Consider the following 55,277-nt stretch of genomic DNA (forward strand, 5'->3'; position numbering starts at 1 on the left):
GTAAAGCTGGCCTTTTTTGTATATATGCTACACCAATCAAATTGATTTCATAGATTGGGAGTTCTTATGACAACCGGCAACTATAACACAGGTTATCCGTCCAAGGCGGCACAGATGTCAATATTGTGATACAGACACCTAAAGTCTGCCGCTTACATATACTAATCTAACCTTCAAAAACTTTCTTAATTTTGTATACAAATGTTGTTTTTCGGGAATACTGAAGCCCATGGAGGTGGAATGAATGAGCAAGTCTGATCATGGGGAAACGTGTATCATTTGTGAGGAAAAAAAAGCCGAAGGTATTCACCTTTATACAAAATTTCTATGTGTGGATTGCGAAAAAAAGATTATTTCTACATCAACCTCAGATCCCCAATATTCTGATTACGTCAAAAAATTAAAAAGTCTCCGTACGCCGCCATTGTATTCTTAGACCGTTTCCAGGTCTTTTTTTTTGCCGCTGAACGGAAAACTTTATGTTCATATGAAGGGCATGTATAATGGTATTATCGAAACTTGACACATTGACTTTTTAGGCATCTGGACGAAGGTGTCTTTTTTCTATAATTGCGGGAACTTTGTGTTATCGGGAATCAAGAAATGCGTGGGGAGTAGATGGTGATGAAACAGATCCTTCAATTTTTGCTTCGTGTATTAATCGCAAGCACGATGTCTGTGCTTCTTTGGCTGACAAGCTTCTTTGCTTTTAACCAGACGTTTCTGCTGTCTTCTCTTTATGCTTGTGCGGGTTGGGCCGTGATTTACCTTGGGGGCAAATGGTATGAAACACATGTATTTTTAAAACAACATCAGCTGACAAGACGGGAATACGCATACATCAAGCAAAATTTACAGGAAGCGAAATTAAAAATCGCCAGATTGAGAAAGTCCCTGTTTGCAGTCAAAAACATTCAAACCATCAAGGAAAACCTGGAAATATTGCGGATTGTCCGGAAAATTTATATGCTGACAAAACAAGAACCGAAGCGTTTTTATCAAGTAGAACGTTTTTATTATCAAAGCCTTGATTCAATTGTTGAACTGACAGAAAAATATGCTTTTTTAGCCTCGCAGCCAAAACGAAGCGCAAAACTTGAAGTGTCCTTAAGCGAAACCCGCATGACAATTGACCAACTTGCCAAGCAATTGGAAGAGGACCTTTACGACTTGATTAAGCCGGATATCGACGATTTGGAATTTGAGCTGGATGTCGCCAAGCATTCATTAGAAAGCAGGAGGGGAAAAGCTGAATGAGCCAGTATCAATCGCCATGGCAGAAGAAAGGCGGTTTGTCCGTATCCTTTGGACAGGCAGAAAAAGAGGTTGATTCGCTGCCTGAGGAAAAACGCCGTCAAGCATTGCAGCAGTCAGAGCAGATTGATCCAAAGAATCACCAAAGCCTCGATTGGTTTGGAAACCAGGCTCAATCCAGACTGTTGAATTTTTCGCATGCCATGCTTGAGCACGTTCAAAAAAACGACGTCGGCGAAATCGGGAATATTTTGAACGACCTTATGAAAAAGCTTGAACAGGTCAGTCCCGATGAGCTGAAGCCTGCAAAAAAAAGTCTGTTTTCGCGTATCTTTGGAAGGATGCCCAGCCCGGTTCAAGAAGTATTATCAAGGTATCAGAAAACGGGAGCCCAAATTGACAGAATCAGCGTCAAGCTTGAGCATGCCAAAAACGCGCTGATCAAGGACAATCAGATGCTTGAACAGCTGTATGAAAAAAATAATGAATATTATGAAGCGCTGCATGTTTATATTGCAGCTGGACAGCTGAAATTGAAAGAGTTAAATACAATAACCATTCCGGCGCTAAAAGAAAAAAACGAAACAGTACAAAATCAAATGGCTGCTCAAGAAGTGAACGACATGATTCAATTTGCAGACCGCCTGGATAAACGGATCTATGATTTGACGTTAAGCAGACAAATCACAATGCAGAGCGCATCTCAGATCAGGTTGATTCAACATACAAACCGGGTGCTCGTTGAAAAGATCCAATCTTCGATTATGACGGTGATACCGCTTTGGAAAAATCAAGTGGCCATCGCTTTGATATTGCTGCGCCAGCGCCGTGCTTCGGAGACTCAAAATCAGATATCAAAAACGACAAACGAGCTGCTGTTAAAAAATGCGGAGATGCTGAAAGGCAGCACAATTGAAACCGCCAAAGAGAACGAGCGCGGTTACGTCGACATCGACACGTTGAAAAAAGTCCAGGAAAACTTAATCGCCACACTTGAAGAGACCATTAAAATTCAAGAAGAAGGCCGCACCAAACGCATTCATGCAGAAGAAGAAATCAGGATGATGGAAGAAGATCTTAGAGGCCAAGCTGGTAAACATGAAATCACCCCCCTTCATAAAAGATGATAAAGATTTACCATAAGGTCCTTCTTTAAGTTATTCATCCGGAAGGGTATAATAAGGGCAGAAATCAGTTGTCATATTAAAGGATCGGATGATATGAAGACACCTCTATTCACAGCATTGGTAGACCATGCCAAAGAAAACCCTTATTCTTTTCACGTTCCGGGACATCACAATGGAGATGTCTTTTTTGATGAAGGAAAGTCACTGTTTAATTCCATCCTTCAAATAGATTTGACAGAATTGACGGGGCTTGACGATTTGCATGAACCTTCAGGCGTTATTAAAGAGGCGCAAGATTTAACAGCCGAGCTCTACGGTTCAAAAGAAAGTTTTTTTCTCGTGAACGGATCGACTGTCGGGAACCTGGCGATGATTCTTTCGGTTTGCCGGCCGGGCGACCTTTTGCTCGTTCAGCGCAACTGCCATAAATCAGTTTTTCATGCGGTCGAACTCGCCGGAGCACGTCCGGTATTCTTAACGCCTGAAATTGATGATGAGATGGCTGTTCCGACACGCGTTTTGCAGCAGACAGTGAAAGAGGCTGTTTCAAAATATCCGACGGCAAAGGGCATCATGCTGACATATCCTAATTACTACGGTCATGCCGCCGATTTAAAGCCGATCGTCGAAGAAGCCCATAAACACCACATGCCTGTTTTGGTCGATGAAGCACACGGCGCTCATTTTGTGCTGGGGCGTCCTTTTCCGCAGTCAGCTCTGGAGGCAGGAGCCGATGCCGTCGTTCAGTCTGCTCATAAAACGCTGCCGGCCATGACAATGGGGTCTTTTTTGCATCTTAACAGCCGGAGAATCGACAGGGATCGGCTTGTGCACTATTTAACCGTGCTGCAAAGCAGCAGCCCGTCTTATCCGATTATGGCGTCGTTGGATTTGGCAAGGGCCTATGCAGATCATCTGCTAAAAACAAACAGGATGGAACGTGCAGAGAAAGAGATCACCGCAATGAAAGAGCAGTTTTTGAATATAGCAGGTGTAGAGATCGCAGAACCGGCCGATCCCCTCATTCAGCAAGACCCGCTGAAAGTGTGCGTCAGATCGAAGCAAGGCCACTCAGGCTACGAATTAAAGAAGATCTTTGAGCAAAATGGCGTGCATCCTGAACTGGGAGATGAAAGGCAGGTACTGTTTATCCTGCCGCTGGAAGGAAAAAGAAGCTTGGATCCTGAGACGATCAGGAGGATTGGAAAGGAAATAGAAAGCAGATCACCAGGGATTCACAGCCAGGTTCAGATCGGAGAGCCCGTGGAGAAAATCACGACCCTGCCTTACGATAAAATCACCCTGTCATCTTTTAAAACGGAGTCAGTGCCTTTCAGCGAGGCCGCAGGACGGGTAAGCGCAGAACAGGTAATTCCGTATCCGCCGGGCATTCCTCTCATCATGGAAGGGGAAAGGGTGAAGCAAGAGAGTATCCGCCGGTTGTCCCGGCTTGTCGATCTGCACGTACACATTCAAGGAAGCAGCCACTTAAAACAAAAACAACTAACTGTATATATAGAAGAGGAGAAATCATGAACGGTTTATTTATTACCTTTGAAGGCCCTGAAGGTGCAGGGAAAACAACCATACTTCAAGGGGCAGCAGAAGAATTAAGGAAAAACGGCCATTCCGTTCTCGCAACAAGGGAGCCGGGCGGCATTGAAATAGCAGAACAAATCCGCGAGGTCATTTTACATCCGGAAAACACGGCCATGGACCCGAAAACAGAAGCGCTTTTATATGCAGCGGCGAGAAGGCAGCACCTGGTTGAAAAGGTAAAGCCGGCTCTTGAAGATGGGAAAATCGTTTTATGCGACCGCTTTATCGACAGCTCCCTCGCTTATCAAGGTTATGCAAGAGGGCTTGGAGTTGATGCAGTCCTATCCATTAATCAATTTGCAATCGGAAACATGATGCCGCATATCACCATCTACTTTGCCATTGATCCGGAAGAAGGCATCAAACGGATCAATGCAAATGATTCGCGTGAGAAAAACCGTCTTGATCTTGAAAAACTCCATTTTCATACGCTCGTTCAAAAAGGCTATCAGGAGGTTATAAACCGTTTTCCCGGCCGCTTCAGAACAGTCGATGCGAGCCGGTCTATTGAGCATGTGCAAAAAAGCGTAAACGAAATCATTGAAGAAGCATTAAAAACGATTCGACTGTGACCTGCTTCCCATTCTATTGTTATAATGGTAACAAGAATATCCTTAGGAGGCTTTTAAAATGAAACTAATCATAGCGGTTGTTCAGGATCAAGACAGCAATCGGCTTTTAAAGGCTTTGACTGATCATAATTTTCGCGTGACAAAACTTGCGTCCACCGGCGGCTTTCTGAAGTCGGGAAACACAACCTTTATGTTGGGCGTCGAAGATATTCGGGTTGATAAAGCATTGAGTCTGATTAAAGAAAACGGAAGTAAACGGGATCAGCTGATCGCTCCTGTATCACCAATGGGCGGAAACGCGGATTCATATGTCCCTTACCCCGTTGAAGTAGAAGTGGGCGGAGCGACCGTGTTTGTGCTGCCGATTGAACAATTCCATCAATTTTAAGGGCTGAGGATATGAAAATAAGTCAAGAACTGCGAACGATGATAGAAAAACAGCAGACTCCTCCCGCCAGAGGAGAGAACATTTCTGCTTCGTTTAAGGAAAAGATAAACATCCAAACCGGCAAGCTCAGATTCGAACAGCTGACAGTGCTTTTGTCGGATATTGAGGCGTTTGGGAAGCGCCTGGCAAAGTCGAGAAATTTTAAAGATTTGGCGAGATTTAAAGGCTTAATCAAGCGCTTTGTGAAAGAAGCCGTTGAAAACGGCCTGACGGTTGAGAATTCCAGGAGTTTTGACTTGTATGGAAACAGCAGGACATTGAGCATTGTCAAAGAGCTTGATGAAAAGCTCGTTCAACTGACGGAGGAACTGCTTGATCAAGAAAAGCCCTCCATTGAACTGCTGGAACGAATTGGGGAAATAAAGGGTTTATTGATAAACCTTTACACATAGAGAGTGATCGTATGGCTACAACCTGGACAGAAATGCAAAAGCTTCAGCCGCGGGTTATGAAGCTTTTGCAAAATAGTATAGAAAGAAACCGGCTTGCCCACGCCTATTTGTTTGAAGGGCGAAAAGGGACCGGAAAATTAGACGCGGCCATGCTGCTGGCGAAAAGTTTTTTTTGCCTTGAAAAGGGCGTGGAGCCTTGCGAATCGTGCCGAAATTGTCAGCGGATTGCCTCCGGCAACCACCCGGATGTACACGTCGTTCACCCGGACGGCCTGTCCATCAAAAAGGGACAAATCCAGGCTCTTCAGGAAGAATTCTCAAAAACAGGCCTGGAATCTCATAAAAAGCTCTACATTATTTCGCACGCTGATCAGATGACGGCAAACGCCGCAAACAGCCTGCTGAAGTTTTTGGAAGAGCCGAGCAATGATACGATAGCGGTGCTCTTAACGGAACAGCCGCAGAAATTGCTTGATACGATTATATCGAGATGTCAGGTTCTGGCGTTTCAATCGCTGCTGCCCGAATCGATTGAAAAGGAACTGATCAAACAAGAGGTCTCCCCGCATCTTGCAGCCCTTTTGTCGAATATGACAAACAATTTATCGGAAGCGCTCGAATTGAGTCGAAATGATCAGTTTGCAGAGTCCAGAGCGAAAGTGATAAAATTGTATGAAGTCTTACACCAGCGAAAAGGACATGCTTTTTTCTATATTCAAGATCAGTGGATGCCCTTTTTCAAGGAGAAAGACCACCAAGAAATGGGTCTTGATATGCTTTTATTTATATACCGTGATATATTGTCCATTCAGATAGGACATGAAGATAAAATACTATTTCAGGACTTATTCCAAACATTAAAACAGCACGCGCTGCAATCAACGCAACAAAGAGTGACAAACCAGATTCTTGCTGTTTTAGAAGCAAAAAAACGGCTTTATTCCAATGTTAATGCTCAAGGTTTAATGGAGCACTTGGTTTTAATGCTGCAGGAGGGATAAGCTTGTATAATGTCATTGGTGTTCGCTTTAAAAAAGCGGGCAAAATTTATTATTTTGATCCGAATGGATTTAAGATAGATAAAGACAACTGTGTGATCGTTGAAACGGTTCGCGGTGTTGAATACGGGCAAGTCGTCATCGCGAATAAGAAGGTAGACGAGCACGATGTGGTGCTGCCTTTGCGCAAGGTCATCAGGGTGGCCGATGAGCGCGACCGCCTGATTGTCGAGGAAAATCAAGAGGCCGCTCTTTCCGCCTTTGATGTTTGCCAGAAAAAAGTGAATGAGCACGGTCTTGAGATGAAATTGGTCGATGTCGAATTCACATTTGACCGGAATAAAGTCATATTTTACTTTACGGCCGACGGAAGAGTCGATTTCCGGGAGCTCGTAAAAGATCTGGCTTCCATTTTCAAAACGAGGATCGAGCTTAGGCAAATCGGAGTAAGGGATGAAGCAAAGATGCTCGGAGGCATCGGACCGTGCGGAAGAATGCTGTGCTGTTCGACTTTTCTCGGAGACTTTGAGCCGGTTTCCATCAAAATGGCGAAAGATCAAAACCTGTCCCTTAATCCGACGAAAATTTCCGGACTATGCGGACGGCTCATGTGCTGTTTGAAATACGAAAATGACGAATATGAAACGGCGAAGGAGCAGCTTCCGGATATCGGGGAAGTGATCGCCACGTCTAACGGACCGGCGAAAGTCGTCGGGCTGAATATTCTCGAACGCATTCTTCAGGTTGAACTGACAAACTGCGAAAAAGTTGTGGAATATACGTGGGATGAGCTGCTGCAAGAAGGTGTCGTATCTGCACAAACCACAGATTAACGAGGTGTGAAACCTTGGATAAAAAAGAATTGTTTGATACAGTCATAAGTTTAGAAGAACAAATAGGATCTCTGTACCGCCAGCTGGGAGACCTCAAGCAGCATATCGGGGAAATGATCGAAGAAAACAACCATTTGCAGCTTGAAAACGAACATTTGCGCAAGCGGCTGGAAGAAACCGATCAAAGGCTGAAGACGGCAAAGGCAGGCGGGAAGGAGTTAAAAGCGGAGAAGACGGGGCATGCTGATATTGGTGAAGGCCATGACAATTTGGCGCGCCTGTATCAGGAAGGCTTCCACATTTGCAACATTCATTACGGAAGCGTCCGCAAAGAAGGAGACTGCCTTTTCTGCCTCTCGTTTTTAAATAAAAAATAAAGGAAGGGCTTCCGGATCAAAACGGAAGCCCTTTTAACGGAATAAGCGCCAAGACTAGATTTTTTTCGGAAAGGGAAAAAACATGATTGAATTAAAAGATGATGAGCGACTCGATTATTTGCTGGCAGAGGATATGAAAATCGTGCAAAGCCCGACGGTGTTTGCGTTTTCCTTAGATGCAGTCCTCCTGTCGAAGTTTGCATATGTTCCGATTCAAAAAGGAAAGATCATCGACCTTTGCACGGGAAACGGAGTTGTTCCGCTGCTTCTCAGCACCCGCTCAAAAGCGGAAATCACCGGGGTTGAAATTCAGGACAGATTGTACGACATGGCTGTAAGAAGCGTGGAATACAATAATCTGCAAAAACAGATCCATCTCATCAGAGACGATTTGAAGAATATGCCGCAGGTGCTCGGACACAATAGATCCGATGTTGTCACATGCAATCCCCCTTACTTTAAGACGCCGCAAAAAACGGAACAAAATCTTAATGAACACCTGGCGATTGCCAGGCACGAAATTTATTGCACGCTTGAAGATGTTGTCCGTGTCGGCAGCAAGCTTTTAAAGCAGGGCGGAAAGCTCGCTCTTGTCCATAGACCGGGAAGGCTGCTCGAGATTTTTGAACTCATGAAGGCGTATCAAATAGAGCCGAAGCGTGTGCAGTTTGTGTATCCGAAGCAGGGGAAAGAAGCCAATACGATTTTAGTAGAGGGCATCAAAGACGGCCGCCCCGATCTGAAGATTCTGCCGCCTCTTTTTGTATATGATGAACACGATCAATATACAAGTGAGATAAGGAAGATACTATATGGAGACAAATAACCACTATTTTTATGTGCTGTCATGCCGGGACGGCAGCTTGTATGCGGGATATACGAACGATATTGAAAAGCGGCTGAAAACCCATAATGACGGAAAAGGCGCAAAATATACAAGAGCAAGGCTCCCTGTAAAGCTGCACTATGCGGAACGCTTTTCAACAAAAAGAGAGGCCATGCAGGCGGAATATTATTTCAAAAAATTATCAAGAAAAAACAAAGAAAGCTATATAGAAGAAAAGCGAAAGGCGGGTGTTCATCATCAATCGTCAACAGAGCTTTGACCAACGATCACAAATGGGAACGTTATACCTCGTTCCTACACCGATCGGCAATTTAGAGGATATGACGTTTCGGGCCGTTGAAACATTGAAAACGGCTGATATCATTGCTGCGGAGGATACCCGGCAGACGAAGAAATTGTGTCATGTATATCACATCGAAACACAACTTGTCAGTTACCATGAACATAATAAAGAAAGCAGCGGACATAAAATTTTGGAATGGCTGAAGGAAGGAAAAGACGTCGCGCTTGTCAGCGACGCCGGAATGCCGACCATATCTGACCCCGGTGCTGAAATCGTCCGCGACTTTATCGATATCGGCGGATATGTCGTGCCTTTGCCCGGTGCGAATGCAGCGTTAACCGCTCTGATCGCTTCCGGTCTTCCCCCTCAGCCCTTTTTTTTCTTCGGGTTTTTGGACCGGAACAAAAAAGAGAGAAAAAAACAGCTTGACGGATTAAAAAACAGACAGGAAACCGTGATTTTCTATGAATCGCCCCATCGGTTGAAGGAAACGCTGTCGGCGATTTACGAGGTATTCGGAAACCGCCGGATCGCGGTGACGAGAGAGCTGACCAAAAAATTTGAAGAATTTATAAGAGGGACGATAGAGGAAGTGCTGACATGGGCCGGGGAAGAACAAGTGCGCGGAGAGTTTTGCCTTGTCGTTGAAGGGTGCGGTGAAACTGTTGCCGAAGAAGCGGCCTGGTGGGAAAATCTCTCGGCAAAAGAACATGTCGAACATTATATCAGCAAAGGGTTTCATTCCAAGGAAGCCATCAAAAAAGCTGCTGTTGACCGAAACGTTCCAAAACGAAAAATCTATGACGCATATCATATCCAAAATTGAAAAAAACCGCTCTTGCTTTGGCAAGAGCGGTTTTTGTATAATCAAATTAATTTTTTAGAGATTGAAGCTGTGCTTGAATTTCATTGATGATTTGCTCAGCGCCTTCTGGGCTAAGAACCAGTTTACCGCCGGCAAGTTTAAGGTTGTCATCAGAAACTTCGCCAGTTACTTGGCAAGTCATGTTTGGTTTATATTTTTTCAAGATGATTTTTTCGTCATCAACATAGATTTCAAGAGCGTCTTTTTCTGCGATTCCAAGCGTACGGCGAAGTTCAATCGGAATCACCACGCGTCCTAGTTCGTCAACTTTACGTACAATACCTGTAGATTTCATATTCATTCTCCTCCCGAAAGATTCTTATTTTAATAAGTGTTATAATCTTCGTCATTATTCGACAAAATCCTTACAGTCCTAGCATAACAAGGTTTCCAATAAACGTCAATCATTTTCTTTTCTATAGTTTGTAAAAATTAGATCTTATAGTCAAAAGACCTTGAGAGAACTGATGAAACAAGGGATTTGAAGATGATAAAACCAATCGATAATCCTAAAATATGTCCTTAAATCAAGACTTTCGAACTAAGGTTTTTCTTCATATCGATTATATACGACATTATTCGATAATGAAAGCATTTTTTTGTCGAAGTTGAATAGGATACTCAAAAAAATAATGTGTAATCGACCATATTCCTTGTTTTTCGATATGTATATTTTCTTGAACTTAAAGGCTAAGATGGTATCATATAAAGAGGGAATATGTAATCAACGATATATTGAATGAAGACACTTGCCGCTCTCGTCCTTTGGGCGGGAGTTTTTTGACATTTTAATTGGGAGGTTCCATCATGCCGCAAGAAAAAAATACGTTTTACATTACAACACCGATCTACTACCCAAGTGGAAAATTACATATTGGACACGCCTACACCACAGTTGCCGGGGATGCAATGGCCCGGTATAAAAGGCTGAGAGGCTACGATGTCAGATACTTAACCGGAACGGATGAGCATGGCCAAAAAATCCAGCAAAAGGCTGAAGAGGCAAACATTGCACCTCAGGAATTGGTGGATCGTGCGGCAGAAGATATTCAGAAGCTTTGGAAAAAGCTCGATATTTCCAACGACGATTTCATTCGGACGACACAAGAACGCCATAAGGTCGTCATCGAAAAGGTTTTTCAAAAGCTGCTCGACAACGGGGATATTTATCTTGATGAATATGAGGGCTGGTACAGCATCCCTGATGAAACGTTCTACACGGAGACTCAGCTCGTCGACGTTGAACGAAATGAAAAAGGGGAAATCATCGGAGGAAAAAGTCCTGACAGCGGGCATCCTGTTGAGCTGATTAAAGAGGAATCCTATTTCTTCCGCATGGGAAAATATGCTGACCGCCTGCTCGCTTTTTATGAAGAAAATCCTGAATTTATTCAGCCTGAATCCCGTAAAAACGAGATGATCAACAACTTTATCAAGCCGGGCCTTGAAGATTTGGCCGTATCCCGGACGACGTTTGACTGGGGCATCAAGGTGCCGGGCAATCCAAAACACGTCGTTTATGTTTGGATAGACGCCCTCTTTAACTATATAACGGCCCTCGGCTTTGGCACGGAGAACGATGAACTTTACAAAAGGTACTGGCCTGCCGATGTTCACCTTGTCGGGAAGGAAATCGTCCGCTTTCATACGATCTACTGGCCGATCATGCTGATGGCATTGGACCTTCCTTTACCTAAAAAGGTTTTTGCCCACGGATGGCTATTGATGAAAGACGGAAAAATGTCCAAATCAAAAGGGAACGTTGTAGATCCCGTTACATTAATCGACAGATACGGACTTGACGCGCTGCGCTACTACCTGCTTCGCGAAGTGCCGTTCGGCTCTGACGGCGTCTTCACCCCTGAAGGGTTCGTTGAGCGGATTAATTATGATTTGGCGAATGATTTAGGAAACCTTTTGAACAGAACGGTCGCTATGATCAACAAATATTTTGACGGTGAGATTGCATCATATCAAGGTCCGGTAACGGAGTATGACGAATCTCTGTCATCGTTTGCAGGAGAAACGATCAAATCTTATGAACAGGCGATAGAAAACATGGAATTTTCCGTGGCGCTTTCTTCCCTGTGGCAGCTTGTCAGCAGAACGAATAAATATATCGATGAAACCGCACCTTGGATTCTTGCCAAAGATAAAGAAAAAGAAGGCGAACTAAGATCCGTGATGTATCATTTGGCTGAATCTCTGCGAATCACGGCGGTCATGCTGCAGCCGTTCTTAACGCAAACGCCTGAAAAAATCTTTGCACAGCTCGGCGTGGCAGATCCGTCATTAAAAACGTGGGAGAGCATCACAAGCTTCGGACAGTTGAAATCGGTGAAGGTTCAAAAAGGAGAACCGTTGTTCCCGCGGCTGGAAGCCGAAGAAGAGGTTGCATATATCAAATCAAAAATGCAGGGAACGGCTCCAAAAGAAGAACAGAAAAAAGAAGAAGCAGCACCGGAACGGCTCCCGGAAATCACATTTGACGACTTTATGAGCACAGAGCTCAGGGTAGCTGAAGTCCTTCAGGCGGAGCCTGTTAAAAAAGCCGATCGTCTGTTAAAATTGCAGCTTGATCTGGGCTTTGAAAAACGCCAGGTCGTATCTGGGATTGCCAAGCATTACAGGCCTGAAGAATTAGTCGGACGAAAAGTCATTTGTGTAACAAACTTAAAACCGGTAAAACTAAGAGGAGAATTGTCTCAGGGGATGATTTTGGCCGGTGAGGACAACGGCGGTCTGTCGCTTGCAACTGTAGACAGCTCTTTAGCAAACGGTACGCGAATCAAATAAAATCTGACAAAAGGTGTTTCACGTGTAACATTTCGTCGAACACCTTTTGTTTTTATCGACAATACATACGAAAAGGGTGGCATGTTTTATGTTATTTGATACACACGCACATTTAAACGCAGAGCAGTTTAACGAGGATTTGGAAGATGTCATCGCCCGGGCAAAGGAAGAAAAGGTCGAGAATATCGTCGTTGTAGGCTTTGACCGTCCAACGATCAAGCGGGCCATGGAACTGATTGAGACATATGACTTTATTTACGCGGCAATCGGATGGCATCCGGTTGATGCAATCGACATGACCGATGAGGACCTTGCATGGATTAAAGAGCTTTCTTCCCATGAGAAAGTCGTGGCAATTGGCGAAATGGGCCTCGATTACCACTGGGATAAGTCGCCGAAAGACGTTCAAAAAGAAGTGTTCCGCAAGCAAATTGCTTTGGCAAAGGAAGTTGGCCTTCCGATTGTGATCCACAACCGGGATGCGACTGAGGACGTCGTCACGATTTTGCGGGAAGAAGGGGCCGAGGAAGTCGGCGGAATCATGCATTGCTTTACAGGCAGCGCCGAGGTGGCGAAAGAATGCATCAATATGAATTTCTACCTATCTTTCGGCGGTCCGGTCACATTTAAAAATGCAAAAAAACCGAAAGAAGTCGTCAAGCAAGTACCAAATGACCGACTTCTGATCGAGACGGATTGCCCGTATCTGACGCCGCATCCTTTCAGAGGAAAGCGGAATGAACCAAGCTACGTAAAACTGGTCGCGGAACAGATCGCAGAGTTAAAAGGAATGACGTATGAAGAAGTGGCTGCCATTACCACCGAAAATGCAAAAAAACTTTTCGGCATCAGCTGACAGCATTTGATGTCAATCTTTGCGCAAGCTTGTCTTTTCGGGAGTTGATTCTTAGAAGTTCTACATGTCTGTTTACACTCATAGGATATCTTTGTCGACAAGTCTTTCTTTCTTTTATGAGGTTGTTTTCCCATAATAAAAGTAATGGCGGCTTGCGGTTAAAAAGGGAGGAGGGTTGACAGGCTTGTAGATACTCTATATAATCTCCCCGAGGAGAAGGAGGCGTTTTTCATCATACAAAAAATGAAAAAGCTGTTTTCCGTAAAGCTTAGCAGAAGCAGAGGGGTTCTGATTGCTGCCGGACTGCTGGTGGCAGGCACAGGAACCGCTTACGGAGCAAATGAGCTCACAAAACAGCCGGTCTCGATTTCAATTAACGGGAAAAAGCAGAGCGTACGGACGCATGCGAAAACGGTAGGTGAGCTGATGAAAAGCTTAAACATCGAAACGAGGAAAGAAGATCACATCTCTCCCGCTGAAGATACAAAAATCACGAGCAACATGAATGTTGAATACGTTGCTGCCAAACCGGTCCTTTTGACGATGGACGGTGAGGAAAAGCAAGTGTGGACGACAGCGGGAACGGTCGGCAAACTTCTTAAAGAGTTAAATCTAGAGTTGGCGGAACATGATCAAATTGATCCCTCAGTTGATAAAGAGATAAAAAAAGACATGAAGCTGACTTTGCAAAGAGCTTTTAAAGTGACTGTAAAGGATGCCGGCAAAAATAAAGACATATGGACAACTTCGACTACTGTCGCTGACTTTTTAAGACATCATAAGATCAGCATAAAGGGCGAGGATGAAGTCAAGCCTGCGCTGGATGAAAAGCTGACGAAGGATCAGGCGGATATTCACATTACTCGTATCAAAAAGGTCACCGATGTAGTGGAAGAGGACATTCCTTTTGACGTGCGGAAGAAAGAGGATGCATCTTTGGAAAAAGGCACGGAAAAGGTGGTTCAGCAAGGCAAACACGGCAAGCTTAAAAAGCACTATGCCGTTGTGAAGAAAAACGGCAAAGAAGTTTCCAGGGAATTGATTAAAGAGGAAACAGCAAAAGAAAGCAAAGCCAAAATCATCGCCGTCGGCACGAAGAAAAAAACCGTAGCGCAAGTGAGCGCAAATGTATCGCGCGGCAATGAAGCCTCTGGAAAAGAGTTCTACGTGTCTTCAACAGCGTATACAGCAAGCTGCAGCGGCTGCTCGGGACACACGGCAACGGGTGTCAATTTAAAGAACAATCCGGGCTCCAAGGTCATTGCGGTGGATCCGCGCTTTATTCCATTGGGCACTAAAGTCCATGTGGAAGGATACGGCTATGCGATTGCTGCCGATACAGGTTCGGCAATCAAAGGCCGCAAAATCGACGTGTTCTTTCCGAACAAGTCTGCAGCTTACCGGTGGGGAAGCAAAAAAGTTAAAATTAAGGTTCTGAACTAAATATATATTTATTATTCTGTTTGTAAGCAGAGGGATTTTGCGCCCTCTGTTTTTTTGGTTATAATAGATCCATCTTGTTTTCTAATCAATTAGACGGTTTTATTACAAAAAGGTTTCAGTTTTTTTTAAAATGTTTTTCAACTTGCGGAGGAAGAAATGAAGATTAAGGAAATCATCGTTGTCGAAGGACGTGACGATACAGCAAAGGTCAAGTCCGCTGTTGATGCGGACACAATTGAAACGAACGGTTCCGCCATCGGGGAAGATGTGATAAAACGAATTCAGCTCGCTCAAAAAACGCGGGGCGTTATTATTTTAACGGATCCCGATTTTCCGGGTGAAAAAATCAGAAAAACGATCGCTGAAAAAGTGCCCGGATGTAAGCATGCATTTTTGCCGAAAGATTTGGCAAAGCCTAAAAACAAGCGGGGAATCGGCGTTGAGCATGCATCGGTTGAAAGCATCAGAGCCTGCCTGAAGACCGTTCAGGAGGAAATGGAACCGACTGAGCCGGAAATCGAAGCCCGCGATTTAATCGAAGCCGGTTTGATCGGCGGCCCTCTTGCCAAAAAAAGACGGGAGCGGCTCGGTGAGATTTTAAATATTGGATATACAAACGGAAAGCAGCTTCAAAAGCGTCTGCAGATGTTTCAAATTAAAAAAAGCGATTATTTTAGCGCTCTGGATGCTGTGCTGCGGGAGGAAAAGAATGAATAAAGACATCGCCACCCCCAAAAGGACAAAAGAAATCCTCGATAAATACGGATTTTCTTTTAAAAAAAGCCTGGGACAGAATTTTTTAATTGATACGAATATCCTGGACAGAATCGTCGACCACGCCGGAGTGACGGAGCGTACGGGCGTGATTGAAATCGGTCCGGGAATCGGAGCTTTGACCGAGCAATTGGCAAAGCGCGCGAAGAAAGTGGCGGCTTTTGAAATTGACCAAAGGCTTCTGCCCATTTTAAAGGATACGTTGGCGCCTTATGACAATGTGACTGTGATCCATCAGGACGTCCTTAAAGCCGATGTTAAAGCCGTGATGGACGAGCAGTTTCAGGACTGTGATGAAGTGATGGTTGTCGCCAATTTGCCGTATTATGTGACGACCCCTATTATTATGAAGCTTTTGGAAGAAAATCTGCCGCTTAAAGGCATCGTTGTCATGCTTCAAAAAGAGGTGGCAGACCGGATGGCTGCAAAGCCTTCATCAAAAGAATACGGCTCGCTTTCCATCGCGGTTCAATTTTATACTGAGCCGAAAACGGTCATGGGAGTACCGAAGACGGTTTTCGTTCCCCAGCCGAATGTGGATTCCGCCGTCATCAAGCTGACGCTGAGAGAAGCTCCGGCTGTAGCGGTCAAGGATGAGTCGTTTTTCTTTCAGGTCGTCAGGGCGAGCTTTGCCCAGCGCCGCAAAACGCTTTTAAACAATCTCTTCAATAACTTGCCGAACGGCAAGGAGAAGAAAGCGGACATTGAAAAAGCGCTGCGGGATTCGCAGATTGACGGGAAGAGGCGCGGAGAATCGCTTAGTATTGAGGAATTTGCCGTGCTTTCCGACCGCTTGTCTAAAGCCTTTCTGTAAAAGAAAGGCTTTTTTTCATGGGCATGTGGCAGCTTGCCATCTGTTCACCACTTGACCTCGAAATACATAGGCTAAAGAAGCACCTTTATAATGTCTGTCAATTGTTTAAATAGGGCTTAGTCTATGTGTGGAGTGAAAAGCATGCAGTTTAAAATAGGCGATATGGTAGTGAGAAAATCTTATCGAAGAGATATTTTATTTCGAATCATACGAATCGATCAATCGGCAAAGGGAGAACCGATAGCCGTTTTGCACGGGGATGAAGTGAGGTTAATCGCTGACGCGCATTTAACGGATCTGGAGATTGTCCGCGAGGCTGAGCGCCTGATGAGAAAACAGGAAGAAGAAACAAAAATGAAGGAATCCCTCGACTTGCTCCGTCAGGATTATAAGCTGCTGCGCGAAAAACACGAATACCGTGCAACAAATCAATACAGCCACCAACAGCAGTATTTTCATATGCCGGGAAGAGTCCTACATTTAGACGGGGATTCGGCTTATTTAAAGAAGTGCCTTACGTTGTATGAAAAAATCGGGGTTCCCGTATACGGCATCCATTGTTATGAAAAGAAAATGTCAGCCGTCATTGAGGAGCTTCTTGACGAGTACCGGCCGGATTTATTGGTTATCACGGGGCATGACGCGTATTCGAAACAAAAAGGGGACATCAACAATTTGGATGCCTACAGGCATTCAAAGGATTTTATCGAAACCGTTCAAAAAGCAAGAAAAAAAATCCCCCATCTCGACCAGCTCGTGATTTTTGCCGGGGCGTGCCAGTCCCATTTTGAATCATTGATCAAGGCAGGGGCCAATTTTGCAAGCTCACCGTCAAGAGTTAACATTCACGCGCTTGATCCGGTCTATATTGTCGCAAAAATCAGCTTCACTCCTTTTATGGACCGAATTAACGTCTGGGAAGTGCTCAGAAATACGCTGACGAGGGAGAAAGGGCTCGGAGGCATTGAAACCCGGGGCGTTTTGCGAATTGGAATGCCGTATAAAACGAAAGCAGCCGATTAAACCCGCCCGATTTTGGCGGGTTTTTGTCAAATTATCGCCTTATTTTTAAAAAACATACATAAATAAACGAAAAATGAGAAAAATAGGGGAAAGTTGGCGTACAATTTTCACAATTATTTTATTGACAATAGCTCATAAACGTTGATATAATTTAAATTTTATTTGACAAAAATGGGCTGTTGTAGTATACTGAATGTAGTGAGGTGGATGCAATGGCGAAAACGTTGTCCGATATTAAAAGATCGCTTGATGGACATTTAGGAAAAAGGCTTACGTTAAAAGCAAACGGAGGCCGCCGAAAAACGATTGAGCGTTCGGGCATTTTAGCTGAGACGTACCCTTCTGTTTTTGTGATACAACTAGATCAGGACGAGAATTCGTTCGAGAGAGTTTCATACAGTTATGCGGATATTCTTACTGAGACCGTCGAATTAAGGTTTTCTGACGACAAAACGGGCTCAGTAGCCCTTTAATAAGCAGTAGACATTATGTTTACTGCTTTTTGTTTTGCCTTTTTTTATCCAATATTTTTCGGGAAAGATCTGACGGGGAAGAAGCAAAGCTATAAATGTCACTCGTTTGATGAAGGTTCTGCTAATGGTATGATACTTGAAAGGGGCTGTTTCGCATGGGCAGACGTCGAAGCATCATGTCAGAGGAATTCAAATATGAATTGGCAAAAGATCTTGGGTTTTACGATACTGTAAAAAACGAAGGCTGGGGAGCGATTCGGGCCAGAGACGCCGGAAACATGGTAAAGCGGGCCATTGAATTAGCCGAACAGCATATCGCTCAAAATCAACAGAATCGATAAAACGGGTGACAATGGAGGACGCTGCCGTCCTCCGTTTTTTTTATAAACGTCCGAACCTTGCCGCTCTACGTGCATTTGTACGTCCTGTACTATAAAATATGTTACAATGTGGATACTTATGTTTAGATGGAGAAGTAGGTGAATTTGGATTGCGTATTTTAGAAAAGGCGCCGGCAAAAATCAATTTGTCGCTCGACGTCCTCGGCAAGCGTCCTGATGGTTACCATGAAGTGAAAATGGTCATGACGACGATTGACCTCGCAGATCGGGTCGAGCTATCGGAGCTATCAGAGGATAAGGTTACGGTTGCCTCCCACAACCGGTTTGTTCCGGATGACCAGAGGAACCTTGCTTATCAGGCGGCCATGCTGATGAAAAAACGATACGGCATTAAAAAAGGCGTTTCAATTTTGATCACGAAGGTCATTCCGGTAGCTGCGGGGCTTGCGGGCGGAAGCAGCGACGCAGCTGCCGTCCTGAGAGGCTTAAACCGCCTGTGGAATATGAAGCTTTCCGTGAATGAACTCGCTGATCTCGGCGCAGAGATCGGATCAGATGTATCGTTTTGCGTTCATGGGGGGACTGCTCTTGCAACGGGAAGGGGAGAGAAGATCCGCCACATTGAAACGCCGCCGCATTGCTGGGTCTTGCTTGCAAAACCGACGATCGGCGTATCGACCGCAGAAGTGTACAGGCAGCTCAAGATTGACAATATCGAACATCCGGATGTGCAAGGTATGATTTCGGCCATTGAGGAGAAAAATTTTCATAAGATGTGTGAAAAACTCGGGAATGTGCTTGAATCGGTTACATTAAATATGCATCCTGAAGTCGCAATGATTAAAAACCAAATGAAGCGCTTCGGAGCGGATGCGGTATTGATGAGCGGAAGCGGTCCGACAGTGTTTGGGCTTGTTCAGTATGAATCAAAAGTGCAACGTATATATAACGGGTTAAGAGGGTTTTGCGATCAGGTATATGCTGTGCGAATGATCGGGGAACAAAATGACCTTGATTAAATCCGTATGTTAAGTTATATTATTTTTAGAAATATTCGGATTTTGGAGGTAAGTGCATGAAGTTTCGTCGAAGCGGCAGATTGGTAGATCTGACGAATTATTTGTTGACCCATCCGCATGTCTTAGTGCCATTAACCTTCTTTTCAGAACGGTATCAATCTGCAAAATCGTCAATTAGTGAAGATTTAACCATTATTAAGCAAACCTTTGAGCAGCAGGGAATCGGAACGTTGCAGACGGTTCCCGGGGCGGCCGGAGGCGTTAAATATATTCCGAAGGTAAGGCTTGAGGAGGCGGAGGAATTTATCAGTGCACTCGGGAAGTCATTGATTGATTCGGAACGTATTTTGCCCGGGGGCTATTTATATTTGACGGATATTCTCGGAAAGCCGTCCGTGTTGACGAAGGTCGGCAAAATTTTTGCTTCCGCTTTTTCAGACAGGGAAATCGATGTCGTCATGACTGTGGCAACGAAAGGAATTCCCCTGGCGTACGCGGTCGCCAGCTATTTGGACGTGCCGACCGTTGTCGTCAGGAAGGATAATAAAGTGACTGAAGGGTCAACGGTCAGCATCAACTATGCCTCAGGTTCATCCAATCGCATACAGACGATGTCGCTTGCAAAGCGCAGCCTGCAGTCGGGATCGCACGTTTTAATCATAGACGATTTTATGAAAGCGGGCGGAACGATCAACGGCATGATCAATTTGCTGGATGAATTCAATGCGCATGTAGCGGGAATCGGAGTCCTCGTGGAGGCTCAGGGAGTAAAGGAACGGCTGGTTGACGAATATATGTCACTTCTTACCCTTTCGGAAATCGATATGAAGGAAAAAAACGTCGAAATCCAAAACGGAAATTTTAAAGCGTTTTTTAAAGAAAATGAATAAAGAATGGGGAGTTTGAGATGACAAAAGTTGTTCAGACAAAAGACGCGCCGGAAGCAATCGGACCGTATTCGCAGGGGATTATTGTCAATAACATGTTTTACAGCTCAGGGCAAATTCCTTTGACTCCGTCCGGCGAAATGGTAAACGGGGATATTACCGAACAGACGCACCAGGTGTTCCGCAATTTAAAAGCCGTCCTAAAGGAAGCGGGAGCTTCGCTTGAAACAGTCGTAAAAGCGACAGTGTTTTTGGCGGATATGAATCAATTTGCAGAGGTTAACGAGGTGTACGGCCAGTATTTCGATACGCATAAACCGGCGCGGTCATGCGTTGAGGTGGCTCGGCTGCCGAAAGATGCGCTCGTTGAAATAGAAGTTATTGCCCTCGTGAAATAGGATTTTTTTTAAAAAGATGATTTTGGTTTACAAGATCATCTTTTTTTGTTTGGTATTTGACAATTCTGTGTGTTTTTATTCCAATATTGCAAAAATATTTTTAAATATGCAGGAAAACAAAAAAAACCGTTGAATAGTTAAACTAATGTTTTTATATTGGGAAAAGGTGGTGAACTACTGTGGAAGTTACCGACGTAAGATTACGCCGCGTGAATACCGATGGTCGCATGAGAGCGATTGCATCCATCACGCTGGATCACGAATTTGTAGTCCATGACATTCGTGTAATTGATGGAAACAATGGTCTTTTCGTTGCGATGCCAAGTAAGCGTACACCTGATGGAGAGTTTCGTGATATCGCTCATCCAATCAACTCAAGCACCCGCGGAAAAATTCAGGACGCGGTGTTAAATGAATATCACCGTTTAGGTGAAGTTGAGGAAATAGAATATGAAGAAGCTGGAGCTTCTTAAAAAGAGGGCTTATGGAAGCCCTTTTTATTTTGCAAAAAAAATGATGGTATGATAACAAAATGACAATATATGGTTGATTGCAGCATATATCAGTAAATGGGGAAAAAGAACAGGCGAATATCGGCATTCCGACAAGAGCGGCCCAGGAACGGAAACTGCGGGGCATATGACGCACAGCAGGCGGGTTCCAAATATGATCAAAACCATCCATAATTTGTCTGGGCAATTTGCTGATTTCTCATTTGGGCTTGCTTGAAATCAACTCATATTTAAGATATATTTTTCTATGGATAATAGGGATAATGGAGGCCAATAAATGGATAAGCGGTTTGCAGTTGTATTAGCAGCTGGTCAAGGAACAAGAATGAAATCAAAGTTGTATAAAGTTCTTCATCCTGTTTGCGGAAAGCCGATGGTCGAGCATGTAGTCGATGAAGCTCTTAAGCTATCATTGGCCAAACTTGTCACAATTGTCGGGCACGGCGCGGAAGATGTCAAAAAGCAGCTCGGGGAAAAGAGCGAGTACGCTCTTCAGGCTGAACAGCTCGGCACGGCGCACGCTGTGAAGCAGGCCAAATCGATTCTTGCCGGCGAAAAAGGAACGACGATCGTGATTTGCGGGGATACGCCGCTGTTAACGGCTGAAACAATGGAAGCCATGCTCCGGGAGCATCAGGAAAAAGGGGCAAAGGTGACCATCTTAACGGCGATTGCAGAGGATCCGACAGGCTACGGGCGGATCATCCGCAATGAAAACGGAGATGTTGCGAAAATTGTCGAGCATAAAGATGCGACAGATGAGGAACGGCTTGTCAAAGAAATCAACACAGGCACCTACTGTTTTGATAATGAAGCTCTTTTCCGGACGATCGAGCAGGTGTCCAATGACAATGTCCAAGGGGAATACTACCTTCCTGACGTTATTGAAATCCTCAAAAATCAAGGTGAAACTGTTGCCGCTTATCAGACTGATAACTTCCAAGAAACGCTCGGAGTCAACGACAGAGTCGCTCTTTCTCAAGCTGAAAAGTACATGAAGCAGCGCATTAATAAACGCCATATGCAAAATGGCGTGAGCTTAATCGACCCCGATAACACGTATATTTCTCCGGAGGCCGTCATCGGCCGGGATACGGTCATTTATCCTGGAACCGTCATCAAAGGCCGGGTGGTGATCGGCGAGGATACGGTTATCGGCCAAAACTGCGAGCTGGAAAACAGTACGATCGGCAGCAGGACGGTCATTAAACAATCCGTGGTTGTAGACAGCGAAATCGGCGACGACGTAACGATCGGCCCGTTTGCCCATATCAGACCTGATTCGAAAATCGGCAATGAGGTCAGAATCGGAAATTTCGTAGAAGTGAAGAAAGCTGAATTCGGAGATCGAAGCAAAGCCTCTCATTTAAGCTACATAGGGGATGCGGAAATTGGTTCGGATGTGAATCTTGGCTGCGGTTCGATTACCGTTAATTATGATGGAAAAAATAAGTTCGTGACTAAGGTTGAAGACGGTGCTTTTGTCGGCTGCAACTCAAATCTGATTGCACCTGTTACGATCGGCAAGGGCGCCTACGTGGCAGCCGGTTCCACCATTACCGACGATGTACCAGGCCAAGCTTTGTCTATTGCCAGGGCAAGACAGGTCAACAAGGAAGACTACGTTAAGAATATACACAAAAAATAATCCTAAAATCGGAGGTTTACCATGTCTAATCAATATGAAGACGACAATTTGAAGATTTTTTCTTTAAACTCAAATCCGGATCTTGCGGCCGAAATCGCGGAGATCGTCGGAGTAGAGCTGGGAAAGTGTTCTGTTAAACGTTTTAGCGACGGTGAAGTGCAAATCAATATCGAAGAGAGCATCCGCGGCTGTGACTGCTATGTCATTCAATCGACGAGCGCTCCGGTTAACGAGAATATCATGGAGCTGTTGATTATGGTTGATGCATTGAAACGCGCGTCCGCTAAAACGATTAATATCGTGATGCCTTATTACGGCTATGCCCGTCAGGACAGAAAAGCGCGGGCCCGTGAGCCGATCACTGCTAAGCTGGTGGCGAATCTGCTTGAAACAGCCGGCGCTACCCGGGTGATCGCACTTGATTTGCATGCCCCGCAAATTCAAGGTTTCTTTGATATACCGATTGATCATTTAATGGGTGTTCCGATTTTAGGAAGTTATTTTGAACAGAAAAATTTGAATGATATTGTTATCGTATCTCCTGACCACGGCGGGGTTACGCGGGCGCGCAAGCTGGCCGACCGTCTCAAAGCGCCGATCGCAATTATCGACAAACGCCGTCCGAAGCCGAATGTGGCTGAAGTCATGAACATCATCGGACATATTGAAGGAAAAACCGCTATTTTAATCGATGATATCATCGATACAGCAGGAACGATCACGCTTGCGGCAAATGCGCTTGTCGAAAGCGGCGCATCCGAAGTATACGCCTGCTGCACGCATCCCGTCCTTTCAGGTCCGGCGATTGAAAGAATCAAAAACTCCAAAATTAAAGAGCTTGTCGTGACAAACAGCATCGAGCTTCCGGAAGAAAAGAAAATCGAGAAATTCAAGCAGCTTTCCGTTGCTCCGCTGCTCGCAGAAGCGATCATCCGCGTACACGAGAAGCAATCTGTCAGCTTCCTGTTCGATTAATTTGCTGATTCTGGTTTAAAGTTTTGTCGTTATGGGTATGGTTTTAGAAAAACCAATCTTACGATAGGATGGTGCTGGATATGGCAATCTTAAAAGCGGAAGAAAGAACAGGCTCCAAGCGCTCTTCTTTAAGAAAGATCCGGCTGTCGGGATTTGTGCCGGGTGTCGTATACGGAAAAGATTTAGAGAACAAGTCTGTTTCGCTGGATAGTGTCAAGCTTTTAAAAATTTTGCGCGATGAGGGAAAAAACACGATTATCAATCTGGATGTAAACGGTGAGCAGTACCCGGTCATGGTGACTGAAGTTCAGACGGATCCGTTGAAAGATTCGATTGTCCATGCCGATTTCAAGGTGGTTGATATGGAAGCCGAAATGGAAGCAGCCGTTCCCGTGAATCTGACGGGAGAAGCTGAAGGAATCAAGCAGGGAGGCGTCCTTCAGCAGCCGCTTTACGAGCTGTCTGTTACAGCCAAGCCGCAGAACATTCCCCAAGCCATTGAAGCGGACATTTCACACCTTGAAGTGAACGATGTATTAACTGTCGGCGATATCAGGCCGGCAGGCGATTATTCATTCAACCATGAACCGGATGAAGTCGTCGCATCCATACTCCCTCCTCAAAAGCAAGAGGAAACAGAAGCCGAATCAGCAGCCCAGGAAGTTGAGGAACCAGAAGAAAGCAATGAAGAGGAAAAAAATGAATAAATGCTTAAGACGTAATCCTCCCGCGGTTACGTCTTTTGTGCTAGAATGAGGGGAATTAAGGACGCTCCCCCTCATGGCTGGTGAGGAAGGGTTTTGATTAAGGGAGGAAATAGAATGCTTGTGTTTGCAGGTTTGGGCAACCCGGGTAAAACGTACGAAAATACGAGACACAACGTCGGTTTCATGGCGATTGACGAGCTTTCAAAGGAATGGGATATTGCCCTTGATAAAACAAAATTTCACGGACAGTACGGAATCGGATTTGTTTCCGGCAAAAAGGTTCTACTTGTTAAGCCGCTTACATATATGAACTTATCGGGAGAATGTTTGAGGCCTCTTTTGGACTACTATGAGGTCCCGATTGAAAATATGAAAGTGATTTATGATGATTTGGATCTTCCAACCGGAAAAATCCGTCTCAGGACAAAAGGAAGCGCCGGAGGGCACAACGGGATTAAATCGATGATTCAGCATCTTGGGACATCTGATTTTAACAGGATCAGAGTCGGGATCGGCCGTCCTGTAAACGGAATGAAAATCGTCGATTATGTCCTCGGCGCTTTTACGGACGAAGAGGAGCCGGCCATTCGGGAAGCCGTTCAAAAAACGGTTAAGGCCTGTGAAGCTTCTTTGGAAAAACCTTTTTTGGAAGTTATGAATGAATATAACGCAAAGGTATAAGCCGAACGGGAACGGATCATACTAGTCTTAAAAAGACTGGTTATTGGAGGTTCCCGTATGGCTTTGCATTATTACTGCCGCCATTGCGGCGTTAAAGTAGGAAGTCTTGACCATTCTTACGTCAACAGCAAACAATTGGGTTTTGACCACTTAACAAATGAGGAAAGAAACGATATGATTTCTTATATGGATAATGGGGATTTACACGTAAAGACGATATGTGAAGATTGTCAGGAAGCGTTAGAAAGAAATCCGGATTATCATCAATATCAGTCGTTTATTCAATAAAAAGCTTTGGTGTAGAAACTAGACCAAAGCATTTTTCTATTTGAGGAAGAGAGGAGGGGCTCATTTGAATAATATTCAATCCTTTATTACAAAAAGCGATGATTTTAAATCCATCGTCAACGGTTTGAACGAAGGGCTGAAAGAACAGCTGCTTGCGGGGCTCTCCGGATCTGCACGGTCATTATTTACAGCCGCTTTTTCAAAAGAAACAAACCGTCCGTTATTTTTGATTACGCATAACCTTTATCAAGCTCAAAAAATCACAGACGATTTAACAGGACTGATAAAAGATCAGTCTGTCCTTTTATATCCTGTCAATGAATTAATCTCATCCGAAATTGCGGTTGCGAGCCCTGAACTGCGTTCACAAAGGCTGGACGTTTTGAATAGGCTTTCAAGCGGTGAAACGCCGATCGTTGTTGCACCGGCGGCTGCCGTCAGAAGAATGCTGCCCCCTGTGGACATATGGAAAAGCAGCCAGATTCACTTAAAAACGGGGCGGGACATCGATCCGGAAAAGCTCATTCAAACCCTTGTCCAAATCGGATACGAACGTACCGATATGGTGGCTGCTCCTGGTGAATTCAGTATTCGCGGGGGCATTATCGACGTGTATTCATTGACTGAGGACAATCCGATCCGGATTGAGCTGTTTGATACCGAGATCGATTCCATCCGTACGTTCAGCTCAGATGACCAGCGTTCGTTGGAAACGCGCGATGAGGTGACGATCGGCCCCGCCAAAGAATTGATCGTGCGTGAAGAAGACCGGAAACGGGCTCTCGAGAAGCTGGAAAAAGGCCTTGCTGACAGCCTGAAAAAGCTGAAGCTTGATAAACAAAAAGAAATCCTCAATCAAAACATCGAGGAGGATAAAGAACGGCTTACAGAAGGCAACATCGGCCAGGAAATGGTTAAATACCTTTCGTATTTCTATGAAAAGCCTGCTAGTTTGCTAGATTATTTTCCGTCTCATACATTGCTTATTTTAGACGAAGTCAGCCGCATTCACGAAATGGAAGAACAGCTGCAAAAGGAAGAGGCCGAATGGATCACGAGCCTTCTTGAAGAAGGCAAGATTCTTCATGACATCTCAATGTCATTTCCTTTTCACAGCCTCATGGCAAAACAGCCCCGCCCGATTTTGTACTATTCGCTGTTTTTAAGGCATGTTCAGCATACAAGCCCGCAAAACATCGTGAATGTTTCCAGCAAACAAATGCAAAGTTTTCACGGGCAGATGAATGTGCTCAAAAACGAGATCGAACGGTTTAAAAAATCCAAATATACGACAGTTTTTCTCGGGGACAGCCGGGAACGCGCCGAAAAACTTGCATCCGTCCTGGAAGATTATGAGATAGAAGCTGCCCAAGCCGATGAAAATACAGCGCTCGCACAAGGCCAGATTTATATCATGGAAGGCGGCCTACAAACGGGCTTCGAGCTTCCATTGATGAAGCTTGCCGTCATCACGGAGGAAGAACTCTTTAAAAAGCGCGTGAAAAAGCAAGCGCGCAAACAAAAAATGACGAATGCGGAGAGAATTAAGAGCTACTCGGAGCTGCAAATCGGCGACTATGTCGTTCACGTCAACCACGGAATCGGTAAATATCTGGGTATTGAAACGCTTGAAATCAACGGAATCCACAAGGATTATTTAAATATTCACTACCAGGGAAGCGATAAGCTTTACGTGCCTGTCGATCAAATTGACCAGGTGCAGAAATACGTCGGTTCGGAAGGAAAAGAACCAAAGCTGTACAAATTGGGAGGAAGCGAGTGGAAGCGGGTCAAGAAAAAGGTGGAATCGTCCGTTCAAGATATCGCTGACGACTTGATCAAGCTTTATGCAGAGCGGGAAGCGAGCAAAGGATACGCGTTTTCTCCCGATCACGAAATGCAGCGCGAATTTGAAGCGGCTTTTCCTTATCAGGAAACTGAGGATCAGCTCAGATCGATTCACGAAATTAAAAAAGATATGGAAAGAGAACGCCCGATGGATCGGCTGCTTTGCGGCGATGTCGGCTACGGCAAGACGGAGGTGGCCATCAGAGCCGCTTTTAAAGCAGTCGCTGACGGCAAGCAGGTTGCCATCCTTGTGCCGACCACGATTTTAGCCCAGCAGCATTATGAAACGATATTGGAGCGTTTTCAAGATTATCCGGTCACAATCGGCCTGCTCAGCCGCTTCCGCACGCGGAAAGAATCGTCTGAAACGATCAAGGGCTTGAAAAACGGCACGGTCGATATCGTGATCGGAACCCACAGGCTTTTATCAAAGGATGTCGTGTACAAGGATCTCGGTTTGCTCATCATTGATGAGGAACAAAGGTTCGGTGTTACGCATAAAGAAAAAATCAAACGGATTAAAGCGAATGTCGACGTTTTGACTTTAACGGCGACACCGATACCGAGAACCCTTCATATGTCCATGCTCGGCGTCCGGGATTTGTCGGTCATCGAAACGCCTCCGGAAAACCGTTTTCCTGTTCAGACGTATGTTGTCGAATACAACGGCGCCTTGGTAAGGGAAGCGATCGAGCGCGAGCTTGCCAGGGGAGGACAGGTATACTTTCTGTACAACCGCGTCGAGGACATCGAAAGAAAAGCGGAGGAAATTTCGATGCTTGTCCCTGATGCAAAGGTGACGTATGCCCACGGCAAAATGACGGAAAATGAACTCGAATCCGTCATGCTCAACTTTTTGGAGGGAGAATCCGATGTTCTCGTCAGTACGACGATTATCGAGACAGGCGTCGATATTCCGAACGTCAATACGTTGATCGTGCATGACGCCGACAAAATGGGGCTTTCACAGCTTTATCAGCTAAGGGGACGCGTCGGACGCTCCAACCGGGTCGCATATGCTTACTTTACGTATCGAAAAGACAAAGTTCTGACCGAAGTGGCGGAAAAAAGGCTTCAGGCTATTAAAGAATTTACAGAACTTGGATCAGGTTTTAAAATCGCCATGCGCGACTTGACGATCCGCGGAGCCGGAAACCTGCTCGGTGCACAGCAGCACGGCTTCATTGATTCCGTCGGCTTTGATTTATACTCGCAAATGCTCAAGGAAGCGATCGAAGCGCGCAAGGGAGACACGGCGCAAATCGAACGCTTTGAGCCGGAAATCGATTTGGAGCTTGACGCCTATATTCCGCAATCGTATGTCACGGACGGCAAGCAGAAAATAGATATGTATAAACGCTTCAGAGCCATTGGAACGATTGAAGAAAAAGATGAGCTTCAAGATGAAATGATCGACCGCTTTGGCGAATATCCGAAGGAAGTTGAATATTTATTTGCCATCGCGGAAATGAAAGTATACGCCATAAAAGAGCGCGTCGAGCTGATCAAACAGGATAAAGACGCCGTCAGACTGACGATCGACGAGAAGGCGAGCGCCGAGATTGACGGACAAAAGCTGTTTGAGCTTGGCAGCAAATACGGCAGGCAGATCGGCCTCGGGATGGAAGGCAAAAAGCTGAAAATCTCGATACAAGTTAAAAACCGCAAGCCGGAAGAATGGCTCGAAACATTGCTGGATATTCTCAAAGGACTGGAAAACGTCAAGAAACAAACGATCGCTTCATCGTAAAAATTTGTTGTTTCTCACGTATATTACATTTGATGTGACGGATACTAAAATCAATCAAGAGTGGAGAGTGTTAGTAAATACACAGCTCTGTTTTATCCACCAGATATATCATCAAATGAAAGAGAGGCAGCACAGATGAAAGCAACTGGTATCGTACGTCGAATTGATGATTTGGGGCGGGTCGTCATTCCCAAAGAAATAAGAAGAACACTGCGCATTCGCGAAGGAGACCCTCTGGAGATTTTCGTCGACCGCGATGGCGAGGTTATTTTAAAAAAATATTCTCCTATCAGCGAACTTGGAGATTTTGCGAAGGAGTACGCAGACGCCCTTTATGACAGCATGGGCCATTCCGTCTTGATTTGCGACAGGGATGTGTTTATTGCTGTGTCAGGAAGCTCTAAAAAAGACTATTTAAATAAATCGATCAGCGATATGGTTGAAAAAGCAATGGATCAGCGCAACTCTGTCCTGGAAGGGGATGCGAAAACGATTCAGCTTATTGATGGGATTGACGAGGAAGTCGCTTCATATACAATTGGTCCGATCGTTGCGAACGGTGATCCGATCGGAGCCGTTGTCATTTTTTCAAAAGACCAGTCGATTGGTGAAGTGGAACATAAGGCAGTTGAAACTGCCGCAGGTTTTTTAGCGCGCCAAATGGAACAATAGGTCTCATTCCTTTTCCTTTGTCATTCCTGATAAAGCGGAATGCCGAAACAACCAACTGGAACAGCACACCTTCGGGCTGTTCTTTTTTTAATTAAAGGTGAATAATGCGGGATGTGGTATAATAAGCTCGTTTCGTTGTGTTTTTCTAAAGAGAAACACATTGAAAGGAGCTTGCAGATGAGCTTTTCAAACGTCCAAAGCAGACGGCTTTGGCAAGGCGCCTTTGTGTTATCATTGGCGGGAATTCTATCGAAAATATTGAGCGCTGTCTACAGAGTGCCATTTCAAAACATAGTGGGAGATGTCGGTTTTTATATTTTTCAGCAAGTGTATCCGATGATTGGGATTTCGGTAATGCTTGCGACATCAGGCTTTCCCGTTATTATCTCGAAGCTTTTGAATGATTTTGGAGCAGGAAGCCAAACAAAAATTCTTCGCGTATCCATGCTGTTTATATCCGTCGTCGGCATTAGCTTTTTTCTTCTCCTTTTTAACGGAGCGAAAGGAATTGCCGGTCTGATGGGCGATCCAGGCCTCGCCGAGGTTATTCGCGCCGTCTCGTATTCATATTTGCTGCTTCCGTTCGTCTCTTTATTCCGAGGATATTTTCAAGGAAACGAGCTCATGCTGCCGACGGCATTTTCTCAAATCGGGGAACAAATGTTCCGTGTTGCTGCGATTCTCTATTTTACATGGTGGCTGATCAAGAATGGCCATTCTTTATATGACGCCGGAGCCGGGGCTGCCTTTGGATCTCTGGTCGGAGGCCTTACGGCGTTTTTGATTTTGGCGGTGTTTTGGGTCAAGGGGGAAAGGAATCTGCCTGACGTACGGGCCGGTATCAGCACGACGGCCATTTTAAAACAGCTTTGCCTGTATACGGTCGCCATCTGTGTCACAAGTCTTATGATGATTCTCATCCAGCTTGTAGATGCGCTGAACTTATATTCCCTGCTTGCCGGTCAAGGCATCGGTGAGGTTGAGGCGAAGCACACAAAAGGCGTTTATGACAGGGGACAGCCGCTCCTGCAGCTCGGAACCGTTTTTGCGGCGAGCATTTCGACGGCTCTCGTCCCGTCCCTTACGAAAGCGAAGAAACAGCAGGAGATGACGGAAGTTCGGGAAAAAACGCGGTATTCCTTAAAAATGAGCCTGGTCATCGGAATCGGGGCAGCGGCAGGTCTCATTTGCATTTTGGAACCGGTGAACACCATGCTGTTTAAAAACAGCGAGGGAACGGCGTCGCTTCAAATCTTCAGCGTGTCGATCTTTTTTGCATCGCTTGCCATGACGATAACCGCCGTTTTGCAGGGTCTCGGAGATACCTTTTTTCCGGCTGCCTCCGTTTTATCAGGATTTTTCCTCAAGGCTGTTCTGAATGTGATGCTGATTCCCGCCTTCGGGATCTCCGGAGCAGCATCAGCGACTGTGATGTCGTTTGCAGCTGTTGCGGGACTCAACCTTTTCCGTCTGAACAGGAAGGGCCTGTTCAAGCTTTCGGATTATAGAATTGCCGGAATGGCCGTCTCCGCCTTGATCATGTCTGCCGTATTATTGATTTGGCTGTACGCGTTTGAAGCAGTGATCCCGCAAGAAAGCAGATGGGTATCGGCGGTTGAAAGCATGACTGCCGTTTTCATCGGCGGGGGAGCCTATTTGTTCAGCATCTTAAAATGTCGCGTGTTTACGGAGAAAGAACTTGAGCTTGTGCCTTTTGTAAGCAAGCTGTTGAGATAAAAAAAGAAAGGGGCGGCGAACATGGCAGGTAAAATAACCGTTATCGGCCTCGGGGCGGGCGACATGAACCAGTTAACCCTCGGCGTTTACAAACGTCTTACCCGGGCAGAGACGCTTTATGTCAGGACGAAAGACCATCCTTTAATAGAAGAGTTGAAAAACGAAATACCGAAGATTCATTTCTTTGATGATGTGTATGAAAAGCACGACCAATTTGAAGAGGTGTACGAGGAAATCGCTGAGGCGCTTTTTCGGGAGGCGCAGCACCAGGACGTGCTTTACGCCGTGCCGGGACATCCGTTTGTAGCCGAAAAAACCGTTCAGCTTTTGCTTGATAAACAACATCTTCATCAGGTTGAGGTAGCGGTGGAGGGGGGCCACAGTTTTCTTGATGCGACGTTCAACGCCCTGAAGATCGACCCGATCGAAGGATTCCAATTCGTTGACGCCGTCGGATTTTCGGCAGACGAAATCGAGCTTCGGCATCATTTGATCATTTGCCAGGTCTATGATCAAATGACGGCTTCGGAGGTGAAGCTTACATTGATGGAGAAGCTTCCCGACGATTATGAAGTCGTCATTGTAACGGCGGCCGGAAGCAGCATGGAAGAGATCCGAAGGGTGCCTCTTTATGAGCTGGATAGGAGTGTCGGCATCACCAATTTGACGAGCGTTTATGTTCCGCCCGTCAAAGACGAAGCTTTGCTGTATCAAGAATTTTCGGCTTTCCGCCGCGTTATCCGGGAATTGCGCGGGCCTGAGGGCTGTCCTTGGGACCGGAAACAAACTCACCAATCGCTGAAAAAATACTTAATAGAAGAATGCTATGAAGTGCTTGAAGCGATCGATGAAGATGATCCGGACCATCTCGCTGAAGAACTCGGAGATGTCCTGCTGCAAGTTCTTCTCCATGCGCAGATTGGAGAAGACGACGGCCTTTTTACCATCGACGATGTTATTTTCGGCATTACCGAAAAAATGATCAGAAGACATCCGCATGTCTTCGGAGATATCTCTGTACGCAATGAGGCTGACGTCATGGCGAACTGGGAAGAGATTAAAAAACAAGAAAAACAGGAAGTTGAAAAATCGATTCTTGACGGCATTCCGAAGCCGCTGCCGGCTCTCTCAAGAGCAAACCAGCTTCAGAAAAAGGCCGCTAAGGTCGGGTTTGACTGGTCTGACGTGAAAGATATGTGGAACAAAGTCAATGAAGAAATGAAAGAATTTTCTTTCGAAGTGTCCGAAGCCGAATCTCACAGCGAGAAAATGAAGGAAGAATTCGGCGACCTTTTATTTGCCCTCGTCAACATCGGCCGCTACTATAAAATTGAACCCGAAGAAGCGCTTGCGATGACCAACTCCAAGTTTTACAGACGGTTCACGTATATTGAACAATCGGCCAAGCGTTCCGATAAAGATCTTGAAAGCATGACGCTGGAGGAAATGGACGAACTTTGGAATAAAGCGAAAGACATGGAAAGGGGATGATAGCCATGAGGCTTGACAAATTTCTCAAAGTATCAAGACTGATTAAAAGGCGCACACTGGCAAAAGAAGTGGCTGATCAGGGCAGGATCACGATCAACGGCCACCAGGCGAAAGCGAGCACTGACGTAAAAGAAGGAGACGAGCTAGAGGTCCGCTTCGGCCAGAAACTTGTAACCGTTAAAGTAAATGAATTGAAGGATACGACGAAAAAGGAAGAAGCGGCAAATATGTACACCGTGCTGAAAGAGGAAAAACTCGGAGGAGAATAGGCTTGTTCTAAAAAAATCCCCTCTCTCATACAATGCAGTAACGAATCTAAGTATGAGGATATGGGGGATGAATCGATGAGTTTATATTACGATCAGCACAACCCTTCCGGCGGGTCATCTGTTCCTGAACATAACGTGATGATGAAAGGCCGCAAGCTGTTAGATATTTCCGGTGTCAAACAGGTCGAGAGTTTTGACAATGAGGAGTTTTTGCTTGATACCGTCATGGGGATGCTTGCGGTCAGAGGCGAAAACTTACAGATGAAGAATCTGGATGTAGAAAAAGGCGTTGTTTCCATTAAAGGAAGAGTGCTTGATCTCGTCTATTTGGATGAGCAGCAAGGGGAGAAAGCTAAAGGATTTTTTAGCAAGTTGTTTAAATGACGCTGACCACACAGTTCTACACGATGCTGGCCATGGCCGGAATGGGGACATGGCTGGGCGCTTCCCTTGATACTTACACTCGTTTTGTGGTTCGCCCGAAAACGGCAAGGTGGCTCTTGTTCATTCACGACCTGCTGTTTTGGATGGTACAAGGTCTCCTGTTTTTCTACGTTCTCCTTAGCGTGAATGAAGGCGAATTCCGCACCTATATTTTTTTAGCCGTCCTTTTAGGTTTTGCCGCATATCAAAGCCTTTTTAAGCGAGTCTACATCAAAATCCTGGAATGGACGATCGCGTTCTTCGTCTTCATCTACAGAATGCTCACAAAAATGATGCAGATGATGCTGTTCCGTCCCGTAGTGTGGACGATTCATGCCATTTTTGCGATTGTTCTGTTAACGTTGAAATATATCTATGTTCTTTTTCGATTTTTTGCGGTATGTTTATATAAGATTATAAAAATTGCCGGTTACCCGCTCTATTTTATTATCCGCCAATGCTTCAGGCTCCTTCCTGTCCGCATTAGGCAGGCATTGAAGCGCTTTTTTCAAAAGGGAGCAGGAATTTTCAAAAAAGGAAAGAAACTATTCATAACAATCAAAACGAAATTTTCGAAAAAGTGAAGGGAGGCCGTCTGATATTGAACGATTTTAAGAAACGCAATATATCTCAGATACAGAATGAGTATAAAGAACAAATGGAACGGAAACAGCAGTATTTAAAAAGAAAAAGACGCGGTCTATACAGACGGTTGACGGTGTTTGGAGCTGTCGTGCTGCTGGCGGCGATCGTGTTTGCCGGGTCGCTATGGTCGCAGGCGTCCGATATCAATGCAAAGGAAGCGAAAAAAGCGCAGCTTTTGAAAGAATTGGATAAGCTGGAAGCAAAAAAATCCGATCTGAAGGATGAGATTGTCAAGCTGAAGGACGAGGACTACGTCGCTGAGCTTGCCAGAAAGGATTACTACCTGTCAAAGAACGGCGAGATCATCTTCAAGTTTGACGAGAAGAGCAAGTAGCCTTGTTGACACTTAATTTTTTCTTTATGTATAATTAAACAAATGATCTTTTTTAAGTCTAAGGAGGAGCACTTTTTTTATGTCGATTGAAGTTGGCAGCAAGTTGCAAGGGAAAGTAACAGGTATTACAAATTTTGGAGCGTTTGTTGAATTGCCTGGAGGATCAACAGGTCTTGTTCATATTAGTGAAGTCGCCGATAATTACGTGAAGGACATTAATGATCATCTGAAGGTCGGAGATCAAGTAGAAGTGAAAGTCATCAACGTAGAAAAAGATGGAAAGATCGGCTTGTCCATCAAAAAGGCTGTAGACCGTCCTCAATCAAGACCTAGAAATGATTTCCGCTCTAAAGAAACGTTTGAACAGAAAATGAATAAGTTCTTGAAAGATAGTGAAGATCGCTTATCGTCTCTAAAACGCAACACGGAATCAAAACGTGGAGGGCGCGGAGCAAGAAGAGGTTAACTTGCTGCTTTCTATATAAACGAAAGGCATTCGTCTTATCCCAACGGATGCCTTTTTATTTTTTGGAAAAAATTTTATTCAATTTTCTATTGACGGAGCGAATAAACCTTTGTATTATAGAACTTGTGCGTTAAAAGAACAAATTGAATACATGGCGGTGTAGCTCAGCTGGCTAGAGCGTACGGTTCATACCCGTGAGGTCGGGGGTTCGATCCCCTCCGCCGCTACTTTTATGAAGGCCCGTTGGTCAAGTGGTTAAGACACCGCCCTTTCACGGCGGTAACACGGGTTCGAATCCCGTACGGGTCATCGCGAAAACCGGTTTCACATGGAAACCGGTTTTTTTGTTGCTTAAAAGATAGCTGAATCTGCAAAATAGCAAGAATGAACTCGACTTACCAAGAGAGATTGAAGCTTTCTACAGAAACCGTCGAAGAGTTCTTTCGAATCGTTACCTTCTTTTGACAAAATCCTATTTCATCTTTCGTTATAATGGCAAGCAATGAATAATCCAGTGGGAGATGAGAGCATGGAAAAAGCGGAAAGAAGAGTTAACAGCCCGATGGCGGGGCCTCTTGTTCAAAAAATGTATGCATGGTTCGGCAAAATGACAAAGCTCATGATGCAGCACTTGTATTCGCTCTTTTTTTATAAAGGGCTGATTTATATGGTCATCGGTTTTTTATTGGGACGAGCCTTCATTTTGTCAGAGGTGATTCCCTTTGCTCTTCCATTTTTCGGAGCAATGCTTTTGATCAAAAAGGACAAGTCCCTCATGGCATGTCTGGCGCTGCTGGCGGGCGCATTAAGCATATCCCCGCAGCATTCCCTGTTCGTTCTCGCGGCGCTTGTATCATTTGCGGTATGCTCAAAAATGACCTCTCTTATTATAAAAGACCGTGTCAGGACATTGCCTGTCGTCGTTTTTTTGGCGATGGCGCTGACAAGGTGCGGCTTTGTTTACGCTCAATACGGAACGGTCTCAGGCTATCATTACATTATGGCGTTTGTCGAAGCCGGATTATCGTTTATTTTAACGCTGATTTTTTTGCAAAGCCTGCCGATCGTTACATCTAAACGGGCGAAGCATTCATTGAAAATCGAAGAGATCATTTGCTTTATGATTTTAATTGCATCTGTTCTCACCGGGCTTACGGGGGTTTCGTTTCAAGGCATGCAGGCTGAACTGATATTGGCCCGCTATGTCGTGCTAACTTTCTCGTTTATCGGCGGAGCCAGCATCGGCTGTACAGTAGGGGTTGTGACCGGGCTGATTCTCAGCCTCTCGAATATCGGAAACCTATACCAGATGAGCCTGCTCGCTTTTTCCGGACTGCTCGGCGGCCTGCTGAAAGAGGGGAAAAAAGCGGGAGCGGCGGTCGGCCTGCTGATCGGCTCTTTGCTGATTTCCCTTTACGGCGGGGGCTCGGCCGAGCTTGTACCGACGCTGTATGAATCGCTGATCGCGATCGGGCTGTTTCTGCTAACACCCCAGTCGATTACAAAAAAAGTGGCCAAGCATATTCCGGGAACGACGGAGCATGCGCAGGAGCAGCAGCAATACGCGAGAAAAATCCGCGATGTCACGGCTCAAAAAGTTGATCAGTTTTCAAGCGTATTTCATGCTTTATCTGACAGTTTTTCTACCTTTTACCATACCGTTTCAGAGGATGAAGTGAAAGAGAAGGAAATCGATTTGTTTTTAAGCGCCGTGACGGAACATTCCTGTCAATCATGCTATAAGAAAAATAAATGCTGGGTGCAGAACTTTGATAAAACATATGATTTAATGAAGCGGGTTATGCAAGAAACGGAAGAAAAGCAATATTATAAAAACCGCAAGCTGAAAAAAGAATTTCACCAGCACTGTTCAAAATCAAAACAGGTTGAAGCGTTGATAGAGGACGAGCTGACTCATTTTAGAGCCAATCAGGCTTTAAAACAAAAGGTTGATGACAGCAGGCGGCTTGTTGCCGAGCAGCTTCTCGGCGTTTCTCAGGTGATGGCCGACTTTTCTCGGGAAATAAAAAGGGAAAGGGAACAGCATTTCATCCAGGAAGAACAAATCAGGGAAGCGCTCCAGCATTTCGGCGTTGAAATTCAGCAAGTTGAAATTTACTGCCTTGATCAAGGAAACATTGACATCGAAATGAGCATTCCGTTTTGCAACGGGCACGGGGAATGCGAAAAAATCATTGCGCCGATGCTTTCCGATATTCTTGAAGAGCAAATTATCGTCAAGGCAGAACAATGTGCCGGCCATCCAAACGGATACTGCCATGTCGCCTTCGGCTCAGCGAAATCGTACCGCGTGACAACGGGTGCAGCCCATGCGGCAAAAGGCGGCGGCCTTGTCTCCGGCGACAGCTACAATATGATGGAACTCGGAGCCGGCAAGTATGCCGCGGCCATCAGCGACGGCATGGGAAACGGCGCAAGAGCGCACTTTGAAAGCAATGAGACGATTAAGCTTCTGGAGAAAATCCTTCAGTCGGGCATTGACGAAAAAGTCGCGATTAAGACGATAAACAGCATCCTGTCGTTAAGAACGACCGACGAAATTTACTCGACGCTGGATTTATCGATCATCGACCTCCAGGATGCAAGCTGCAAGTTTTTAAAAATCGGTTCAACGCCGAGCTTTATTAAGAGAGCGGATCAAATCATCAAAGTCCAGGCGAGCAATTTGCCGATCGGCATTATTTCCGAGTTTGACGTTGACGTCGTCAGCGAACAGCTAAAAGCCGGTGACATTTTGATCATGATGAGCGACGGCATTTTTGAAGGACCGAGGCATGTGGAAAACCACGATCTCTGGATGAAAAGGAAGTTGAAGTCGCTCAAAACCGAAGACCCTCAGGAAATCGCAGATTTAATCATGGAAGAGGTGATCCGGACGAGATCGGGGCTCATCGAGGACGATATGACGGTGATCGTCATCAGAATAGACCATAATACGCCGAAGTGGGCTTCAATTCCTGCACCTGCTTTTTTTCAAAAGAACCAAGAGATTTCTTAGCATTCGTATAAATCAGATTTCTTCTGGCGATGATGGAATTAAATAGATATCTTTGTCCAGGAGGAATCGCAATGAAAAAGGGGCACTTAAATCAAATCCTGCTGATTACCGACGGCTGTTCAAACCGCGGTGAAGATCCGCAGGCCATGGCAGCCTTTGCAAAAGAGCAGGGAATAACCGTGAATGTCATCGGAATTATGGAAGAGAATACAATGGATCAAGAAGCAATGAAGGAAGTCGAAGGCATCGCACTCGCCGGAGGCGGCGTTCATCAGGTGGTGTATGCGTCACAGCTGTCACAGACGGTGCAGATGGTCACGAAAAAAGCAATGACCCAAACACTCCAAGGCGTTGTGAACAATGAGCTCAAACAGATTCTCGGAAAACATGCAGAAATGGATGAACTGCCTCCGGATAAACGCGGCGAGGTTATGGAGGTCGTTGATGAACTTGGAGAAACCGTTCATTTACACGTCCTTGTGCTTGTCGACACGAGCGCCAGCATGAACCCGAAGCTGCCGACGGTCAAAGAGGCTTTAATCGATCTGTCCATCAGTCTGAATTCCCGGATCGGCGAAAACGAATTTGCGATGTTTATATTTCCCGGGAAAAAACAAGAGGTCGAACTCGTGCTTGATTGGACGCCAAAGTTTGAATCCCTTTCCTCAATATTTTCGAAGCTTGCCGCCGGGGGCATTACGCCGACAGGGCCGGCAATCCGGGAAGCGATTCAGCATTTTAAAAAAATCGGCTCGAGAAGGAGCATGTTAGAAGATGATGAAAGACGCTTCAACGAGTTTGGCGGGTAATCTAAAGCCGGGTTCAACCATTGTTGGAAAGTGGAACAATCATTCCTATAAGATCATCAGACAGCTTGGAAAAGGGGCTAATGGCGTTGTTTATCTGGCCGATTCCAAAGGAGGCCGCGTGGCGTTGAAAGTAAGCGAAGACAGCCTATCGATTACCTCGGAAGTGAATGTTCTCAAATCTTTCTCAAAGGCCCAGGCAAGAGCAATGGGGCCTTCTTTTTTTGACGTGGACGATATGCATGTATCCGGCACCGGCAAAAAACTTTCATTTTATGTCATGGAATATATAGAGGGTCCGCTTCTTTTGCGTTATATCGCCGAAAAAGGGGAAGAGTGGATTCCTGTATTGATCAGCCAGCTTCTGTCCAATTTATCCATCATCCATCGCGAAGGGTGGGTATTTGGAGATTTAAAACCTGAAAATCTGATCGTAACGGGGTCCCCCGCAAGAATCCGCTGCATCGATGTCGGGGGAACGACAAAGAAAGGCCGGGCAATAAAGGAATACACCGAGTTTTTTGACAGGGGGTATTGGGCGTGCGGGACACGTAAGGCCGAACCTTCGTATGATTTGTTTTCCGTTGCGATGATCATGATAAATTGCGCGGTGAAAAAAGAATTCAAAAAAACCGGAAATCCGATGGGCCAGCTTCTTTCAGTCATCGACAGCCATCCGTTTTTAAAAGCATACAAAACGGTTCTGGTATCGGCTTTTAAAGGAGCATACAAAACGGCTGATGACATGAAGAAGGGCCTGCTTGAGGCCGGCCGCCCCGACGGCAGCGAAAGCCGGCGTTCATCAAGAACCGGATATGCTTCTTCTGTGTCGGCTCCGCCGAATGGCGCGGCACAAAGGAGACCGGCCGTGTCGCGTCAGCAGATGAGAAGCGGCCGTAAACTGAAAAGGAAGAGCCGGAAATCCGGGGGCATCTTTGAAACATTGCTGATTGTCGTCAGCGTCCTCGCTCTCTATTTTGCGTATATCGTCCTCTTTTTTATGTGAGCAGATGATCCGGCGATAGCTCTTCTTTGCAGGGAATGATTGAAAGTGTTAGGATATTTATATCTTTTGAAATACAGCCTGCTTTTAGTGGGAGGACATCGTGAAAAGTATTGAAGAGTTTATGAAAAAAAACGATCTGTCTTTTGACGAAGCGACGATCATTGCCGGGGTCTCCGGAGGACCTGATTCGATGGCTCTGCTTCATGCGTTGAAATATACGATTCCTGCTTCAGCGACACTGATTGCCGCACACGTCGATCATATGTTCAGAGGCGCTGAGTCTGAACAGGACATGCGGTTTGTACAGGGATTTTGCGAAGCAGAGGGCATTCTTTGCGAGGCGCTGCAGATTAACGTTCAAAAGTATGCAGCCGAAAAAAATCTCAACAAACAGGCGGCGGCAAGGGAAGTGCGCTTTCGCTTCTTTAAAGACCTGATGGAAAAGCATCGTGCGGAATATTTGGCCCTCGCTCATCATGGAGATGATCAAATCGAGACGATGCTGATGAAGTTGGCGAAGGGAACCGTCGGTTTAGGACTAGCCGGCATCCGGCCAAAGCGGCGATTTGGAGAGGGGTGGCTGATCAGGCCGTTTCTCGGTCTTTCCAAGAAAGACATTTTGGATTACTGCAAGGCGAATCATGTACCGTTTAGAACAGATCCGAGCAATGATAAAGATGATTATACGCGGAACAGGTTCCGGCATCATGTTCTCCCTTTCTTGAAGGCGGAGTCGGAAGATGTCCATAAGCGTTTTCAAACAGTCGGCGATTCATTGGCTGAAGATGAAATATACTTACAGGCATTAACGAAAGATAAAATGAATACAGTAATCACAGACAAGTCAAGTTCCAGCGTCACGATCAGCGCTGAGCGGCTTCTTGAACTGCCTTTGCCTTTACAAAGAAGAGGAGTTCAACTAATATTAAACTATCTTTATGAAAACGTTCCATCTGCGTTTTCAGCCCATCATATTAAAGTCTTTCTGGATTGGATTTCAAAAAAAGATCCGTCCGGTTCGCTTGATTTTCCAAATGGGTTAAAAGTGGTCAAATCTTATCATACATGTTTGTTTACATTTCACCCGTTGCAATGTGAAAATATTTCCTATCATTATGAAATAAATGGAGCAGACGAAGAAGACCTGATGCTTCCGGGCGGCTCCTCCCTTCATGTGTCAAGACAAGGCAAAGACCTTGCGTTGAGAGGAAATGATGTTTTCGCAACAAGTCCCAGGCAGGTTCATTTCCCCCTTTATGTGCGGACAAGGCAAAAAGGGGACAGAATCAAACTTAAAGGGATGAACGGCTCAAAAAAGGTAAAAGATATATTTATTGATGAAAAAGTGCCTCTTGCGAAAAGAGACAGCTGGCCCATTGTGACAGACGCGGAAGGAAGGATTATCTGGATACCGGGTCTGAAAAAAACCGATTTTGAGGAACTTGATGTTACAAACAATGATCGCATTGTATTACAATATAGACAGCATGAAAAGTGTAGGGGGCTAGCAAAGAATGAAACACGATATTGAGAATATTTTGATCTCCGAGGATGAGATCCAGCAGAAAGTCAAGGAGCTCGGCGCGTCCTTAACGGAAGAGTATAGCGGCAAGTTCCCGCTGGCCATCGGTGTATTGAAGGGGGCCATGCCATTTATGGCTGACCTTATCAAGCATATTGATACTTATTTGGAAATGGATTTCATGGATGTATCAAGCTACGGCAATTCCACGGTATCTTCCGGAGAGGTTAAAATCATTAAGGATTTGGATACGTCTGTAGAGGGCCGTGACATCTTGATTATTGAAGACATCATCGACAGTGGGCTGACTTTGAGTTATCTTGTAGAGCTCTTCCGATACCGCAAGGCGAAGTCGATTAAGATTGTTACCCTTCTTGATAAACCGAGCGGGCGCAAGGCGGATATCAAAGCGGACTACGTCGGTTTTGAGGTTCCGGATGCTTTCGTTGTAGGATACGGTCTTGACTATGCGGAACGATACCGCAATTTGCCGTACATCGGAGTGCTAAAACCGGCGGTTTATGAAAGCTGATTGGGTAAGGGATATCTGTTGTATTGGAACGATTTTCTATGATACTATTGAACATAGTTGTGCTTACTGTGGGAGGAGGTAAGGAATGAATCGGGTCTTCCGTAATACCATTTTTTATTTACTTATTTTATTAGTTGTGATCGGAGTTGTGAGCTACTTCCAAACCGCAAATCCGAAAACCGAAAATATGACGTACAGTGACTTTGTTTCAAACCTTGAAAACGGGAAGGTTACTAATGTTTCCATGCAGCCTGTGAGAGGTGTGTATGAGGTCAGAGGGCAGCTGAAAAATTATGCCAAAGACCAGTATTTCCTGACCCATGTACCTGAAGGAAGCGGGGCAGACCAGATTGTTGCCGACGCTAAGAAAATGAAGGTGCTAGTTGAACCTGCTCAGGAAACGAGCGGATGGGTGACCTTCTTTACCACCATAATCCCTTTTGTTATTATCTTCATTCTTTTCTTCTTCCTGCTTAATCAGGCTCAAGGCGGCGGTAGCCGTGTCATGAACTTTGGTAAAAGCAAGGCGAAGCTCTATACCGAAGAAAAGAAACGCGTCAAATTTAAAGATGTGGCAGGAGCGGATGAGGAGAAGCAAGAGCTGGTAGAAGTCGTTGACTTCCTGAAAGATCCGCGCAAATTCGTTGAGCTCGGAGCGAGAATTCCGAAAGGCGTGCTTTTAGTCGGACCTCCGGGAACCGGTAAAACATTGTTGGCGAAAGCTTGTGCGGGTGAAGCGGGCGTGCCTTTCTTCAGCATAAGCGGATCAGACTTCGTTGAAATGTTCGTCGGGGTCGGTGCATCCCGTGTGCGCGACTTGTTTGAAAATGCAAAGAAAAATGCGCCTTGTCTGATTTTCATCGATGAAATTGATGCCGTCGGACGCCAGCGGGGAGCCGGCCTTGGCGGCGGTCACGATGAACGTGAACAAACGCTGAACCAGCTGCTTGTTGAAATGGACGGATTCAGCGCCAATGAAGGGATCATTATTATCGCTGCGACAAACCGCGCCGATATCCTAGACCCTGCATTGCTGCGCCCGGGACGCTTTGACCGTCAAATCACGGTTGACCGTCCGGATGTTAAAGGACGTGAAGCTGTCCTGAAAGTACACGCGAGAAATAAACCGCTTGATGAATCGGTAAACTTAAAAGCGATTGCGATGAGAACGCCTGGATTCTCAGGCGCGGACCTTGAGAACCTTCTCAATGAAGCTGCTCTTGTAGCGGCCCGTCATGACAAAAAGAAAATCGACATGACTGACATTGATGAGGCGACAGACCGTGTCATTGCAGGTCCTGCCAAGAAAAGCAGGGTTATTTCCAAAAAAGAACGCAATATCGTGGCATATCACGAAGCGGGTCACACCGTCATCGGCCTGGTGCTGGACGAAGCCGATATGGTGCACAAAGTAACGATCGTTCCCCGCGGCCAAGCGGGCGGTTATGCCGTCATGCTGCCTAGGGAAGACCGTTATTTCCAAACGAAGCCGGAGCTTCTTGATAAAATCGTCGGCCTGCTTGGAGGACGCGTATCTGAAGAGATTATCTTCGGTGAAGTCAGCACGGGAGCCCATAACGACTTCCAGCGCGCTACGAACATTGCAAGACGGATGGTAACGGAATTCGGTATGTCCGAAAAACTTGGTCCGCTTCAGTTTGGACAGTCGCAAGGCGGCCAGGTATTCTTAGGCCGCGACTTCAACAATGACCAAAACTACAGCGATGCGATCGCGTACGAAATCGATAAGGAAATTCAGCGTATCATTAAAGAATGTTATGAACGCGCGAAAGAGATCCTGACCGAGAAACGCGAAAAACTTGAATTGATCGCCCAAACATTGCTGGAAGTTGAAACGCTCGATGCTGAGCAAATCAAGCATCTGTACGAAAACGGAAGACTTCCTGACAGCGATGTTTCAGCTGATCATGAGAAAACAGATGATGTGAAAGTGAACATCAACAAACGAGAAGATCAAGAGAAAAAAGAGGATGAAAAAGAGTAACCGGCTCGCTTTCCATTCTTGAAAGAAAAACTGCCAAACATTGCTTTTGGCAGTTTTTTTGTTTTTCGTTCGGACATCGGTTTCCCCGGACAGTTTTGATTCGTTTACAAAAAGAATCGGCATCGTGTATTGTATGATGGTAGAATGTTTTATGTCCAAGTAAGAGAAACTAGTCAAAAGTGGTGATAAGATGTTACTTGTTATAGATGTGGGAAATACGAACACCGTTCTCGGTGTATATCATAACGGAGAGCTCGAATATCACTGGCGCATCGAAACGAGCCGCCATAAAACAGAGGATGAATTCGGCATGCTCATTCGTTCTTTATTTGATTATGTGGGATTGATGTTTGACCAAATTGAAGGAATCATCATCTCTTCCGTTGTCCCGCCGATCATGTTCGCGCTCGAAAGAATGTGCACCAAATATTTTCACATCGAACCGCAAATTGTCGGTCCCGGAATGAAAACGGGATTAAATATCAAATACGATAATCCGAAAGAGGTCGGGGCAGACCGCATCGTAAATGCTGTCGCGGCCATACATCTCTACGGAAGCCCGCTGATCGTGGTTGATTTTGGAACGGCGACAACGTACTGTTATATTAATGAGCATAAGGAATATATGGGCGGAGCGATCGCACCCGGTATCACGATATCGACCGAAGCCCTTTATTCGAGAGCTGCCAAGCTTCCGAGAATTGAAATTGCCCGGCCGGATAACATCATCGGCAAAAGTACGGTCAGCGCGATGCAATCCGGCATTCTTTACGGCTATGTCGGACAGGTCGAGGGCATTGTCAAACGGATGAAATGGCAATCGCGGCAAAATCCGAAAGTAATTGCGACAGGCGGTCTTGCATCATTGATTGCTGATGAATCCGACTGCATCGATGTCGTAGATCCCTTCCTTACGTTAAAGGGGCTGGAACTGATTTACGAACGGAATCGCGTGGAAAGTGTTTAGGAGGATGACGATGGATTATTTAGTAAAAGCCATAGCATATGACGGCAAAGTCCGCGCATATGCAGCGAGAACGACAGAAACGATACATGAAGCGCAAAGGCGCCACAATACATGGCCTACTGCCTCTGCCGCTTTAGGCAGAACGATGACAGCGGCCGTGATGCTCGGTGCGATGCTGAAAGGCGAAGACAAGCTTACGGTTAAAATCGAAGGGGGCGGGCCGATCGGGGCCATTGTCGCCGACGGGAACGCAAAAGGTGAAGTAAGGGGATATGTCTCAAATCCGCACGTTCATTTCGATTTGAATGAACAAGGGAAGCTTGACGTCAGAAGAGCGGTCGGAACTTCCGGGACATTAAGCGTTGTGAAAGATCTCGGGATGCGAGAGCTGTTTACGGGTCAGGTTGAGATCGTTTCCGGAGAGCTCGGCGAGGATTTTACGTATTATCTCGTTTCGTCCGAGCAAGTTCTGTCATCCGTAGGTGTCGGCGTTCTCGTCAATCCAGACAATACGATTTTGGCGGCCGGCGGGTTTATCATTCAGCTGCTACCGGGCACTGATGATGCAACCATTACAAAGCTTGAAACCAATTTATCTAAAGTGGAGCCGATATCTAAGCTGATTCAAAAGGGCCTTACACCTGAAGCGGTGCTTAGCGCCGTCTTGGGAGAGGAGCCGGAAGTGCTTGAGACTGTTCCCGTCCGCTTTGCGTGCAATTGTTCAAAAGAGCGCTTTGCAAGAGGGATTATCGGACTTGGCAAACAGGAGATTCAGGCGATGATCGATGAAGACGGCAAGGCCGAAGCGCAATGCCATTTCTGCAATGAAACGTATTTGTTTACAAAGGAAGAGCTTGAAGCGCTTCTGAATGAGATATAATACCCGCTACCCGTTAGCGGGTCTTTTACAATCAGGAAAGGGGAGAAACAAATTTGAAATCAAGACTGGTGCCGATCGTATTGGGCGCACTTTTCGTCAATTGCATTGTCATCGCATACGTCCTAACAAAATCGATGACCGCTTCTTCTTCAAGTGCTCAGGAGGTTATTGCCAACATTGGCAATAACGAAATTACGAGGGAAGAATGGCTGAGTAAAATGGAAGAGCGGTACGGTAAATCAACATTGGAGGATATGATTAATGACCGGGTCGTCGACCAGCTCGCTGAAAAAAACAAAATCAGCGTCTCTAAAGACGAAATCGACAGGGAATTTCTTCTGATCAAAGCCGTATACAATTCTTTTTACGAGGATGAAGGCACGACGGAAAAAGAGTGGAGAGAGCAAATCAGGCATAATATCCTTCTTGAAGAACTGCTGACGAAAGATGTCGTCATTTCTGATAGCGAATTAAAATCGTTTTACCAAAAAAACAAGGACTTATACACATTCGATGATTCCTACCGGCTGAAGCACATCGTTGTAAAAGATAAAAGCGAAGCAGAGCGGGTCTTAAAAGAGTTGAAGGACGGTTCAAGCTTTGAAGCAGCCGCCGCGGAACATTCGACAGACCGGTATACGGCTCCATACGGAGGAGACCTTGGATTCGTCAACGAGCAGCGGGATAATGTCCCTTCAGAATACATAGAGACGGCCAAACGTCTAAAAGACGATCAATGGACGACAGAGCCGCTTAAAGTCAGCCAAGGCTATGCGATCGTCCTCCGAAAGGAAAAGCTTGACGGGCGGGCATTTACATACGATCAAGTGAAAAAACAAATCCGAAGGCAGATTGCCATGGATCAATTGGGTGATAAAGCATCGGTCAAAACGCTTTGGAAAGATGCGGATGTTTCATGGTTCTATGACCGAAAAAAATAAACATTGACAAAATATTTTGATATTGATAAATTATTTATAATCCCAATAAAAATACTCGGAAATTGAGGTGTTCATAATTGGTTCGCGTTGCAAACTCTGTTTATGACTTAATTGGAAATACACCGATCGTAAAATTAAATCGACTAGCCGGCGAAGACAGCGCCGATGTATATGTAAAACTGGAGTATATGAATCCGGGAAGCAGTGTAAAAGACCGGATTGCGCTTGCGATGATCGAAGACGCTGAAGAAAAAGGCCTTTTGAAAGAGGGAGACACCCTCATTGAGCCGACAAGCGGAAATACGGGAATCGGCCTGGCGATGGTTGCTGCCGCAAAAGGCATTAAAGCGATTCTCGTCATGCCTGATACGATGAGTTCTGAACGCCGCAACCTTCTTCGCGCTTACGGTGCTGAGCTCGTGCTGACGCCGGGTGCGGAAGGTATGAAAGGGGCCATTAAAAAGGCGGAAGAGCTTGCAAAAGAGCACGGCTATTTCATGCCGCAGCAATTCAACAACCCTGCGAATGCTGAGATTCATCGCCGTACGACAGGCCGGGAAATCGCGGAGCAATTCGGCGATGAAGGTCTTGATGCGTTCATCGCAGGTATCGGAACTGGCGGAACGATCACAGGTGCAGGAGAAGTGCTGAAAGAAAAATACCCATCCATCAAAATATACGCGGTTGAGCCGACAGACTCGCCGGTTCTTTCCGGAGGAAAACCGGGCCCGCATAAAATACAGGGAATCGGAGCAGGATTCGTTCCTGAGATTTTGAATACCGATGTTTATGATGAAATCATCACGGTTAAAAATGAAGAAGCCTTCGAATATGCCCGCAAAGCAGCGAAAGAAGAAGGAGTGCTCGGCGGAATCTCTTCAGGTGCTGCAATTTTTGCCGCGCTTCAGGTCGCCAAAAAGCTTGGCAAAGGCAAAAAAGTGCTCGCGGTGCTCCCGAGCAACGGAGAAAGATACTTGAGCACGCCGCTTTATCAATTTGAATAAATACGTACGGAAACCTGTAGGCCGTCGACATTGTCGGCGGTTTTTTGTGTTTTCGCGTTTTTTTACGGATTGGAAACGAAATTCTCTTTTCCTAGAAAAAAGATATGCTTTACAATAAGGACAGTAGAATAACGGCAGAGGAATGATACGATGAGACAACGAAGGCCCGTAGCTAGAACGTTTTCCTTTTCCAATGAACGTTTCTTACAGCGGTATGAGCACCTTTCCAAAGGGAAAGAACATCATGTTCTTCTGGAAAGCGCCAGAGGCGGCGAATACAGCATTGCCGGTCTTGATCCCGTGGCCATAGCGAAAGGAAAAGATGGCATCACAACGATTCATTATAAAGGGGAGACCATATTCAAAGAGGGAGATCCGTTTTTGCAGTTCACAAGGTGGTTTCAAACGCTGAAAACGGAGACGGTTGCAAATTTTCCGGATTTTCAGGGAGGGGCTGTCGGCTTTTTAAGCTATGATTATGCCCGGTATATCGAAAAATTTAAGCTCCTGTCAATCGATGACCTGCAAACGCCTGATTTATTTTTTCTCGTGTTCGACGATTTGGCCGTTTATGATCATGCAAAGGAGCAGCTTTGGCTGATCACCCACACCGAAGGGGACGAGCTCTCCCTAGCTCATGAGAAGCTGGATCTGCTAGAAAAGATGTGGAAATTAGAGGACGGTGAAGCGGTAAAACGTGAAGAGCCCGCTGAAAACAGGGGCGCATCATTTGCTTCATCGTTTACCGAAGCCGGTTTTTCACAAGCCGTGGAGAAAATAAAGCAGTACATTGCAAGCGGAGACGTCTTTCAGGTTAACCTCTCTTTGCGGCAGTCAGAAAAGCTGTCGGCACCGCCATTTGACGTCTATAAAATGTTAAGGGAAGTGAATCCGTCACCTTACATGGCCTATTTGGAGACGCCCGACTTTCAAGTGATTTGCGGATCGCCCGAACTGCTCATTAAAAAGAAAGGGAAGCTTCTTGAAACAAGGCCGATCGCAGGGACGAGATCCCGGGGAAGAGATGAGGCAGAGGATGAATCGCTTGCAAACGAACTGATCATGAATGAGAAAGAACGCGCGGAACATGTCATGCTTGTTGATCTGGAGCGAAATGACCTTGGAAGGGTATCAAAATACGGTTCGGTTCGCGTCAATGAATTTATGGTGATTGAAAAGTACTCCCATGTGATGCACATTGTGTCAAACGTGTGCGGGGAAATAAGAGATGAGTGCGACGCCGTAGACGTAATCCATGCCGTATTCCCGGGAGGAACGATTACCGGGGCGCCGAAAGTCAGAACGATGGAAATTATTGAGGAGCTTGAGCCGACGCGGCGAGGGCTTTATACTGGTTCTATAGGATGGTTCGGATATAATCAAGATATGCACTTTAATATCGTCATCCGGACGATCTATGTTAAAGCAGGCCATGCGTTCATGCAGTCGGGGGCGGGAATCGTCATCGATTCAAACCCTAAGCATGAATACAAGGAATCGTTCAAAAAGGCCATAGCGATGAAAAAGGCGATAGAGCTGAGTGAAGAAGAGAAAAAAGAGCATAGGAGAGTTGAGAAATGATTTTAATGATCGACAATTATGATTCGTTTACGTACAATTTGGTTCAGTATTTAGGAGAGCTTGGCGAAGAGCTCGTCGTGAAGCGGAATGATGAGGTCACGATCGCAGATATCGAAGACATGTCCCCTGACTTTCTGATGATTTCACCTGGACCGTGCAGTCCGGATGAAGCAGGGATCAGCCTTGAAGCAATTCGGGCTTTTGCTGGGAGGATTCCGATTTTCGGCGTCTGTCTCGGACATCAGTCGATCGCTCAGGTCTTCGGCGGCGATGTGGTCAGGGCGGAACGTTTGATGCACGGGAAAACATCCGAGATTTTACACGACGGGTTAACGATCTTTAAAAATCTTGAAAACCCGCTGACCGCCACCCGATATCATTCACTGATCGTAAAGCCGGAAACGCTGCCTGAATGCTTTGTCACATCAGCATGGACGGTAGAAGGAGAAATCATGGCGATCAGGCATAAGGAATTGCCGGTTGAAGGCGTCCAATTCCATCCGGAGTCCATCATGACCTCCTTCGGAAAAGACATGCTGAAAAACTTTATTAAGACATACCGAAAGAAAGTGAATGCATGATCATTTACCTGAACGGTCAATACGTGGAAGAGGGGGAAGCGAGGCTTTCTCCGTTTGACCACGGTTTTCTATATGGAATCGGTGTTTTTGAAACATTTCGCCTTTATGAAGGGAAGCCATTCCTCTTGGAACGGCATATGGAACGGCTTGAAAAATCAGTAAGTGATCTGAAAATTGAAGTTTCGCTTAACAAGGATGATGTAACGGACGTGCTGAACAGGCTTCTGGAGCTGAATCAGCCGCCAAACGGAGATGCGAGGGTCCGCTTGAATGTATCTGCGGGCCCCTCTCCGTCAGGGCTTTCTGCCGATTCGTACAAACAGCCCTGCGTCATGGTGATCATGAATGCCTTTGACCCTTCAGCTGTACCGGCTGAAAAGGAAGGGGTTGTGCTGAACGTCCGCAGAAATACCCCGGAGGGCCTGTTTCGCCTGAAATCCCATCATTTTTTGAATAATTTATACGGAAAAAGAGAAATCGGAAATGATCCGTTAAAAGAAGGGATCTTTCTGACGGACGGCGGAGCTGTGGCTGAAGGAATTGTTTCCAATATTTTTTGGACAAGAGATGGATGCGTGTATACACCTTCACTCAAGACGGGGATTTTAGACGGAGTGACAAGACGCTATATCATGGAGTGCCTTGAAAAAATGGATGTCGACGTCAGGCAGGGGGAATACCCGTTGGAACATCTGCTTGGTGCGGATGAAGCCTGGATGACCAATTCCGTTCAGGAAATCGTGCCTTTCCGGAACATCGGCAATGCCCTGTTTCCGGGAAAGGATGGAAGCCTGACAAAAAGTCTGCAAGAGGTATACACTAACGATAGAAAATGCATCAAAGACTATAACTGATCTAAAGGGTGAAGGATATGGCGCCGCAAACATTGGCCCGTTCAAAACGGTTGATTGCAAAACACCATACGTTGTCATATGAAGACAAAACGTTGATTATGGGAATTTTAAACGTGACTCCTGATTCGTTTTCGGACGGAGGGAAATACAACAGCATAGATCGCGCATTGATTCATGCGAAACAAATGATAGAAGACGGCGCGCATATCATTGATATCGGAGGAGAATCAACAAGGCCCGGCTCCGTTGAGGTTTCTGCCGATGAAGAACTGGAAAGGGTCATACCTGTGATTGAAAAGCTGGTTCAGGAAATCGATGCGCCGATTTCGATAGACACATATAAGGCCCGCGTCGCGGATGAAGCGATAAAAGCCGGGGCTTCTATCATCAATGACGTATGGGGGGCAAAAGCAGATCCGGACATGGCGCCGGTCGCTGCTTCCCACGATGTGCCGATTATTTTAATGCACAATCGCAATGAGCGGAATTATACAAATTTGATACCGGACATGATTTCTGATTTGATGGAATGCATCAATCTTGCAAAAGCCGCCGGCGTCCCGGACCATCACATCATCTTGGATCCGGGGATCGGATTTGCGAAAACGTTTAAGGACAACCTTGCCGTCATGAACCAGCTCGAAGCGTTCTGCAATCTGGGGTATCCGGTTTTATTGGGGACTTCGCGCAAAACATTCATCGGCCGCGTTTTGGACCTTCCGCCTGAGGAGCGGGCAGAAGGTACGGGGGCGACGGTATGCCTGGGAATTCAAAAAGGGTGCGACATTGTCAGGGTTCACGATGTCAAGCAAATCTCAAGAATGGCGAAAATGATGGATGCCATGATTGATAAAGGAGGCGCTTATCATCGATAAAGTTTATGTTGAAGGTATGGAGTTTTACGGGTATCACGGCGTTTTCGACGAGGAGAACAAACTCGGTCAGCGATTTCGCGTCGATTTGACGGCCTATCTTGACCTGAGTGAAGCGGGGAAAACCGATCGTATTGATGCAACCATTAATTACGCCGAGCTTTATAAGCTTTGCAAAGAGGTCGTGGAAGGAGAGCCGGTCAACCTCGTCGAAACCCTAGCGGAAACAATAGCAGGGCACGTGCTCAAACAATTTCAGACGGTTCAGGAATGCACCGTAAAAGTGACAAAACCCGATCCGCCGATACCCGGCCACTATAAATCCGTAGCTATCGAAATGACGAGAAAGCGGACATGACACATACGGCATATATTGCGCTGGGCTCCAATATCGGCCAGCGGGAAGAATATTTAAAAAAAGCCGTCGCTCTCCTTCATCAGCATCCGTACGTGACGGTTACCGACGTGTCTTCGATTTATGAAACAGATCCCGTCGGGTATACCGACCAGGACCCATTTTTAAACATGGCGGCAAAAGTCAGGACGTCTCTTTCTCCGTTTGAACTGCTCAATTTGACGCAAAGCATCGAGAATGAGCTCGGCCGGACCCGCGAGGTCAGATGGGGCCCGAGAACGGCAGACCTTGACATTTTGCTGTATAATCGTGAAAATATTGAGACAGAGCAACTCACAGTTCCTCATCCGAGAATGCATGAACGTATGTTTGTACTCGTCCCGCTGCTGGAGATTTATCCGGATTTTGAGGGGTCTTGTGATCATGCAAAAAATCAAGAAGGTGTAAGGATATGGAAGCGGAAATCTGGGGTAGACGAATTCGTGCGTACAGAAAGCTGAAAGGTTATACTCAAGAAGGGTTTGCAAAAGCGCTCGGTATATCCGTTTCTGTACTAGGCGAGGTAGAACGGGGAAATCGTATGCCGTCGGAAAGCATGCTCAGGGATGTAGCCAATACGTTAAATATAACAGTGGAGGAATTATCTCCATCAGAAGAATAAGAAAGGAGGACTCAAAATGTTTAAAATCGGTGATATTGAATTGAAAAACAGGGTTGTGTTAGCGCCGATGGCCGGGGTGTGCAACTCCGCTTTCCGCCTGACTGTCAAAGAGTTCGGAGCGGGCCTCGTGTGCGCCGAAATGGTGAGCGACAAAGCGATCCTTTACAATAACGCAAAAACGATGGGAATGCTTTACATCGATGAACGCGAAAAGCCGCTCAGCCTGCAAATTTTCGGCGGTGAAAAGGAAACGCTTGTCGAAGCAGCAAAGTTTGTTGATCAAAACACGACAGCTGATATTATTGATATAAACATGGGATGTCCGGTACCGAAAATTACAAAATGCGATGCGGGAGCCAAATGGCTGCTCGATCCGAATAAAATTTATGAAATGGTTTCTGCCGTTGTTGAATCCGTGAATAAGCCCGTTACGGTCAAAATGAGAATGGGCTGGGACGAAGATCACATCTATGCGGTTGAAAATGCGAAAGCCGTTGAACGCGCAGGCGGAAAAGCGGTGGCTCTTCACGGCCGGACCCGCGTGCAAATGTATGAAGGAACGGCGAACTGGGATATTATCAAAGAAGTGAAGCAGTCTGTCTCAATCCCTGTCATCGGCAACGGTGACGTGAAAACGCCTCAGGATGCCAAACGCATGCTTGATGAAACAGGGGTGGACGGCGTCATGATCGGCCGCGCCGCTTTGGGTAATCCGTGGATGATTTACCGTACGGTTCATTACCTGGAAACGGGCGAGCTGAAAGATGAGCCGAAAGTGCGCGAAAAAATTTCTGTCTGCAAGCTTCACCTCGACCGTTTAATTAAGCTTAAAGGAGAGCATGTAGCGGTTCGCGAAATGAGAAAGCATGCAGCCTGGTATTTAAAAGGCATAAGAGGAAACGCAAAGGTCCGGAACGAAATCAACCATTGTGAAACAAGGGATGAGCTTGTTCAGCTGCTGGATGCGTTTACGATTGAAGCCGAGGCAAAAGAGCTTCAGGATGCAAAAGTAGGATAAATCCGACCTCTGCTCACTGCCAGTTTTCACTGGCAGTTTTTCTGCTTTTTTCCTGAAAGAATAAAAGTAACGGAGTGATACTGATGAGTCATGAAGAGCATAATCATGAAGAATTGAACGATCAACTGCAAGTCAGACGGGAAAAAATGAGTCAATTAAGGGAGAGCGGCAAAGATCCGTTCGGTCAGCGTTTTGACCGCTCGCATCAATCAGGCGAACTGATCGACCTGTACAACCAGTTTTCAAAAGAAGAGTTAGAAGAGAAAGCAATTGAAGTCACCATTGCAGGACGGATGATGACAAAACGCGGAAAAGGGAAAGCCGGGTTTGCGCATATTCAGGATTTACAAGGTCAAATTCAGATTTACGTAAGAAAAGACAGCGTCGGTGAAGAGCAGTATGAACTGTTTAAAAGCTCCGACTTGGGCGATATCGTCGGCGTCACAGGCGTCATGTTTAAAACGAATGTTGGCGAACTGTCTGTTAAAGCAACATCCTTTGACCTTTTAACGAAGGCTCTTCGCCCGCTTCCTGATAAATATCACGGCTTAAAAGACATAGAGCAGCGCTACCGCCAGCGTTATTTGGATTTGATCGTGAATCCGGACAGCAAAAAAACGTTTATTGCGCGCAGCAAAATCATTCAGTCTATGAGAAGATACTTGGACAGCCACGGATACTTAGAGGTTGAAACACCTATGATGCACTCGATCCCAGGCGGTGCGTCTGCCCGTCCGTTCATCACCCATCATAATGCGCTCGATATGCCGCTCTACATGAGGATCGCCATCGAGCTTCATCTGAAAAGGCTGATTGTCGGCGGGTTGGAAAAGGTTTATGAAATCGGACGCGTATTTCGCAATGAAGGTGTTTCTACCCGTCATAACCCTGAATTTACGATGATCGAACTGTATGAAGCTTATGCCGACTATAAAGATATCATGAGATTAACAGAAAACCTCATTGCTCACATTGCTGAGGAAGTACTGGGCACTACAACTGTTCAATACGGGGAGCATGAAGTCGATCTGAAACCTGAATGGAAGAGACTTCACATGGTTGATGCCGTTAAGGAATTGACCGGCGTTGATTTTTGGAAAGAAGTATCTTTGGATGAAGCGAGAGCATACGCAAAAGAGCACGGAGTTGAAATTTCTGAGAATATGTCAGTAGGGCATATCATCAATGAATTCTTTGAACAAAAAGTCGAAGAAACGCTTATTCAGCCGACCTTTATATACGGGCACCCGGTTGAAATATCGCCGCTTGCAAAGAAAAATCCGGAAGATCCTCGCTTTACGGACCGTTTTGAGCTGTTTATCGTGGGCCGTGAGCACGCGAATGCATTTACGGAACTAAATGACCCTATTGATCAAAAAGAGCGTTTTGAGGCGCAATTAAAAGAACGTGAAGAGGGTAATGATGAAGCTCATATGATGGATGAAGACTTCGTCGAAGCATTGGAATACGGAATGCCTCCGACAGGCGGTTTAGGAATCGGAATTGACCGGCTTATTATGCTGTTGACGAATTCTCCTTCAATCAGGGACGTTTTACTATTCCCGCAAATGAGACACCGCTAATTTTCTTTAAGCCGGAGCCGCTTCTACAGCGGTTCCGGCTTCATTTAAAACAAATTTAATTTTTTCTTAAAAAAGTATTGCACAATCGTAAATACGGTGGTATATTATTATTCGTTGCCGCAAAACAGGCAATGAAACAAAAAAGAGCTTAAAAAAAGTTCTTGACTTTATATTAGAGATTGGATATAATATAAAAGTCGCTTTAATAAATGATCTTTGAAAACT

The 55,277-nt window shown here is 45.6% G+C and carries 58 protein-coding genes, 2 tRNA genes and 1 pseudogene; 60 read left to right on the forward strand and 1 reads right to left on the reverse strand.

The window, feature by feature from the left end:
* Positions 1 to 244: 244 nt before the first annotated feature.
* From V7126_RS12305 to rsmI, 13 genes are all read left to right on the forward strand, one after another.
* Positions 245 to 436, forward strand: coding sequence for a sigma factor G inhibitor Gin (locus V7126_RS12305; protein ID WP_175077166.1), 192 nt, complete (start codon positions 245 to 247; stop codon positions 434 to 436).
* 188 nt (positions 437 to 624) lie between these two features.
* The gene (locus V7126_RS12310) at positions 625 to 1,257 is read left to right on the forward strand and encodes a 5-bromo-4-chloroindolyl phosphate hydrolysis family protein (protein ID WP_175077167.1); all 633 of its coding nucleotides are present in this window, start codon (positions 625 to 627) and stop codon (positions 1,255 to 1,257) included.
* Positions 1,254 to 2,381: a toxic anion resistance protein gene (locus V7126_RS12315; RefSeq protein ID WP_216899556.1), complete on the forward strand. Its 1,128-nt coding sequence runs from the start codon at positions 1,254 to 1,256 to the stop codon at positions 2,379 to 2,381. The genes V7126_RS12310 and V7126_RS12315 overlap by 4 nt, the downstream gene beginning before the upstream one ends.
* A 93-nt stretch (positions 2,382 to 2,474) precedes the next feature.
* Complete coding sequence (locus V7126_RS12320) at positions 2,475 to 3,917, forward strand: aminotransferase class I/II-fold pyridoxal phosphate-dependent enzyme (RefSeq protein WP_175077169.1); 1,443 nt, start codon at positions 2,475 to 2,477, stop codon at positions 3,915 to 3,917.
* Positions 3,914 to 4,552: a dTMP kinase gene (gene tmk / locus V7126_RS12325; protein ID WP_216899558.1), complete on the forward strand. Its 639-nt coding sequence runs from the start codon at positions 3,914 to 3,916 to the stop codon at positions 4,550 to 4,552. The genes V7126_RS12320 and tmk overlap by 4 nt, the downstream gene beginning before the upstream one ends.
* 58 nt (positions 4,553 to 4,610) lie before the next feature.
* Entirely contained in the window at positions 4,611 to 4,940 is a 330-nt protein-coding gene (locus V7126_RS12330; protein ID WP_046131743.1) for a cyclic-di-AMP receptor, read from the forward strand.
* 11 nt (positions 4,941 to 4,951) lie between these two features.
* Positions 4,952 to 5,392 carry a YaaR family protein gene (locus tag V7126_RS12335; protein WP_046131742.1) on the forward strand — a complete coding sequence of 147 codons (441 nt, stop codon included), beginning with the start codon at positions 4,952 to 4,954 and terminating at the stop codon, positions 5,390 to 5,392.
* Between the two features lie 11 nt (positions 5,393 to 5,403).
* Positions 5,404 to 6,393, forward strand: coding sequence for a DNA polymerase III subunit delta' (gene holB, locus V7126_RS12340; protein WP_175077171.1), 990 nt, complete (start codon positions 5,404 to 5,406; stop codon positions 6,391 to 6,393).
* Positions 6,394 to 6,395: 2 nt separating this feature from the next.
* On the forward strand, positions 6,396 to 7,223 hold the full coding sequence (locus V7126_RS12345) for a PSP1 domain-containing protein (RefSeq protein ID WP_046131740.1): 828 nt from the start codon (positions 6,396 to 6,398) through the stop codon (positions 7,221 to 7,223).
* Positions 7,224 to 7,237: 14 nt separating this feature from the next.
* Complete coding sequence (yabA, locus tag V7126_RS12350; protein ID WP_046131739.1) at positions 7,238 to 7,600, forward strand: DNA replication initiation control protein YabA; 363 nt, start codon at positions 7,238 to 7,240, stop codon at positions 7,598 to 7,600.
* Positions 7,601 to 7,682: 82 nt separating this feature from the next.
* Entirely contained in the window at positions 7,683 to 8,426 is a 744-nt protein-coding gene (locus V7126_RS12355) for a tRNA1(Val) (adenine(37)-N6)-methyltransferase (protein WP_216899560.1), read from the forward strand.
* Positions 8,413 to 8,706: a GIY-YIG nuclease family protein gene (locus V7126_RS12360; RefSeq protein ID WP_046131737.1), complete on the forward strand. Its 294-nt coding sequence runs from the start codon at positions 8,413 to 8,415 to the stop codon at positions 8,704 to 8,706. Before V7126_RS12355 ends, V7126_RS12360 begins: the two co-directional genes overlap by 14 nt.
* Positions 8,681 to 9,556, forward strand: a complete 876-nt coding sequence (gene rsmI / locus V7126_RS12365) for a 16S rRNA (cytidine(1402)-2'-O)-methyltransferase (protein WP_046131748.1) — start codon at positions 8,681 to 8,683, stop codon at positions 9,554 to 9,556. Before V7126_RS12360 ends, rsmI begins: the two co-directional genes overlap by 26 nt.
* 46 nt (positions 9,557 to 9,602) lie before the next feature.
* On the opposite strand, the gene abrB is transcribed toward rsmI, so the two are convergent.
* Positions 9,603 to 9,896: a transition state genes transcriptional regulator AbrB gene (abrB, locus tag V7126_RS12370; RefSeq protein ID WP_087962552.1), complete on the reverse strand. Its 294-nt coding sequence runs from the start codon at positions 9,894 to 9,896 to the stop codon at positions 9,603 to 9,605.
* A gap of 506 nt (positions 9,897 to 10,402) precedes the next feature.
* Between abrB and metG the strand changes: the two genes are divergently transcribed.
* The 47 genes and pseudogenes from metG (at position 10,403) to lysS (ending at position 55,052) form a co-directional block, all read left to right on the forward strand.
* Positions 10,403 to 12,391, forward strand: a complete 1,989-nt coding sequence (gene metG, locus V7126_RS12375; protein WP_175077172.1) for a methionine--tRNA ligase — start codon at positions 10,403 to 10,405, stop codon at positions 12,389 to 12,391.
* An 88-nt stretch (positions 12,392 to 12,479) separates the two neighbouring features.
* A complete protein-coding gene (locus V7126_RS12380; protein ID WP_175077173.1) occupies positions 12,480 to 13,247 on the forward strand; it encodes a TatD family hydrolase in 768 nt (255 codons plus the stop codon).
* 243 nt (positions 13,248 to 13,490) lie between these two features.
* Positions 13,491 to 14,690, forward strand: coding sequence for a G5 and 3D domain-containing protein (locus V7126_RS12385; protein ID WP_046131734.1), 1,200 nt, complete (start codon positions 13,491 to 13,493; stop codon positions 14,688 to 14,690).
* Positions 14,691 to 14,846: 156 nt separating this feature from the next.
* Entirely contained in the window at positions 14,847 to 15,407 is a 561-nt protein-coding gene (gene rnmV / locus V7126_RS12390; RefSeq protein ID WP_175077175.1) for a ribonuclease M5, read from the forward strand.
* Complete coding sequence (gene rsmA / locus V7126_RS12395) at positions 15,400 to 16,278, forward strand: 16S rRNA (adenine(1518)-N(6)/adenine(1519)-N(6))-dimethyltransferase RsmA (protein ID WP_175077176.1); 879 nt, start codon at positions 15,400 to 15,402, stop codon at positions 16,276 to 16,278. The genes rnmV and rsmA overlap by 8 nt, the downstream gene beginning before the upstream one ends.
* A gap of 141 nt (positions 16,279 to 16,419) precedes the next feature.
* Positions 16,420 to 17,301, forward strand: coding sequence for a sporulation peptidase YabG (gene yabG / locus V7126_RS12400; RefSeq protein ID WP_046131784.1), 882 nt, complete (start codon positions 16,420 to 16,422; stop codon positions 17,299 to 17,301).
* Between the two features lie 212 nt (positions 17,302 to 17,513).
* On the forward strand, positions 17,514 to 17,774 hold the full coding sequence (gene veg / locus V7126_RS12405; protein ID WP_046131785.1) for a biofilm formation stimulator Veg: 261 nt from the start codon (positions 17,514 to 17,516) through the stop codon (positions 17,772 to 17,774).
* Positions 17,775 to 17,929: 155 nt separating this feature from the next.
* Complete coding sequence (locus V7126_RS12410; RefSeq protein ID WP_175077177.1) at positions 17,930 to 18,115, forward strand: small, acid-soluble spore protein, alpha/beta type; 186 nt, start codon at positions 17,930 to 17,932, stop codon at positions 18,113 to 18,115.
* 149 nt (positions 18,116 to 18,264) lie between these two features.
* Positions 18,265 to 19,134 (forward strand): 4-(cytidine 5'-diphospho)-2-C-methyl-D-erythritol kinase, encoded by an 870-nt coding sequence (gene ispE / locus V7126_RS12415; protein WP_046131787.1) that lies wholly within the window; start codon positions 18,265 to 18,267, stop codon positions 19,132 to 19,134.
* A gap of 56 nt (positions 19,135 to 19,190) precedes the next feature.
* A pseudogene (gene purR / locus V7126_RS12420) lies at positions 19,191 to 20,041 on the forward strand (pur operon repressor); the annotation flags it as partial.
* On the forward strand, positions 20,042 to 20,419 hold the full coding sequence (gene ridA, locus V7126_RS12425) for a 2-iminobutanoate/2-iminopropanoate deaminase (RefSeq protein ID WP_216899562.1): 378 nt from the start codon (positions 20,042 to 20,044) through the stop codon (positions 20,417 to 20,419).
* A gap of 179 nt (positions 20,420 to 20,598) precedes the next feature.
* On the forward strand, positions 20,599 to 20,892 hold the full coding sequence (gene spoVG / locus V7126_RS12430) for a septation regulator SpoVG (RefSeq protein ID WP_006640390.1): 294 nt from the start codon (positions 20,599 to 20,601) through the stop codon (positions 20,890 to 20,892).
* 316 nt (positions 20,893 to 21,208) lie between these two features.
* The gene (gene glmU, locus V7126_RS12435) at positions 21,209 to 22,579 is read left to right on the forward strand and encodes a bifunctional UDP-N-acetylglucosamine diphosphorylase/glucosamine-1-phosphate N-acetyltransferase GlmU (RefSeq protein WP_175077179.1); all 1,371 of its coding nucleotides are present in this window, start codon (positions 21,209 to 21,211) and stop codon (positions 22,577 to 22,579) included.
* 21 nt (positions 22,580 to 22,600) lie between these two features.
* Positions 22,601 to 23,554 (forward strand): ribose-phosphate diphosphokinase, encoded by a 954-nt coding sequence (locus tag V7126_RS12440; RefSeq protein ID WP_046131791.1) that lies wholly within the window; start codon positions 22,601 to 22,603, stop codon positions 23,552 to 23,554.
* Between the two features lie 80 nt (positions 23,555 to 23,634).
* Complete coding sequence (locus V7126_RS12445; protein ID WP_046131792.1) at positions 23,635 to 24,261, forward strand: 50S ribosomal protein L25/general stress protein Ctc; 627 nt, start codon at positions 23,635 to 23,637, stop codon at positions 24,259 to 24,261.
* Positions 24,262 to 24,375: 114 nt separating this feature from the next.
* On the forward strand, positions 24,376 to 24,942 hold the full coding sequence (gene pth, locus V7126_RS12450; RefSeq protein WP_046131793.1) for an aminoacyl-tRNA hydrolase: 567 nt from the start codon (positions 24,376 to 24,378) through the stop codon (positions 24,940 to 24,942).
* Between the two features lie 57 nt (positions 24,943 to 24,999).
* Positions 25,000 to 25,230, forward strand: coding sequence for an anti-sigma-F factor Fin family protein (locus tag V7126_RS12455; RefSeq protein ID WP_048355889.1), 231 nt, complete (start codon positions 25,000 to 25,002; stop codon positions 25,228 to 25,230).
* A gap of 64 nt (positions 25,231 to 25,294) precedes the next feature.
* Positions 25,295 to 28,828 carry a transcription-repair coupling factor gene (gene mfd / locus V7126_RS12460; protein WP_046131795.1) on the forward strand — a complete coding sequence of 1,178 codons (3,534 nt, stop codon included), beginning with the start codon at positions 25,295 to 25,297 and terminating at the stop codon, positions 28,826 to 28,828.
* A gap of 135 nt (positions 28,829 to 28,963) precedes the next feature.
* The gene (spoVT, locus tag V7126_RS12465; RefSeq protein WP_046131796.1) at positions 28,964 to 29,500 is read left to right on the forward strand and encodes a stage V sporulation protein T; all 537 of its coding nucleotides are present in this window, start codon (positions 28,964 to 28,966) and stop codon (positions 29,498 to 29,500) included.
* A gap of 177 nt (positions 29,501 to 29,677) precedes the next feature.
* Complete coding sequence (locus V7126_RS12470; protein WP_335497625.1) at positions 29,678 to 31,237, forward strand: putative polysaccharide biosynthesis protein; 1,560 nt, start codon at positions 29,678 to 29,680, stop codon at positions 31,235 to 31,237.
* A 21-nt stretch (positions 31,238 to 31,258) separates the two neighbouring features.
* Positions 31,259 to 32,728 carry a nucleoside triphosphate pyrophosphohydrolase gene (gene mazG, locus V7126_RS12475; RefSeq protein ID WP_046131798.1) on the forward strand — a complete coding sequence of 490 codons (1,470 nt, stop codon included), beginning with the start codon at positions 31,259 to 31,261 and terminating at the stop codon, positions 32,726 to 32,728.
* Between the two features lie 5 nt (positions 32,729 to 32,733).
* Positions 32,734 to 32,997 carry an RNA-binding S4 domain-containing protein gene (locus tag V7126_RS12480; RefSeq protein ID WP_046131799.1) on the forward strand — a complete coding sequence of 88 codons (264 nt, stop codon included), beginning with the start codon at positions 32,734 to 32,736 and terminating at the stop codon, positions 32,995 to 32,997.
* A gap of 75 nt (positions 32,998 to 33,072) precedes the next feature.
* Positions 33,073 to 33,381 (forward strand): sporulation protein YabP, encoded by a 309-nt coding sequence (gene yabP / locus V7126_RS12485; RefSeq protein WP_046131800.1) that lies wholly within the window; start codon positions 33,073 to 33,075, stop codon positions 33,379 to 33,381.
* Positions 33,378 to 34,004 (forward strand): spore cortex biosynthesis protein YabQ, encoded by a 627-nt coding sequence (gene yabQ / locus V7126_RS12490; RefSeq protein WP_046131801.1) that lies wholly within the window; start codon positions 33,378 to 33,380, stop codon positions 34,002 to 34,004. The genes yabP and yabQ overlap by 4 nt, the downstream gene beginning before the upstream one ends.
* A 17-nt stretch (positions 34,005 to 34,021) precedes the next feature.
* On the forward strand, positions 34,022 to 34,399 hold the full coding sequence (locus tag V7126_RS12495) for an FtsB family cell division protein (RefSeq protein ID WP_046131802.1): 378 nt from the start codon (positions 34,022 to 34,024) through the stop codon (positions 34,397 to 34,399).
* A gap of 79 nt (positions 34,400 to 34,478) precedes the next feature.
* A complete protein-coding gene (locus V7126_RS12500; protein ID WP_006640405.1) occupies positions 34,479 to 34,865 on the forward strand; it encodes a S1 domain-containing RNA-binding protein in 387 nt (128 codons plus the stop codon).
* A 153-nt stretch (positions 34,866 to 35,018) separates the two neighbouring features.
* Positions 35,019 to 35,092 (forward strand) — tRNA-Met (locus V7126_RS12505).
* A gap of 10 nt (positions 35,093 to 35,102) precedes the next feature.
* Positions 35,103 to 35,174 (forward strand) — tRNA-Glu (locus V7126_RS12510).
* 220 nt (positions 35,175 to 35,394) lie between these two features.
* Positions 35,395 to 37,884, forward strand: coding sequence for a stage II sporulation protein E (spoIIE, locus tag V7126_RS12515; RefSeq protein ID WP_046131803.1), 2,490 nt, complete (start codon positions 35,395 to 35,397; stop codon positions 37,882 to 37,884).
* Positions 37,885 to 37,955: 71 nt separating this feature from the next.
* Positions 37,956 to 38,693 (forward strand): VWA domain-containing protein, encoded by a 738-nt coding sequence (locus V7126_RS12520; RefSeq protein WP_046131804.1) that lies wholly within the window; start codon positions 37,956 to 37,958, stop codon positions 38,691 to 38,693.
* Complete coding sequence (locus tag V7126_RS12525) at positions 38,659 to 39,696, forward strand: protein kinase domain-containing protein (protein WP_046131805.1); 1,038 nt, start codon at positions 38,659 to 38,661, stop codon at positions 39,694 to 39,696. Before V7126_RS12520 ends, V7126_RS12525 begins: the two co-directional genes overlap by 35 nt.
* A 100-nt stretch (positions 39,697 to 39,796) precedes the next feature.
* Positions 39,797 to 41,227, forward strand: coding sequence for a tRNA lysidine(34) synthetase TilS (tilS, locus tag V7126_RS12530; RefSeq protein WP_046131806.1), 1,431 nt, complete (start codon positions 39,797 to 39,799; stop codon positions 41,225 to 41,227).
* Complete coding sequence (hpt, locus tag V7126_RS12535; RefSeq protein ID WP_046131807.1) at positions 41,211 to 41,750, forward strand: hypoxanthine phosphoribosyltransferase; 540 nt, start codon at positions 41,211 to 41,213, stop codon at positions 41,748 to 41,750. Before tilS ends, hpt begins: the two co-directional genes overlap by 17 nt.
* A gap of 85 nt (positions 41,751 to 41,835) precedes the next feature.
* Positions 41,836 to 43,755 carry an ATP-dependent zinc metalloprotease FtsH gene (ftsH, locus tag V7126_RS12540; RefSeq protein WP_046131808.1) on the forward strand — a complete coding sequence of 640 codons (1,920 nt, stop codon included), beginning with the start codon at positions 41,836 to 41,838 and terminating at the stop codon, positions 43,753 to 43,755.
* 190 nt (positions 43,756 to 43,945) lie between these two features.
* Complete coding sequence (locus tag V7126_RS12545) at positions 43,946 to 44,722, forward strand: type III pantothenate kinase (protein WP_046131809.1); 777 nt, start codon at positions 43,946 to 43,948, stop codon at positions 44,720 to 44,722.
* Between the two features lie 10 nt (positions 44,723 to 44,732).
* Positions 44,733 to 45,602: an Hsp33 family molecular chaperone HslO gene (gene hslO, locus V7126_RS12550; protein ID WP_335497626.1), complete on the forward strand. Its 870-nt coding sequence runs from the start codon at positions 44,733 to 44,735 to the stop codon at positions 45,600 to 45,602.
* Positions 45,603 to 45,655: 53 nt separating this feature from the next.
* Positions 45,656 to 46,543, forward strand: a complete 888-nt coding sequence (locus V7126_RS12555; RefSeq protein WP_046131811.1) for a peptidyl-prolyl cis-trans isomerase — start codon at positions 45,656 to 45,658, stop codon at positions 46,541 to 46,543.
* A 77-nt stretch (positions 46,544 to 46,620) separates the two neighbouring features.
* Positions 46,621 to 47,547 carry a cysteine synthase A gene (cysK, locus tag V7126_RS12560; protein WP_046131812.1) on the forward strand — a complete coding sequence of 309 codons (927 nt, stop codon included), beginning with the start codon at positions 46,621 to 46,623 and terminating at the stop codon, positions 47,545 to 47,547.
* 150 nt (positions 47,548 to 47,697) lie between these two features.
* Positions 47,698 to 49,128: an anthranilate synthase component I family protein gene (locus tag V7126_RS12565; RefSeq protein ID WP_175077186.1), complete on the forward strand. Its 1,431-nt coding sequence runs from the start codon at positions 47,698 to 47,700 to the stop codon at positions 49,126 to 49,128.
* Positions 49,125 to 49,709, forward strand: coding sequence for an aminodeoxychorismate/anthranilate synthase component II (gene pabA / locus V7126_RS12570; RefSeq protein WP_046131814.1), 585 nt, complete (start codon positions 49,125 to 49,127; stop codon positions 49,707 to 49,709). The genes V7126_RS12565 and pabA overlap by 4 nt, the downstream gene beginning before the upstream one ends.
* Positions 49,706 to 50,563, forward strand: a complete 858-nt coding sequence (gene pabC, locus V7126_RS12575) for an aminodeoxychorismate lyase (RefSeq protein ID WP_046131815.1) — start codon at positions 49,706 to 49,708, stop codon at positions 50,561 to 50,563. The genes pabA and pabC overlap by 4 nt, the downstream gene beginning before the upstream one ends.
* Positions 50,564 to 50,580: 17 nt before the next feature.
* Positions 50,581 to 51,438 carry a dihydropteroate synthase gene (gene folP, locus V7126_RS12580; RefSeq protein ID WP_175077187.1) on the forward strand — a complete coding sequence of 286 codons (858 nt, stop codon included), beginning with the start codon at positions 50,581 to 50,583 and terminating at the stop codon, positions 51,436 to 51,438.
* The gene (gene folB, locus V7126_RS12585; protein WP_175077189.1) at positions 51,431 to 51,793 is read left to right on the forward strand and encodes a dihydroneopterin aldolase; all 363 of its coding nucleotides are present in this window, start codon (positions 51,431 to 51,433) and stop codon (positions 51,791 to 51,793) included. Before folP ends, folB begins: the two co-directional genes overlap by 8 nt.
* Positions 51,790 to 52,290, forward strand: a complete 501-nt coding sequence (folK, locus tag V7126_RS12590; protein ID WP_046131817.1) for a 2-amino-4-hydroxy-6-hydroxymethyldihydropteridine diphosphokinase — start codon at positions 51,790 to 51,792, stop codon at positions 52,288 to 52,290. The genes folB and folK overlap by 4 nt, the downstream gene beginning before the upstream one ends.
* Entirely contained in the window at positions 52,242 to 52,451 is a 210-nt protein-coding gene (locus V7126_RS12595) for a helix-turn-helix domain-containing protein (protein ID WP_031304995.1), read from the forward strand. The genes folK and V7126_RS12595 overlap by 49 nt, the downstream gene beginning before the upstream one ends.
* 16 nt (positions 52,452 to 52,467) lie before the next feature.
* The gene (gene dusB / locus V7126_RS12600; protein ID WP_046131819.1) at positions 52,468 to 53,469 is read left to right on the forward strand and encodes a tRNA dihydrouridine synthase DusB; all 1,002 of its coding nucleotides are present in this window, start codon (positions 52,468 to 52,470) and stop codon (positions 53,467 to 53,469) included.
* Positions 53,470 to 53,552: 83 nt separating this feature from the next.
* The gene (gene lysS, locus V7126_RS12605; protein WP_046131820.1) at positions 53,553 to 55,052 is read left to right on the forward strand and encodes a lysine--tRNA ligase; all 1,500 of its coding nucleotides are present in this window, start codon (positions 53,553 to 53,555) and stop codon (positions 55,050 to 55,052) included.
* The last annotated feature ends 225 nt before the right edge of the window (positions 55,053 to 55,277 follow it).

This window comes from Bacillus sp. JJ675 (genome assembly GCF_036963165.1).
Lineage (GTDB): Bacteria > Bacillota > Bacilli > Bacillales > Bacillaceae > Bacillus > Bacillus glycinifermentans.

What these genes read in the sequence shown, in the direction of transcription:
- V7126_RS12525 (WP_046131805.1), top strand. Translation starts at nt 38,659, where the DNA reads ATGATGAAAGACGCTTCAACGAGTTTGGCGGGTAATCTAAAGCCGGGT.
- V7126_RS12360 (WP_046131737.1), top strand. Translation starts at nt 8,413, where the DNA reads ATGGAGACAAATAACCACTATTTTTATGTGCTGTCATGCCGGGACGGC.
- spoVT (WP_046131796.1), top strand. Translation starts at nt 28,964, where the DNA reads ATGAAAGCAACTGGTATCGTACGTCGAATTGATGATTTGGGGCGGGTC.
- V7126_RS12455 (WP_048355889.1), top strand. Translation starts at nt 25,000, where the DNA reads ATGGCTTTGCATTATTACTGCCGCCATTGCGGCGTTAAAGTAGGAAGT.
- V7126_RS12315 (WP_216899556.1), top strand. Translation starts at nt 1,254, where the DNA reads ATGAGCCAGTATCAATCGCCATGGCAGAAGAAAGGCGGTTTGTCCGTA.
- V7126_RS12500 (WP_006640405.1), top strand. Translation starts at nt 34,479, where the DNA reads ATGTCGATTGAAGTTGGCAGCAAGTTGCAAGGGAAAGTAACAGGTATT.
- V7126_RS12595 (WP_031304995.1), top strand. Translation starts at nt 52,242, where the DNA reads ATGGAAGCGGAAATCTGGGGTAGACGAATTCGTGCGTACAGAAAGCTG.
- V7126_RS12480 (WP_046131799.1), top strand. Translation starts at nt 32,734, where the DNA reads ATGAGGCTTGACAAATTTCTCAAAGTATCAAGACTGATTAAAAGGCGC.
- V7126_RS12470 (WP_335497625.1), top strand. Translation starts at nt 29,678, where the DNA reads ATGAGCTTTTCAAACGTCCAAAGCAGACGGCTTTGGCAAGGCGCCTTT.
- yabP (WP_046131800.1), top strand. Translation starts at nt 33,073, where the DNA reads ATGAGTTTATATTACGATCAGCACAACCCTTCCGGCGGGTCATCTGTT.
- mazG (WP_046131798.1), top strand. Translation starts at nt 31,259, where the DNA reads ATGGCAGGTAAAATAACCGTTATCGGCCTCGGGGCGGGCGACATGAAC.
- hslO (WP_335497626.1), top strand. Translation starts at nt 44,733, where the DNA reads ATGGATTATTTAGTAAAAGCCATAGCATATGACGGCAAAGTCCGCGCA.
- dusB (WP_046131819.1), top strand. Translation starts at nt 52,468, where the DNA reads ATGTTTAAAATCGGTGATATTGAATTGAAAAACAGGGTTGTGTTAGCG.
- V7126_RS12380 (WP_175077173.1), top strand. Translation starts at nt 12,480, where the DNA reads ATGTTATTTGATACACACGCACATTTAAACGCAGAGCAGTTTAACGAG.
- rsmA (WP_175077176.1), top strand. Translation starts at nt 15,400, where the DNA reads ATGAATAAAGACATCGCCACCCCCAAAAGGACAAAAGAAATCCTCGAT.
- V7126_RS12440 (WP_046131791.1), top strand. Translation starts at nt 22,601, where the DNA reads ATGTCTAATCAATATGAAGACGACAATTTGAAGATTTTTTCTTTAAAC.
- abrB (WP_087962552.1), bottom strand. Translation starts at nt 9,896, where the DNA reads ATGAATATGAAATCTACAGGTATTGTACGTAAAGTTGACGAACTAGGA.
- tmk (WP_216899558.1), top strand. Translation starts at nt 3,914, where the DNA reads ATGAACGGTTTATTTATTACCTTTGAAGGCCCTGAAGGTGCAGGGAAA.
- pabA (WP_046131814.1), top strand. Translation starts at nt 49,125, where the DNA reads ATGATTTTAATGATCGACAATTATGATTCGTTTACGTACAATTTGGTT.
- yabQ (WP_046131801.1), top strand. Translation starts at nt 33,378, where the DNA reads ATGACGCTGACCACACAGTTCTACACGATGCTGGCCATGGCCGGAATG.
- rnmV (WP_175077175.1), top strand. Translation starts at nt 14,847, where the DNA reads ATGAAGATTAAGGAAATCATCGTTGTCGAAGGACGTGACGATACAGCA.
- V7126_RS12410 (WP_175077177.1), top strand. Translation starts at nt 17,930, where the DNA reads ATGGGCAGACGTCGAAGCATCATGTCAGAGGAATTCAAATATGAATTG.
- V7126_RS12330 (WP_046131743.1), top strand. Translation starts at nt 4,611, where the DNA reads ATGAAACTAATCATAGCGGTTGTTCAGGATCAAGACAGCAATCGGCTT.
- folK (WP_046131817.1), top strand. Translation starts at nt 51,790, where the DNA reads ATGACACATACGGCATATATTGCGCTGGGCTCCAATATCGGCCAGCGG.
- V7126_RS12445 (WP_046131792.1), top strand. Translation starts at nt 23,635, where the DNA reads ATGGCAATCTTAAAAGCGGAAGAAAGAACAGGCTCCAAGCGCTCTTCT.
- holB (WP_175077171.1), top strand. Translation starts at nt 5,404, where the DNA reads ATGGCTACAACCTGGACAGAAATGCAAAAGCTTCAGCCGCGGGTTATG.
- V7126_RS12355 (WP_216899560.1), top strand. Translation starts at nt 7,683, where the DNA reads ATGATTGAATTAAAAGATGATGAGCGACTCGATTATTTGCTGGCAGAG.
- metG (WP_175077172.1), top strand. Translation starts at nt 10,403, where the DNA reads ATGCCGCAAGAAAAAAATACGTTTTACATTACAACACCGATCTACTAC.
- pth (WP_046131793.1), top strand. Translation starts at nt 24,376, where the DNA reads ATGCTTGTGTTTGCAGGTTTGGGCAACCCGGGTAAAACGTACGAAAAT.
- pabC (WP_046131815.1), top strand. Translation starts at nt 49,706, where the DNA reads ATGATCATTTACCTGAACGGTCAATACGTGGAAGAGGGGGAAGCGAGG.
- V7126_RS12320 (WP_175077169.1), top strand. Translation starts at nt 2,475, where the DNA reads ATGAAGACACCTCTATTCACAGCATTGGTAGACCATGCCAAAGAAAAC.
- V7126_RS12520 (WP_046131804.1), top strand. Translation starts at nt 37,956, where the DNA reads ATGAAAAAGGGGCACTTAAATCAAATCCTGCTGATTACCGACGGCTGT.
- V7126_RS12310 (WP_175077167.1), top strand. Translation starts at nt 625, where the DNA reads ATGAAACAGATCCTTCAATTTTTGCTTCGTGTATTAATCGCAAGCACG.
- yabG (WP_046131784.1), top strand. Translation starts at nt 16,420, where the DNA reads ATGCAGTTTAAAATAGGCGATATGGTAGTGAGAAAATCTTATCGAAGA.
- V7126_RS12565 (WP_175077186.1), top strand. Translation starts at nt 47,698, where the DNA reads ATGAGACAACGAAGGCCCGTAGCTAGAACGTTTTCCTTTTCCAATGAA.
- V7126_RS12305 (WP_175077166.1), top strand. Translation starts at nt 245, where the DNA reads ATGAGCAAGTCTGATCATGGGGAAACGTGTATCATTTGTGAGGAAAAA.
- hpt (WP_046131807.1), top strand. Translation starts at nt 41,211, where the DNA reads ATGAAACACGATATTGAGAATATTTTGATCTCCGAGGATGAGATCCAG.
- veg (WP_046131785.1), top strand. Translation starts at nt 17,514, where the DNA reads ATGGCGAAAACGTTGTCCGATATTAAAAGATCGCTTGATGGACATTTA.
- folP (WP_175077187.1), top strand. Translation starts at nt 50,581, where the DNA reads ATGGCGCCGCAAACATTGGCCCGTTCAAAACGGTTGATTGCAAAACAC.
- ftsH (WP_046131808.1), top strand. Translation starts at nt 41,836, where the DNA reads ATGAATCGGGTCTTCCGTAATACCATTTTTTATTTACTTATTTTATTA.
- spoIIE (WP_046131803.1), top strand. Translation starts at nt 35,395, where the DNA reads ATGGAAAAAGCGGAAAGAAGAGTTAACAGCCCGATGGCGGGGCCTCTT.
- V7126_RS12385 (WP_046131734.1), top strand. Translation starts at nt 13,491, where the DNA reads ATGAAAAAGCTGTTTTCCGTAAAGCTTAGCAGAAGCAGAGGGGTTCTG.
- glmU (WP_175077179.1), top strand. Translation starts at nt 21,209, where the DNA reads ATGGATAAGCGGTTTGCAGTTGTATTAGCAGCTGGTCAAGGAACAAGA.
- lysS (WP_046131820.1), top strand. Translation starts at nt 53,553, where the DNA reads ATGAGTCATGAAGAGCATAATCATGAAGAATTGAACGATCAACTGCAA.
- ridA (WP_216899562.1), top strand. Translation starts at nt 20,042, where the DNA reads ATGACAAAAGTTGTTCAGACAAAAGACGCGCCGGAAGCAATCGGACCG.
- V7126_RS12335 (WP_046131742.1), top strand. Translation starts at nt 4,952, where the DNA reads ATGAAAATAAGTCAAGAACTGCGAACGATGATAGAAAAACAGCAGACT.
- V7126_RS12545 (WP_046131809.1), top strand. Translation starts at nt 43,946, where the DNA reads ATGTTACTTGTTATAGATGTGGGAAATACGAACACCGTTCTCGGTGTA.